The organism is Acinetobacter sp. YH16042, assembly GCF_013417245.1.
GTDB classification, from domain to species: Bacteria; Pseudomonadota; Gammaproteobacteria; order Pseudomonadales; family Moraxellaceae; genus Acinetobacter; species Acinetobacter amyesii.
This window is the reverse complement of the sequence record NZ_VPEJ01000006.1, coordinates 1-57,671: the sequence shown is the minus strand read 5'-3', so window position 1 is coordinate 57,671 and position 57,671 is coordinate 1. Positions and strand designations below refer to the sequence as shown.

General features: G+C 41.1%; 57 protein-coding genes and 1 pseudogene (1 of these 58 running past the window's edge). 37 read left to right on the top strand and 21 right to left on the bottom strand.

What is annotated here, in order from left to right; translation table 11 throughout:
* A protein-coding gene (locus FTV37_RS06380; protein ID WP_180063309.1) for a glutathione S-transferase family protein crosses the window boundary here: on the top strand, nt 1-124 show its final stretch. 554 nt of this gene lie to the left of the window's left edge; the window shows 124 of its 678 coding nt (coding positions 555-678); the start codon falls outside the window, past its left edge; the stop codon is at nt 122-124.
* Here the strand turns inward: FTV37_RS06380 and phoR are convergent.
* The 3 genes from phoR to FTV37_RS06365 form a co-directional block, all read right to left on the bottom strand.
* Nucleotides 121-1,479, bottom strand: a complete 1,359-nt coding sequence (gene phoR, locus FTV37_RS06375) for a phosphate regulon sensor histidine kinase PhoR (protein WP_180063308.1) — start codon at nt 1,477-1,479, stop codon at nt 121-123. The two genes, FTV37_RS06380 and phoR, sit on opposite strands and share 4 nt — an antisense overlap.
* Before the next feature lie 23 nt (nt 1,480-1,502).
* Nucleotides 1,503-2,213 (bottom strand): phosphate regulon transcriptional regulator PhoB, encoded by a 711-nt coding sequence (gene phoB, locus FTV37_RS06370; RefSeq protein ID WP_078191504.1) that lies wholly within the window; start codon nt 2,211-2,213, stop codon nt 1,503-1,505.
* 230 nt (nt 2,214-2,443) lie between these two features.
* On the bottom strand, nt 2,444-3,127 hold the full coding sequence (locus FTV37_RS06365) for a TetR/AcrR family transcriptional regulator (RefSeq protein WP_180063307.1): 684 nt from the start codon (nt 3,125-3,127) through the stop codon (nt 2,444-2,446).
* 224 nt (nt 3,128-3,351) lie between these two features.
* On the opposite strand from FTV37_RS06365, the gene FTV37_RS06360 reads away from it, so the two are divergent.
* The 9 genes from FTV37_RS06360 (at nt 3,352) to FTV37_RS06320 (ending at nt 12,945) form a co-directional block, all read left to right on the top strand.
* Nucleotides 3,352-4,182 (top strand): SDR family oxidoreductase, encoded by an 831-nt coding sequence (locus FTV37_RS06360; RefSeq protein WP_180010800.1) that lies wholly within the window; start codon nt 3,352-3,354, stop codon nt 4,180-4,182.
* A 538-nt stretch (nt 4,183-4,720) separates the two neighbouring features.
* The gene (locus tag FTV37_RS06355) at nt 4,721-6,202 is read left to right on the top strand and encodes a carbohydrate porin (protein ID WP_180063306.1); all 1,482 of its coding nucleotides are present in this window, start codon (nt 4,721-4,723) and stop codon (nt 6,200-6,202) included.
* Between the two features lie 33 nt (nt 6,203-6,235).
* Nucleotides 6,236-7,291, top strand: coding sequence for an ABC transporter substrate-binding protein (locus tag FTV37_RS06350; RefSeq protein WP_180063305.1), 1,056 nt, complete (start codon nt 6,236-6,238; stop codon nt 7,289-7,291).
* A gap of 9 nt (nt 7,292-7,300) precedes the next feature.
* Nucleotides 7,301-8,554, top strand: coding sequence for an MFS transporter (locus FTV37_RS06345; RefSeq protein WP_180063304.1), 1,254 nt, complete (start codon nt 7,301-7,303; stop codon nt 8,552-8,554).
* Complete coding sequence (locus FTV37_RS06340) at nt 8,551-9,399, top strand: ABC transporter permease (protein ID WP_180063303.1); 849 nt, start codon at nt 8,551-8,553, stop codon at nt 9,397-9,399. Before FTV37_RS06345 ends, FTV37_RS06340 begins: the two co-directional genes overlap by 4 nt.
* A complete protein-coding gene (locus tag FTV37_RS06335) occupies nt 9,396-10,190 on the top strand; it encodes an ABC transporter permease (protein ID WP_180003524.1) in 795 nt (264 codons plus the stop codon). The genes FTV37_RS06340 and FTV37_RS06335 overlap by 4 nt, the downstream gene beginning before the upstream one ends.
* 12 nt (nt 10,191-10,202) lie before the next feature.
* On the top strand, nt 10,203-11,258 hold the full coding sequence (locus tag FTV37_RS06330) for an ABC transporter substrate-binding protein (RefSeq protein WP_257224225.1): 1,056 nt from the start codon (nt 10,203-10,205) through the stop codon (nt 11,256-11,258).
* A 2-nt stretch (nt 11,259-11,260) separates the two neighbouring features.
* Nucleotides 11,261-12,094 carry an ABC transporter ATP-binding protein gene (locus FTV37_RS06325; protein ID WP_078191496.1) on the top strand — a complete coding sequence of 278 codons (834 nt, stop codon included), beginning with the start codon at nt 11,261-11,263 and terminating at the stop codon, nt 12,092-12,094.
* Nucleotides 12,095-12,114: 20 nt separating this feature from the next.
* Entirely contained in the window at nt 12,115-12,945 is an 831-nt protein-coding gene (locus FTV37_RS06320) for an ABC transporter permease (RefSeq protein ID WP_180063302.1), read from the top strand.
* A 173-nt stretch (nt 12,946-13,118) separates the two neighbouring features.
* Here FTV37_RS06320 and FTV37_RS06315 read toward each other — a convergent pair whose 3' ends face one another.
* On the bottom strand, nt 13,119-14,213 hold the full coding sequence (locus FTV37_RS06315) for a sigma-54-dependent Fis family transcriptional regulator (protein ID WP_180063301.1): 1,095 nt from the start codon (nt 14,211-14,213) through the stop codon (nt 13,119-13,121).
* 230 nt (nt 14,214-14,443) lie between these two features.
* Here FTV37_RS06315 and FTV37_RS06310 point away from each other — a divergent pair, with 230 nt between their 5' ends.
* Complete coding sequence (locus FTV37_RS06310; protein ID WP_067765474.1) at nt 14,444-14,659, top strand: molybdopterin-binding protein; 216 nt, start codon at nt 14,444-14,446, stop codon at nt 14,657-14,659.
* A gap of 45 nt (nt 14,660-14,704) precedes the next feature.
* Nucleotides 14,705-15,529, top strand: a complete 825-nt coding sequence (locus tag FTV37_RS06305) for an ABC transporter ATP-binding protein (RefSeq protein ID WP_078194037.1) — start codon at nt 14,705-14,707, stop codon at nt 15,527-15,529.
* A gap of 164 nt (nt 15,530-15,693) precedes the next feature.
* On the opposite strand, the gene FTV37_RS06300 is transcribed toward FTV37_RS06305, so the two are convergent.
* The 3 genes from FTV37_RS06300 to FTV37_RS06290 form a co-directional block, all read right to left on the bottom strand.
* Entirely contained in the window at nt 15,694-17,058 is a 1,365-nt protein-coding gene (locus tag FTV37_RS06300) for an LLM class flavin-dependent oxidoreductase (protein WP_180063300.1), read from the bottom strand.
* 253 nt (nt 17,059-17,311) lie between these two features.
* On the bottom strand, nt 17,312-18,679 hold the full coding sequence (locus tag FTV37_RS06295) for an MATE family efflux transporter (RefSeq protein ID WP_180063299.1): 1,368 nt from the start codon (nt 18,677-18,679) through the stop codon (nt 17,312-17,314).
* Nucleotides 18,680-18,826: 147 nt separating this feature from the next.
* Entirely contained in the window at nt 18,827-19,981 is a 1,155-nt protein-coding gene (locus FTV37_RS06290) for a methionine aminotransferase (RefSeq protein ID WP_180063298.1), read from the bottom strand.
* Between the two features lie 232 nt (nt 19,982-20,213).
* On the opposite strand from FTV37_RS06290, the gene FTV37_RS06285 reads away from it, so the two are divergent.
* Genes FTV37_RS06285 through FTV37_RS06270 form a run of 4 tightly spaced genes read left to right on the top strand, consistent with a single transcriptional unit; the run spans nt 20,214 to nt 27,067 of the window.
* On the top strand, nt 20,214-23,576 hold the full coding sequence (locus FTV37_RS06285; RefSeq protein ID WP_180063297.1) for a type VI secretion system Vgr family protein: 3,363 nt from the start codon (nt 20,214-20,216) through the stop codon (nt 23,574-23,576).
* Nucleotides 23,577-23,586: 10 nt separating this feature from the next.
* Complete coding sequence (locus tag FTV37_RS06280; protein ID WP_171262675.1) at nt 23,587-24,099, top strand: hypothetical protein; 513 nt, start codon at nt 23,587-23,589, stop codon at nt 24,097-24,099.
* Between the two features lie 5 nt (nt 24,100-24,104).
* Complete coding sequence (locus tag FTV37_RS06275) at nt 24,105-26,534, top strand: hypothetical protein (RefSeq protein WP_180063296.1); 2,430 nt, start codon at nt 24,105-24,107, stop codon at nt 26,532-26,534.
* On the top strand, nt 26,534-27,067 hold the full coding sequence (locus FTV37_RS06270) for a hypothetical protein (RefSeq protein ID WP_180026144.1): 534 nt from the start codon (nt 26,534-26,536) through the stop codon (nt 27,065-27,067). The genes FTV37_RS06275 and FTV37_RS06270 overlap by 1 nt, the downstream gene beginning before the upstream one ends.
* A 43-nt stretch (nt 27,068-27,110) precedes the next feature.
* Here the strand turns inward: FTV37_RS06270 and FTV37_RS06265 are convergent, their stop codons facing one another.
* Entirely contained in the window at nt 27,111-28,031 is a 921-nt protein-coding gene (locus FTV37_RS06265) for a Dyp-type peroxidase (RefSeq protein ID WP_180063295.1), read from the bottom strand.
* A 159-nt stretch (nt 28,032-28,190) separates the two neighbouring features.
* On the opposite strand from FTV37_RS06265, the gene FTV37_RS06260 reads away from it, so the two are divergent.
* Nucleotides 28,191-28,811, top strand: coding sequence for a LysE family transporter (locus tag FTV37_RS06260; RefSeq protein WP_180063294.1), 621 nt, complete (start codon nt 28,191-28,193; stop codon nt 28,809-28,811).
* Nucleotides 28,812-28,916: 105 nt separating this feature from the next.
* Here the strand turns inward: FTV37_RS06260 and znuB are convergent, their stop codons facing one another.
* The 3 genes from znuB to FTV37_RS06245 are packed head-to-tail and all read right to left on the bottom strand — an operon-like array spanning nt 28,917 to nt 30,982.
* On the bottom strand, nt 28,917-29,717 hold the full coding sequence (gene znuB, locus FTV37_RS06255) for a zinc ABC transporter permease subunit ZnuB (RefSeq protein WP_180063293.1): 801 nt from the start codon (nt 29,715-29,717) through the stop codon (nt 28,917-28,919).
* Nucleotides 29,718-29,720: 3 nt separating this feature from the next.
* Nucleotides 29,721-30,482, bottom strand: a complete 762-nt coding sequence (gene znuC / locus FTV37_RS06250; protein ID WP_373683469.1) for a zinc ABC transporter ATP-binding protein ZnuC — start codon at nt 30,480-30,482, stop codon at nt 29,721-29,723.
* A gap of 2 nt (nt 30,483-30,484) precedes the next feature.
* Nucleotides 30,485-30,982: a transcriptional repressor gene (locus FTV37_RS06245; RefSeq protein ID WP_078191481.1), complete on the bottom strand. Its 498-nt coding sequence runs from the start codon at nt 30,980-30,982 to the stop codon at nt 30,485-30,487.
* Nucleotides 30,983-31,121: 139 nt separating this feature from the next.
* On the opposite strand from FTV37_RS06245, the gene FTV37_RS06240 reads away from it, so the two are divergent.
* The 12 genes from FTV37_RS06240 (at nt 31,122) to FTV37_RS06185 (ending at nt 40,497) form a co-directional block, all read left to right on the top strand.
* Nucleotides 31,122-31,961 carry a metal ABC transporter solute-binding protein, Zn/Mn family gene (locus FTV37_RS06240; RefSeq protein ID WP_180022172.1) on the top strand — a complete coding sequence of 280 codons (840 nt, stop codon included), beginning with the start codon at nt 31,122-31,124 and terminating at the stop codon, nt 31,959-31,961.
* A 170-nt stretch (nt 31,962-32,131) separates the two neighbouring features.
* On the top strand, nt 32,132-32,530 hold the full coding sequence (locus tag FTV37_RS06235) for an ATP synthase subunit I (RefSeq protein ID WP_078194025.1): 399 nt from the start codon (nt 32,132-32,134) through the stop codon (nt 32,528-32,530).
* A gap of 102 nt (nt 32,531-32,632) precedes the next feature.
* The gene (atpB, locus tag FTV37_RS06230; protein ID WP_078191478.1) at nt 32,633-33,508 is read left to right on the top strand and encodes a F0F1 ATP synthase subunit A; all 876 of its coding nucleotides are present in this window, start codon (nt 32,633-32,635) and stop codon (nt 33,506-33,508) included.
* Nucleotides 33,509-33,592: 84 nt separating this feature from the next.
* Nucleotides 33,593-33,838, top strand: a complete 246-nt coding sequence (gene atpE, locus FTV37_RS06225) for a F0F1 ATP synthase subunit C (protein ID WP_000424060.1) — start codon at nt 33,593-33,595, stop codon at nt 33,836-33,838.
* Between the two features lie 38 nt (nt 33,839-33,876).
* Nucleotides 33,877-34,347 (top strand): F0F1 ATP synthase subunit B, encoded by a 471-nt coding sequence (locus FTV37_RS06220; protein ID WP_078191477.1) that lies wholly within the window; start codon nt 33,877-33,879, stop codon nt 34,345-34,347.
* Between the two features lie 12 nt (nt 34,348-34,359).
* A complete protein-coding gene (locus FTV37_RS06215) occupies nt 34,360-34,896 on the top strand; it encodes a F0F1 ATP synthase subunit delta (protein WP_078191476.1) in 537 nt (178 codons plus the stop codon).
* 42 nt (nt 34,897-34,938) lie between these two features.
* The gene (gene atpA, locus FTV37_RS06210; RefSeq protein ID WP_180063292.1) at nt 34,939-36,483 is read left to right on the top strand and encodes a F0F1 ATP synthase subunit alpha; all 1,545 of its coding nucleotides are present in this window, start codon (nt 34,939-34,941) and stop codon (nt 36,481-36,483) included.
* A gap of 88 nt (nt 36,484-36,571) precedes the next feature.
* Nucleotides 36,572-37,441 (top strand): F0F1 ATP synthase subunit gamma, encoded by an 870-nt coding sequence (gene atpG / locus FTV37_RS06205; RefSeq protein WP_078191474.1) that lies wholly within the window; start codon nt 36,572-36,574, stop codon nt 37,439-37,441.
* 29 nt (nt 37,442-37,470) lie between these two features.
* Nucleotides 37,471-38,865, top strand: coding sequence for a F0F1 ATP synthase subunit beta (gene atpD, locus FTV37_RS06200; RefSeq protein ID WP_078191473.1), 1,395 nt, complete (start codon nt 37,471-37,473; stop codon nt 38,863-38,865).
* Between the two features lie 26 nt (nt 38,866-38,891).
* Nucleotides 38,892-39,311 (top strand): F0F1 ATP synthase subunit epsilon, encoded by a 420-nt coding sequence (locus FTV37_RS06195; protein WP_078191472.1) that lies wholly within the window; start codon nt 38,892-38,894, stop codon nt 39,309-39,311.
* A gap of 117 nt (nt 39,312-39,428) precedes the next feature.
* Entirely contained in the window at nt 39,429-39,974 is a 546-nt protein-coding gene (locus FTV37_RS06190) for a hypothetical protein (protein WP_180049449.1), read from the top strand.
* Nucleotides 39,975-40,191: 217 nt separating this feature from the next.
* Nucleotides 40,192-40,497 carry a hypothetical protein gene (locus FTV37_RS06185; RefSeq protein ID WP_180063291.1) on the top strand — a complete coding sequence of 102 codons (306 nt, stop codon included), beginning with the start codon at nt 40,192-40,194 and terminating at the stop codon, nt 40,495-40,497.
* Between the two features lie 6 nt (nt 40,498-40,503).
* Here FTV37_RS06185 and FTV37_RS06180 read toward each other — a convergent pair whose 3' ends face one another.
* Nucleotides 40,504-40,947, bottom strand: coding sequence for an AAA family ATPase (locus FTV37_RS06180; protein WP_180035139.1), 444 nt, complete (start codon nt 40,945-40,947; stop codon nt 40,504-40,506).
* Nucleotides 40,948-41,052: 105 nt separating this feature from the next.
* Here FTV37_RS06180 and FTV37_RS06175 point away from each other — a divergent pair, with 105 nt between their 5' ends.
* On the top strand, nt 41,053-41,520 hold the full coding sequence (locus FTV37_RS06175; RefSeq protein ID WP_180035140.1) for a hypothetical protein: 468 nt from the start codon (nt 41,053-41,055) through the stop codon (nt 41,518-41,520).
* A gap of 7 nt (nt 41,521-41,527) precedes the next feature.
* Here the strand turns inward: FTV37_RS06175 and FTV37_RS06170 are convergent.
* The 5 genes and pseudogenes from FTV37_RS06170 to FTV37_RS06150 all read right to left on the bottom strand — a co-directional run bounded on the left by FTV37_RS06170 (nt 41,528) and on the right by FTV37_RS06150 (nt 45,513).
* Nucleotides 41,528-42,541, bottom strand: a pseudogene (locus tag FTV37_RS06170) (pirin family protein).
* 157 nt (nt 42,542-42,698) lie between these two features.
* Entirely contained in the window at nt 42,699-43,322 is a 624-nt protein-coding gene (locus FTV37_RS06165) for a hypothetical protein (RefSeq protein WP_180005336.1), read from the bottom strand.
* A 143-nt stretch (nt 43,323-43,465) separates the two neighbouring features.
* Complete coding sequence (locus FTV37_RS06160) at nt 43,466-43,843, bottom strand: RcnB family protein (RefSeq protein WP_078191466.1); 378 nt, start codon at nt 43,841-43,843, stop codon at nt 43,466-43,468.
* A 221-nt stretch (nt 43,844-44,064) separates the two neighbouring features.
* Nucleotides 44,065-44,610 carry a glutathione peroxidase gene (locus tag FTV37_RS06155; RefSeq protein WP_111885877.1) on the bottom strand — a complete coding sequence of 182 codons (546 nt, stop codon included), beginning with the start codon at nt 44,608-44,610 and terminating at the stop codon, nt 44,065-44,067.
* 144 nt (nt 44,611-44,754) lie between these two features.
* A complete protein-coding gene (locus FTV37_RS06150; RefSeq protein ID WP_180063290.1) occupies nt 44,755-45,513 on the bottom strand; it encodes a helix-turn-helix transcriptional regulator in 759 nt (252 codons plus the stop codon).
* Between the two features lie 122 nt (nt 45,514-45,635).
* On the opposite strand from FTV37_RS06150, the gene FTV37_RS06145 reads away from it, so the two are divergent.
* Nucleotides 45,636-46,517, top strand: a complete 882-nt coding sequence (locus FTV37_RS06145) for a DMT family transporter (protein WP_180063289.1) — start codon at nt 45,636-45,638, stop codon at nt 46,515-46,517.
* A gap of 438 nt (nt 46,518-46,955) precedes the next feature.
* Here FTV37_RS06145 and FTV37_RS06140 read toward each other — a convergent pair whose 3' ends face one another.
* From FTV37_RS06140 to FTV37_RS06130, 3 genes are all read right to left on the bottom strand, one after another.
* Nucleotides 46,956-47,525, bottom strand: a complete 570-nt coding sequence (locus tag FTV37_RS06140) for an L-threonylcarbamoyladenylate synthase (protein WP_180063288.1) — start codon at nt 47,523-47,525, stop codon at nt 46,956-46,958.
* A 31-nt stretch (nt 47,526-47,556) separates the two neighbouring features.
* The gene (gene dprA / locus FTV37_RS06135) at nt 47,557-48,738 is read right to left on the bottom strand and encodes a DNA-processing protein DprA (RefSeq protein WP_180063287.1); all 1,182 of its coding nucleotides are present in this window, start codon (nt 48,736-48,738) and stop codon (nt 47,557-47,559) included.
* Between the two features lie 111 nt (nt 48,739-48,849).
* Nucleotides 48,850-50,004, bottom strand: a complete 1,155-nt coding sequence (locus FTV37_RS06130) for a LysM peptidoglycan-binding domain-containing protein (RefSeq protein WP_078191460.1) — start codon at nt 50,002-50,004, stop codon at nt 48,850-48,852.
* Between the two features lie 119 nt (nt 50,005-50,123).
* Between FTV37_RS06130 and def the strand changes: the two genes are divergently transcribed.
* From def to FTV37_RS06115, 3 genes are all read left to right on the top strand, one after another.
* Nucleotides 50,124-50,654 (top strand): peptide deformylase, encoded by a 531-nt coding sequence (gene def, locus FTV37_RS06125; protein ID WP_078191459.1) that lies wholly within the window; start codon nt 50,124-50,126, stop codon nt 50,652-50,654.
* A 90-nt stretch (nt 50,655-50,744) separates the two neighbouring features.
* A complete protein-coding gene (locus FTV37_RS06120) occupies nt 50,745-51,164 on the top strand; it encodes a DUF2946 family protein (protein ID WP_180063357.1) in 420 nt (139 codons plus the stop codon).
* Nucleotides 51,165-51,237: 73 nt separating this feature from the next.
* Nucleotides 51,238-53,304 carry a TonB-dependent copper receptor gene (locus FTV37_RS06115; RefSeq protein ID WP_180063286.1) on the top strand — a complete coding sequence of 689 codons (2,067 nt, stop codon included), beginning with the start codon at nt 51,238-51,240 and terminating at the stop codon, nt 53,302-53,304.
* Between the two features lie 47 nt (nt 53,305-53,351).
* Here FTV37_RS06115 and FTV37_RS06110 read toward each other — a convergent pair whose 3' ends face one another.
* Nucleotides 53,352-54,557, bottom strand: coding sequence for an oxygenase MpaB family protein (locus tag FTV37_RS06110; protein WP_180063285.1), 1,206 nt, complete (start codon nt 54,555-54,557; stop codon nt 53,352-53,354).
* A gap of 95 nt (nt 54,558-54,652) precedes the next feature.
* Between FTV37_RS06110 and FTV37_RS06105 the strand changes: the two genes are divergently transcribed.
* The 3 genes from FTV37_RS06105 to FTV37_RS06095 all read left to right on the top strand — a co-directional run bounded on the left by FTV37_RS06105 (nt 54,653) and on the right by FTV37_RS06095 (nt 57,261).
* The gene (locus tag FTV37_RS06105) at nt 54,653-55,249 is read left to right on the top strand and encodes a TetR/AcrR family transcriptional regulator (protein WP_180063284.1); all 597 of its coding nucleotides are present in this window, start codon (nt 54,653-54,655) and stop codon (nt 55,247-55,249) included.
* Nucleotides 55,250-55,360: 111 nt separating this feature from the next.
* Nucleotides 55,361-56,002: an ABC transporter ATP-binding protein gene (locus FTV37_RS06100; protein ID WP_180063283.1), complete on the top strand. Its 642-nt coding sequence runs from the start codon at nt 55,361-55,363 to the stop codon at nt 56,000-56,002.
* Nucleotides 55,999-57,261 carry a hypothetical protein gene (locus FTV37_RS06095; RefSeq protein WP_180063282.1) on the top strand — a complete coding sequence of 421 codons (1,263 nt, stop codon included), beginning with the start codon at nt 55,999-56,001 and terminating at the stop codon, nt 57,259-57,261. Before FTV37_RS06100 ends, FTV37_RS06095 begins: the two co-directional genes overlap by 4 nt.
* Nucleotides 57,262-57,671 lie beyond the last annotated feature (410 nt).

Sequence of the window (57,671 nt, the reverse complement as noted above, 5' to 3'; positions counted from 1 at the left end):
AGGGCGATATCCACAAATTCAGGCTTTCTTACAACGGATGCAACAGCGTCCTGCATATCGCCGTGCCAAACAACAAGAACAACAGTTGGAAGCACAGCAAGACCGGCGGGATGATTCTGCTTAGCTCACATGATACAAGCGTTCTTTAGGGAAGACTACTTTAAACAGCGAACCACGGTTTTCTTTGGACTCAATTTCAAGGTGTGCCTGATGTTGCATCAAAACGTGTTTCACGATGGCAAGACCTAAACCTGTTCCTCCCGTTTGGCGACTACGTGCGCTATCCACACGGTAAAACCGTTCCGTTAAACGGGGTAAGTGTTTCGGGTCAATCCCGATACCCGTATCTTCAACGGTAAAATAACCATGCGTACCATCATCATGCCACCCAATGGTCACAGTACCGCCTTTGGGGGTGTATTTAATTGCATTGGTGATGAGGTTACTAAAGGCACTCGCCAATTCCATATCTGATCCGATCAGGTCACAGTGACTATCAATCTCGAGATTCAGTGTATGTCCATAATCCACATTGTAAGCATGTGCATCGTCATATAGTTGGTTCATTAGGCTGGGCATTTCAATGATTTGATTTTTAGCGACTTTTTTATCATTTTCAAGGCGAGATAATAATAACAAGTCATTAACCAAAGCATTCATACGGCGGGTTTGAGACTGCATTTGATCGAATGCACGTTTCCATCGTGGATTTAAATCTTCCTGATCGGTAAAGGTTTCGATATAACCACTTAAAACCGTAAGCGGTGTGCGTAGCTCATGTGAAATATTATCGACAAAGTCTTTACGCATCTGCTCAAGGTTATGCATGCGGGTGACGTCATAAGCCACCAGTAAACGACTTTCGTGACCAAAACGGGTCAATTTGACTTGCACATAATGGTCTTCAAGTACCGATGATTTCATTTTCAAACCATCGGGTGCTAAATCGATATTGGTAAAGTATTCGATAAAACTTGGCTGTCTTAAAATACTTAAAATATTGCGCCCTTGATCGAGCTGTTGAATCCCCAAAAGCTTTTCTGCGGCAGGGTTCCACCATTCGATTTGGTGTAATTCATCAATCAATACCACCGCTTCAGCAAGTGCCACCAAGGAAGATTGAGCGCGGTCAATTAGGCCGACCATTTCAGCTTGTACAATGCGTTCTTGGCGCTGCGCACGGTATACATTAAAGAGCAAAGCCCCCCAAATACCGTCTAAATTCGGCGGGACATCATAGGGACGGTTTGAAATCCATTCGTTGACCAAGTACAGCGAACGCATTTGCAATGCAAAGAACACTGCAAAGGCAATTAAGATGCAGATCCATAAGTACCCGATACCAAAGCCGATGAGTGCAGCAATGAGCAGGAAAAATGCCAGAAGTCTCAAATCCTGCTTGGCAAAAGTCCATAAACTGCTGTAACGAAATTTTTTATGTTCACTGGCAAGTTCAGGGACGGGATACGGTTCATACATATAAAATTAAAGACCTAAAATGACTAACCCATCACAGCATCGGCACGGGTAGAGAAACGGTAACCTGTACCACGAACAGTTTGCACATAACGATCGGCTTGGAAAGGTTCAAGAACTTTACGCAAACGACGAATATGAACGTCAATGGTACGGTCTTCAATATAGACGTTTCCACCCCAAACCTGATCTAATAATTGAGCACGGGTATAGGCACGTTCAGGATGAGTCATGAAGAAGGCCAGTAGCCGATATTCAGTCGGTCCCATATCTAAAATGGTGTTACCAAAGCTCACACGTTGGCTGACTGGATCGAGGATTAAACCATTGGCATCAATGGTTTTTTCACCACCCAATGCATTTGAGCGACGTAGCACCGCTTTAATGCGTGACACCAACTCACGGGTGGAAAAGGGTTTGGTCATGTAGTCATCTGCACCCGCGTCCAGACCTTGGACTTTATGGTCTTCTTCACCACGTGCAGTGAGCATGATGACTGGAATCTCTGACAAATTTTCATCGCGTTTTAAACGACGACATAGGTCTACACCACTCACGCCGCCAGGCATCATCCAATCCAATAAAACCAGTGCAGGACGCTGATCCACAATCATTTGGTGCGCTTGTTTGGCATCTTCAGCTTGCTGACATTGAAAACCAGCCATATCCAGTGAAGTATGGATCATTTCCCGAATCGGGAGTTCGTCGTCGACGATTAAAATATAGTCATCTTTCACAGCGCAATACCCTATTTTATGTAAACGGTAGACCGTTTTATATTTATGACAGGCTTATTACAAAGATTAATTATGACAGTATCATTGCAAAAATGATCTTTCATTGGAGTTTAGAAAGAAATTGTGACAAATTAAATCCTGAAATATTCAACAACATGGGCTTTGCATCATGCTGTTGTCACAAAAAAATCATTCAAAAAAATTGTAAAGATCAGTGTTGAACTCAGAATTTATTTACTGGGTTTTTCAGAAAAAGCATCCAACAAGGCCAAAAAGACCACGCTACATGACGATAAAACTTCATCAATCGGTTGTTTATAACCACTCATGACCCAACGAATCGCGATTTGGGTGACATAACCATTGAGACCGGTTGCGACCATCGAAATTTCACGTTCTGAACGATCAATATTCGGCATCATCAGCATGACAAAGGCATGAATCATACGGTCAAAGCGCATCATGGTTTCATGAATCGTGGCTTGGTTATGTAGCTCTTGTACCAACATGGCATCGATGTAAATGATGCGCGCCATACGGGGATTATTTTTTAAAGTTAACAGTAGGGCGGTTAAACCTGCTTCAATCATTTTTTTAGAATCGGTTGATGTTTGCATGATGGCTTGCATCACGTTTTGTTGCAGTTCATCGATTAATTTTAAAAAGATGGTCTGGAACAGTTGCTCACTTTTCTTAAATGATTCATAAAAATAGCGTTCGGTCAGCTTGGCTTCCAAACAAATATCTTTCACGGTCACGGAAAAAAAGCCATGTGTACCATAGGCTTCTATACCAGCTTCAATCAGTTTTTCACGTCGCGCTTGCTTACGTTCACTGAGAGAAAGCCCTTTAAATTGACGTTCCTTCACATTTTTTGCCTGTTGTTGTTCTGTGTGATTTGTTGCATCTGTCATGAAAATATACGCTGAACTAAAGCAGAATTTTGTCTTATTTTAGCAATAATTTCAGTTTAAACCTATGTTTAAGCATTGGCAATTTCAACAGCTTAGCACGTCCTAAGATGACATTGACAATATGTATTGTCAAAACTATATTAAGTTGACGAACTGCACACATTGGCAAATGAGATCACGCTGTGATAAAGCCAAGCGGCAGCATAAAGGAATAAGGAATCACAATGAAAAACTTCAAAAATAAAGTGGCTGCCATTACAGGTGCAGGTTCAGGTATTGGTCAGCAATTGGCAGTGCTTTTGGCGAAACAAGGCTGTCATCTGTCTTTAAGCGATGTGAATGAACAGGGTCTAGCGGCAACCGTTGAATTGGTGAAAGCCAGCAATGTACGTGTAACCACGCAAAAACTCGATGTGTCAGACCTTGCAGCAATGAAAGCATGGGCAGCACAGACCGTTAAAGATCATGGTTCCGTGAATATGATTTTTAACAATGCGGGTGTGGCTTTGGGCACGACCGTTGAAGGCGCAAGCTACGAAGAGCTGGAGTGGATTGTCAATATTAACTTCTGGGGTGTGGTTTATGGCACCAAAGAATTTTTACCGTATATCAAGCAAAGTGGTGAAGGTCATATCATCAATATTTCCAGCTTGTTTGGTCTAACTGCACAGCCAACACAGTCGGCATATAATGCCACTAAATTTGCAGTACGTGGCTTTACCGAATCTTTACGCCAAGAATTGGATATTGAAAACTGTGGCGTGAGTGCGCTATGTGTACATCCGGGCGGGATTCGTACCAATATTGCCAATGCCGCAAAAATGAATGACAGCTTGAAAAGCTTAGGCATGAACCCACAAAAATCGGCACAGTCGTTTAATAAATTCTTGCGTTGTCCACCTGAAGAAGCGGCTCGTCAAATCATTGCAGCAGTACAAAAAGATAAGCGCCGTTTATTGATTGGTAATGATGCAAAAGCGATTGATTTAATTCAACGTTTGCTACCGACGGGTTATCAAAAATTAACTGCCATGGCGACTAAATTTGGTCAATAAGCGGTAATTAAAATCAATTGAAAAGAGCCCACGTCAGTGGGTTTTTTTTATGGCTAAAGGAAAACACAAGGTGTATTTTTTATTTCATAAAATGAGATATAAAAATGGAAATAACTGATGATTTGAAATAAGCAACTGTTGAATAACCAACAGTTTTTTGGCGTTAAAACCAACAGAATTTATCAGATTTAAATAATAAAACTTTAAAAAATAAATACTTAAAATGTTGGCACAGTTGTTGCCATATTAGAGTGAACAAAACTCACCACTGTATGGAACATTTATGAGTACTTTTACGCATCGATATCTTTCTGCTTTTCGTGTCCTACAACAGGCATGTTGTTGTGCTATGACACTCGCGATGATGCGCGCTTAAATTCTAAAAGCTGTCTTCGAGTTTCGGTCGTGCATAAGTTGAATAAAACCTATGACCACTCAGATTAATTTTAAAAAAACCCACGCAGTACATTCACTTCATGCACCTTGCATGGGGTTGGGGGATTTTGCGCTTTGGGAAAAATGTTAGTGAAACCAAATCATGAAAAAAACCACATTAACCGTTGCGGTCGGACTGATTTTATCCGCAACCAGTCCGCTGAGTTTTGCATCGGATGAAGCACTTCAGCAAGAACTGAGCAGCTTAAAACAACAAATTGAGAGTTTGCAAAAACGCTTAAATGCAGTGGAATCTGGGACGACCAAAAGTAAAGTCGTAGAAACGGCCGCGTTGACGACAGAAGATACGACCAACGCCGCTGATGTTGAAGGTGAAACGCAGGTTTCAGAAGTAACCACAGCAACATCCGAAGATATCGACGGCTTACGTGCAGATATTGAAAACTATAAGTACGATCAGTCACGTCAATATGAACGTCAAATCACCAAATCGACTCGTGATACAACCCTGTATGGCACAGTTCAACTACGTGCCAGTGCGCTCGATGAAACGGGTGTGTTGGGTGCAACCAAATCGACATTTGATATTGGGACTGCGCTGATTGGTGTGCGCGGGAATTTATTCCGTGATTATAATGAAGGCAAAAACCTCGATTATCAATTGTCCTTTGGTTATGGCAAACGCAATGATGGCACTAATAACAGTAACTTTAATTTACTGGATGCCTTTGTTCGCTATAACGCTTTTGCCACCAATGCGGGCCCCGAAACAGCCAAACTCAACTTTACGCTCGGTCAGCAGTTATTGCCCTTTGGTCTAGATGTGCAGTCTCCTGAAGATTTGCGTCCAACCATTAGTACCGCTGCAGCTTCGACCTTTTTAGGACTGTTTAATCGTCAAAATGGATTTATCGTCCGTGGGGATGCCAAACCTTTTGTCGACTTTGCATCGAACTACCGTGCGCCGCTGTTTGAGTATGCTTTAGGGGTAACCAATGGGAATGCCAGTAATAAGGCGGATGACAACAACGGCAAAGATTATATCGGTCGTGTGGCTTTTACCTTGCCAGTGGACTACGCCAGCATTTTCCGTGAGTTGAAGTTTGGGGCCTCTTATATCAAAGGCGAATCGAAAATTTCAGCCGGCGGAATCACTGATAATGCTGCAAAACGCGATCGTTTGGGTTTCGATATTTATTATAACCACGCCCCATTTGGCGTGACCTATGAATATCTGCAAGGCAAGACCGATTATGTCGACACCGTAGCCCAAGACATCAAAGACGCCAAAGCGGAAGGGCATACTTTTACCGCTTTTTACACCTTGGGCGATCAGTTCTACAACAGTATTAAATCCAATGCCAAATTTGATGATTTCTGGCCAAAGTCAGTCCAAGGCTATTACCGTTTTGACCGCTATAACCCGAATAAAAACAACGCAAGCTATCTCGACACCGCGAGCGGTCGTATTGGTGAATATGACATTCACTCTTTGGGTTTAAACCTATTTTTTGCGCAAACCACAAAATTCCAATTACAGCTGAATCACTACCTGTTCGATGTCGAAACGGCAAATCAAAAAGACACCAATGAGCTGCAAGCTCAGGTTCAGTACACCTTTTAATTCAAATATTTAAACCATTAAGGAACATTTAAAATGAAAATTATCTCTAAAAAAATCGCAGCCACATTCTTGGCACTTTCAGCACTTGGTTTAAGCATTCAATTGCATGCTGCCAATCCCAAAGAAATTCGCATTTCAGTATCAGCTGCGGGTGAGGGGGGTAAACCCAAAGTGGGCGGTAGTTTTGTAGCTACAGCACATTTACGAGGTGTGCTCGAACAAGAATTTAAAAAAGATGGCATTAAGGTGAATTGGCTTTTCTTCCCCGGGGCTGGACCTGCAACTAACGAAGCTTTAGCCAATGGCAAAGTTGACTTTGCATTGCATGGCGATTTGCCCTCATTGGTTGGACGTTCAACGGGATTAAAAACCAAAGTGTTGTTTTCGACAGGGCGTTTTGGCCCTACCTATGTGGTGGTGCCTGCCGGATCAAATGCTAAATCCTTTGCAGATCTAAAAGGCAAAAAATTCTCCGTCTTCAAAGGGACCAATGGTCAGATCGTATTTAACCGCGTGTTAGCAAAATACAACTTAACAGAGCGTGATTTACGAGTGATTTCGCAAGATGCCTATTCGGCACGTACGGCGTTAGCGACAGGTGATATTGATGCCACGATTACTTCACCGTTTAGTTTGCAAGCGCGTGGTGTGGCGAAAACTTTACTAGAAATTAAAGATCCGAAAGTATCACCGATTGCACACTTTTGGGTGACCGAAAGCTTTGAAAAACAATATCCAGAGGTGGTGCAACGTGTCGTAACGACACTGATTAAACAGGCGCAGTGGAGTTCTCAAGAAGCCAATCGTAGCGCGCAATATAAACTTTGGGCACAAAGTGGCATTCCGTTGGTGGATTATCAAAAAACGTGGGATGGCTGGAATTTAAAAGACCGTACTACACCACTACTCGATGAATTCCACCGTTCACAAATTGACAGTGCTTTAAAAATTGCCAAAGACGCACGCTTAATCCGTCGTGATGTCGATACCAAAACGTGGTATGAGCCGAAGTATCTAAATAATGCCTTGAAAGAGCTGAAGTTAGAGGGTTACTGGCGCCAATTTAATGCTCAAGGTCAACCGAAGTAAGTCGCAGCCATGAGTCGTCCGATTGAAAGCAATGTAATTGCCAGTCCATTAACCACCAAATTTATGAGCAGTTTTGTGCTGCTCACGATTTTGGCTGGACTGGGTGTAGGTGTCGCACGAGTTTTAATTTCCTTGTATGCCGTGCATTTAGAAGCCACCGAATTGCAATTAGGGTTAATTTCTGCAGCGCAAAATTTTGGCATTTTGATCATGGCATTGCCGATTGGCGTGTTGGTACAGCGCTTTGGGTCTTTGAAAATATTCTGCATCGGCAGTGTGTTGGGCGCTTTGGTCTATAGCTTAACGCCACTCAAAGCTGGTGCATGGTACCTCTTTGCGGTGACAGCCTTGGTGAGTTTTGTCTTACCCATGCGTTTTGTTTCGATCAATACCGTTTTTTTGAGCAACTTAAAGCGTTTAGGTCCAGCCCGTGCGGGTTGGTTTCGCGGTTCGCACATGATGGGATATTTCCTGATTGCGCCTGCATTGAGCGTATTGTTGATCGAGCATTTCGGCTATGGCGGAAGTTTTTATGTGGTGTCTTTGCTTTTTTTAGGCACCTTGCTGTTGGCTCCGTGGTGCTTTCAACGTAGTACTCCGCAAGCGACGAATCGCCCGCATTTTCAATGGCGAGATATTGTGGCGCCTTTGGCACTCATCAAAACCCATGCCTCGCTGCGGATTGTTTGCATATTGGAATTTTTGAGCAGCGTGGCAAATAACTACTTTGGCTTTTTCATTGTGGTGATTGCTATCCAAAGTTTTGCACTTTCAGAGCCAATGGCAGTGATGCTGCTGACCGTACAAGGCATTGTCTTTGTGGGATCGCTATTTAGCATGGGCGGTTTGGCTGAGCTGATGGGTTATCAAAAGTTTTATTTGATTGGCCTAAGCCTGATGGCAACGGCATTACTGATTTTAGCCTTAACCAAAATCACGCTGTTGATGTGGCCTGCTTCGGTCATGTTTGGACTTGGACTCGGTATGTTGCATATCGCCAATTTTATGTCTTTCGCCCGAGTGGGTGAGCAAACCGCGATGGCTAAGATTTCTCCAATTTTAGCCCTCGTCGGACCTTCGGGTGGACTGTTGGGTGGCTTGATAGGCGCCGTATTTGGCGCACAGGTTGGACTACAAAATTTATTTTTACCGATCGGGCTGGTGTTTATTGGTCTGATTATTTTGATCAGCAAAGATCAGGAATTTATTCAATTTTTAAAACCTGATGTCTCAGAACAGAGCGTAAAAGGACAAGAATTATGAGCCTTACGGATGTATCTGCACATTCGGTTCCCTTGCAAAGTGACCGAAGTGCGTTGGATTTTTTTAAGACCTATTTAAAACTAACTTTGCAAGTGGCGTGTGGACTCCTGATGCCAGTTTTATTGTTCGGTTTGTGGTATGTGGCAACACTCAAACATTGGTTGCCAGAGCAAATTTTACCTGCACCGAGTTTGGTGTGGCAAAGCACAGTTGAATTATGGCAAAGCGGTGAATTGAGTTTTCATTTTGCCATCAGTGCCAAACGTATTTTATGGAGTGTCTTACTTGGTGCCAGTGTCGGGATTTTGCTTGGTACTGTGTTGGGATTGGCCAAACGTAGTCGGGACTTTATTTTTCCGACGGTGAATCTTGTTGCGCAATTTCCCATAGTTGGCTGGATTCCATTATTGATGATTTTCTTAGGCATCGATGAGGCTTTGAAGATTGCCGCTATTTCATTGGCTGTGTTACCGCCGCTGTTGATTGCAACCTATAAGGGCATTACTCATGTGCCGAATAGTTTGATGGAAGTGGCAGAGGTTTACCAATACAGCAATTGGCAGAAACTCAAAGAGGTGATTTTCCCAGCTGCACTACCTAGTGTGATCAGTGGTTTACGTCAAGGCATTATGCAGGCGTGGTTGGCATTGGTTTTTGTCGAGTTATTAGCAAGTAGTGAAGGGATTGGTTATCTCATGGTGTGGGGACGTCAGCTAATGCAGATGGACTTGATCTTCATGGCGATCATTCTGATTGGTATTACGGGCTATGTCTTAGATACCTTGCTGGCTTGGTTAGAAAAAACGGCACGCTTTCACGCAACCCGAGTAGGAGGGAACTCATGAGCATCCTTTCATTAAACGGGGCAGCGCGCCAAGTCTTAGTTAAAGCAGCAAAAGCACTCGTTCTACCTGTGGCATTTATCGCACTGTGGGCAGTAGCCTCACAGCAAAATTGGGTCGATCCAAAGTTGATTCCTAGTCCATGGCTCGTGCTGCAAAAAGCAGTAACCGTGCTCCAACAACCGAGCTTTTTGACAGGCTTCGGCGAAAGTTTGGCACGAAATTTTATTGGCTATGGCATAGGTGCGATAGCAGGTGTGTTGTTTGGGATCTTGATCGCGAGTTCACGCCTTTCGAATTGGTTATTTGCACCGAGCTTTCATGTATTGCGTCAAATTTCGCTGTTTGCATGGTTGCCACTAATTTCGACCTTTTTAGGTGAGGGACACGGCGCCAAAGTGCTGTTTATTACCTTATCTGTGTTTTATCCCGTGGCGCTACACACCTTTGAAGGTGTGAGCAGTATTTCGCATAAATATCGTGAAGTGGCCGAAGTCTACCAATTTCCAAAGACATACGCGTTTCGTAAATTGATATTACCCGGTGCTTCGGCGCAGATTTTTGTCGGTTTACAACTTGGGCTGATTTTCGCATGGCTTGCCACTATTGGCTCTGAATTTTTATTGGCGAACTATGGCAATGGTCTGGGCAATATCGTGATTCAAGGGCGTCAGGCTTTTGATGTCGAACTGATTATTTTTGGCATGTTGCTGATTGGTGCTGTGGGGGTGTTGCTCAATACGGTACTGACTTGGGTTGAACGTAAAGTTTTAGCTTGGCAGCAGGTTGGATAGGAGAACATAACAATGAAAAAAATGACAATCCATAACATTCCTCAACTCTGGCGTAGCCTATTTTTAGCTGCCTTGGTCGGTGGCACAGCCTTGGTTGGTTGCAGCACGCAGCAAGTGGATGAACCTCAGCAAATGGCTTTAAAAGAACTACGCTATCAAAGCTATCCGGGACTGGTGTCTTTGCCTGAGTTGGCACAAGACTTGGGCTATTTAGGCGACATTAAACTCAGTTATGTCGGCACAGTACAAGGTGGGCCACAAGATTTACTCACCTTGGTGGCAGGAGATGTTGATTTCGCTGGAGCCTTTAATGGCGCTGTGGTGAAAGTTATTGCCGCGGGTCTAGATGTGGTCCCCGTCGTCGCTTCTTATGGCAGTGATGCTGAACAAAACGTGGGTTTCTACGTGCTAGAAAATAGTCCTATTCGTAGCCCACGAGACTTTATTGGCAAGAAAGTCGCAGTGAATGCCTACGGGGCACATTATGACTTTGTGGTGAAAGACTATTTGGCTCGTCATGGCTTAACTGACGATGAAATCCGACAAGTTGAGCTGATTATGTTGCCACCAGTGAGCTCAGAACAAGCTCTACGGAATGGTCAAATTGATATTGCGGTGTTCTCAGGCATTTTGGAAAAACGGGCCTTAAAACATGGTGGTGTACGTAGCATCTTTAAAGATATTGATTTATACGGGCCCTTTACCGCAGGCAGTTTTTCGATGCGTGGAGAGTTTATTCAAGCGCATCCTGAGTTGGCTCGTACTTTTGTCAGTGGCGTGGCCAAAGCTCAGGAATGGCTACACAACACGCCGAAAGAGCAAATCATTGCCCGTATGGAAAGCATTATTGAAAAACGTCAACGCAATGAAAATACAGCACTGATTCCATATTACACAGGCACAGGTGTCCACGAAGTGGGTGGTGTGCAAAAAGATCAGGATTTTGCACCATGGGTGAGTGCCTTAGAAAAAGAACACAAATTAAAACCAAATCAAATTGAGGTCAGTCGCATCTATAGCAATGAATTTAATCCCTATGCGCAAGACCAAAAATCAAAAGGAATATAACAATGACCAGTGCATTACATTTAGATCACGTGCGTAAGGTATTTCCTGCACAAAACCATGTCGGCAGTAAAAACTATAAGCCTGAATTTGTTGCCGTAGAAAATGTCACTTTGGATATTCAGCCGGGTGAATTTGTTTCAATCGTGGGGCCAAGTGGCTGTGGAAAATCTACATTATTAGACTTAATTGCGGGTTTAACCAAACCGTCTGCAGGGCAGATTTTACTGAGTGGCAAGCAGATTACTCAACCGGGTTTAGACCGTGGCATTGTGTTCCAGCAATATGCGCTCTATCCATGGTTAACCGCACTGGAAAATATTGAATTTGGTCTAGAAGCCAAAGGCGTAGCAAAAAAAGAACGCCGTGAAAAAGCCGAATACTATTTGCAGCTTGTGGGCTTAAGTGGCTTTGAAAAGCATTATCCAAATGAACTCTCGGGTGGGATGAAGCAGCGGGTTGCGATTGCCCGAAGTTTGGCTTATGAACCAGAAATTTTATTGATGGATGAGCCCTTTGCTGCCTTGGATGCGCAAACCCGAGAAACCTTGCAAGCCGAGTTGATCAATATCTGGAAAAGCTCGAAAAAAACCATCGTTTTTATTACTCACAGTATTGATGAAGCGATTTATCTGAGTCAGCGCGTGGCGATTATGACCTCAAGACCGGGGCGGATTAAGGAAGTGATTGAAATTCCGCAAAGCTTGCGCAGCTCGAGTGAAGATGTCCGTTCATTGCCTGAATATGGCCGAATTCGCCATAAAATTTGGTCCTTGCTCAGTGAAGAAGTGATTAAAGCGCAAGCCCTCGAAAAACATAAACAGCTTGCACATAACTAAAATATTCAGAGGATTTATTTATGTCATCGACTAAACAAGCCATCAGTTATACGCAAACCTATAACGACATTAAACCCCGACTACAGTTCACATGGTTAAACACGGTCTTTAAACGCACCATTGCCATTGTGGCTTTTTTCTTGCTGTGGGAGATTCTGCCGCGGAGTGGTGTGGTCAATCCGGCTTTTTTACCGCCGTTATCTGTGGTATTGGAAACTACATGGCAGCTATATCAAAGCGGTCAATTAGGCATCCATTTCTTGGCCAGTATAAAGCGTTCAATTATTGGTTTCATTTTGGCCCTAGCGATCGCTATTCCTTTGGGTCTCATCATTGGTTGGTACAAGCTCGTGGCTGAAACCTTAAATCCATTGTTAGAATTGTTTCGAAATACCACAGCACTAGCGTTAATGCCGCTGTTCATCTTATTTTTAGGTATTGGTGAAACTTCAAAAATCAGCCTGTTGGTGTATGCATGCACATGGCCGATTTTATTGAACACCATTACAGGCGTACAAACGGTCGATCCCTTACTGATTAAATCGGCACGAACCATGGGCCTAAAACCCTATCAATTGTTCCGAAAAGTGATTCTGCCTGCGTCGATTCCGACGATTTTTGTCGGTATCCGTCTGGCAGGGGCAATTTCTATTTTGGCCTTAGTGGCAGTAGAAATGTTTGGTGCCAAAGCAGGTCTGGGATATCTGATTATTTATTCGCAATTTAGCTTTGAAATTCCACAAATGTTTGTAGGCATATTAGTCATTACCCTCGTAGGCTTATCCTTTAACTATTTCTTGATTGGACTAGAAAAATACTTTACAGCATGGAAACGTACCCCTGTGGAATAATCTAGACGAAATGGAAATTAAATAAAAACCTCGGGATATACCGAGGTTTTTTATTGCTGATTTTTTATATTTAAAATAATGCAATGAATAAAGAATGATGTGGATGAATATTTAATTGGAAGTTTTTTTCTGGATTATTATTTTAATGTGGAGAAAATAAAAATATGGCTTATTTATAATAAGCCATATTTAATTAGGCGAGTACGAATCACGTTCCTTGTCACTCCAAGCAAACGAGCCGTATGCACTTGATTGTACTGACAGTGCTGATACGCACTTCGGATAAATTTTTCTTCAATCAGCTCATTAATATTGTCTTGTTTGAGTTGATTTGCGGCTTGAAAAATTTGTAAAAAGGTTTGCTCGAGTAACTGTCCTGCATCTTGAATATCTTTGATATTAGCTACAGCTGAGGTGGCATTGTGTAAGTTAAAGGGTTCAGCACGCGAAAACGACGATGCACTTTGAATACTCGAAAAACTAATATCTTCTGGTTCAATCACACCTTTTTCACTGACTAAAATCGCATGTTGAATGGTGTTTTCTAATTCGCGAATATTGCCCGGCCAACTATGTAAACTGAGTTTTTTGAGAGCTAGTTGGCTGAGGCGTAATGGTGTGTCATGTGGGTTGGTTTGATAGACCTGAATGAAGTGTTTAACCAAAGGCAAAATGTCACCACGACGCTCTGAGAGACGTGGAATGCGTAGCAACGCCACATGTAAGCGGTAGAATAAATCTTCCCTGAAACGTCCTTCTTGTACTGCATGCTCTAAATCGACATTGGTTGCGGCAATGATCCGAACATTAATCGGAATGGATTTTAGTGAGCCGACTCGAACGATCTCTCTTTCTTGTAAAACACGGAGTAATTTGACTTGCATAGGCAAGGACAGGTCACCAATTTCATCTAAAAATAAGGTGCCATTATGGGCTGCTTCAAACCAACCGACACGGCTATTAATTGCCCCTGTAAAGGCTCCTTTTTCATGTCCAAATAATTCGCTTTCGACTAATGACTCGGTAAAGGCACCACAGTTCACTGCGATAAATGGACCTTTGGCACGATGGCTTAATTGGTGGATTTGGCGTGCAACCAATTCTTTACCTGTGCCTGTATCACCAATGATGAGTGCATTGGCCTCACTTGGTGCAATTTGTTCAATTCGAGACAACAACGCTTGCGATAACGGGTCTGCAAAGACGGTCGCTGTTGCCCGTTTATGTTTCAGTGCAGAGGGCACTGCAGGGTGGGTCAAAATAGACATATCGTTTCTTATAGTTGTTGAAAATGCAGATCATGATGAAAGATTTAAAAATAAAAGATAAATAATAATTCGATATTTAAATATCAGTTTCACCGATAAATTCATGCGTGGATTATTTATCTGATTTTAAGATAAATAAAATCGGGATAACTAAAGGATAAATCAAGATATAGCAAGTGATTGAACTGTTTTATAGTAAAGCTCTCTAAATAACAAAAGGCATAATTAAAATGGCGATTACTTCAGTAAATGTGCGAAACCAATTCAAAGGCGTGATTAATGAAATCGTAGAGGGTCCTGTGGTTTCAGAAATTGATGTGGAAACCAAAGCGGGCTTTTTTACGTCCGTGATCACGACGCGTTCGGTGAAGGATTTAGACTTAAAAGTAGGTTCAGAGGTAGTGGTGTTAATTAAATCGACGGAAGTGTCACTGGCTAAACTCTAAGGTTTAGTCCAGCAAAGTTTGTCAGCACAAATAGAGAATAATGATATGAGCGTAGAACAAGCTGGTTCGGTTTCTATTCAGCAGCTAACGAAACATTATCCCACACAAAAGCAAGAAGACTTAACCGTACTTAAGGACATTAACCTGAATATTCAGCCGGGTGAGTTCATTAGTATTGTGGGAAGTAGTGGCTGCGGAAAATCCACATTATTACGGTTGTTGGTTGGTCTAGAGCGTCAGTTTCAGGGCCAGATTTTGGTTGATGGTCAGCCTATACAGGGCACGAGTTTGGAACGTGGTATCGTGTTTCAAGATCATCGCCTGTTTCCATGGTTGACGGTACGGGAAAATGTACGGATTGCATTGCATAAAAGCCAGTTTAGCCGTGCAGAAGAAGATGTATTGATTGATGAACATTTAGAGTTGGTCAAATTAACCCAATTTAAAGATGCTTATCCTTCGCAGTTGTCTGGTGGGATGAATCAACGTGTGGCGATTGCCCGTAGTTTGGTGAATCGACCACAGATTTTATTACTCGATGAACCCTTTGGCGCACTCGATGCATTGACGCGGCAAAATTTACAGGATGAATTACAGCGAATCTGGCAAAGTGAAAAAATCACCATGATTATTGTCACCCATGATGTCGAAGAAGCGGTATTTTTGGGCGATCGAGTGGTGGTCATGCAGCCGCATCCGGGACGAATTAAACGTATTGTAGATATTCATTTAGCCCATCCGCGTAAACGCGAAGATGTCCGTCTGACCAATATTAAAAATGACATTTTGACTGACTTTAGTGATCCAGTAAAAGATCAGTTGCTTGAACCTTTATCTCACCGATTTGCCGATTATAAATTTGCATGGTAAGTCTGAATTGACCATCACCTAAACTTTTCAAAGCCCTGAATTCAGGGCTTTTTTTAGGCTTATCAAATATAGGTCAGTATGATCATCGCTTAAGTTGGATCAATATCAGTCCATAAAAATGCCCCTGTTGAGGCATTTGTTTTTCAGTTTTATTAAACGTTGGTTTATGAGGCTTGGGAGGTATGTCTTTTTTCTAAAACATATTGGTTTTCAGGTCGTTTTAAACCTAAGTTTTCTCGTAAGGTCTTGCCTTCATAAGCCGTTTGGAATAGACCACGACGTTGCAGTTCAGGAACGATGAGATCGACAAAGTCATTTAACCCCGCAGGTGTTGTTGGCGGTAGGATATTAAAACCATCGGCAGCGTCATTCTCAAACCATTCCTGCAGTTGGTCTACGACTTGTTCAGGCGTGCCGATCAAGGTCCAATGTCCACGGGCTGAAGCGATATATTGATAGAGCTGACGAATACTAAAATTGTGCTTCCGGGCAATATCAATCATCATCTGCTGACGACTGGAGAAATTAATGTCTGCATCTTCTATTTTCGGGAAAGGGGCATCTAGATCAAATTTGGCCAGATTAATGCCACCTGCCAAAGCAGACAATAAACTTAAACCCACTTCTGGGTGAATTAAACTATTTAAAAAGTCATATTTTTCTTGGGCTTCTTGTGCTGTCTTGGCAACAAAAATCGAAACCCCCGGCATAATTTTCAGGTCATCTGCATGGCGGCCATATTTCACTAAGCGGTTTTTGACATCACGATAAAAGGCTTGCGCATCTGCTAAGTTCTGCTGTGCTGTAAAAATCACTTCGGCATATTTGGCGGCCAGTTCACGACCATCTTCAGACTGTCCCGCTTGTACAATCACGGGATAGCCTTGCGGTGGGCGAGAGACGTTGAGAGCACCCAGTACCTGATAGTATTGGCCCTGATGATTGGGCTGATGTTGTTTTCGGGCATCAAAAAATTGCCCAGTTTCTTTGTTGTAATGGAAGGTATCATCCTCCCATGAGTCCCAAAGTTTTTGAGTCACCTCAATAAATTCATCGGCACGTTCGTAACGCTCTTTGGGTTCAGGGTGCTGCTGAATGTTAAAGTTTTTTGCGGCATCGGCAGAGGCTGTCGTTACTACATTCCACGCAGCACGACCTTTAGAAATATGATCTAAAGAAGCGAATTTTCGCGCCAAAATGTAGGGGTCTTCATAAGTCGTGGACGCTGTGGCAATAAAGCCAATATTTTGCGTCACAGCCGACAGGGCTGCAAACAATGTGACGGGTTCAAAGCCGACGCCTTTATCGCCCAAACCTTTCTCACCTTCGACAGCAGAACTCCAACGGACAGACAGACCATCGGCAAGAAAGTAGGCATCAAATAGACCACGTTCTGCGGTTTTTGCCAGTTCAATTGCATAATCAATATTGAGATGATCTTGTGGGCGAGATTCAGGGTGGCGCCAACCCGCGACATGCTGTGAGGTGGTTGGAATAAAAGCCCCAAGCTTTATTTGACGTTTAGACATAAAAAATTTCTCATCCCAATTATTCTTAAAAGATAAAAGGGATAAGAACAAAATCTATGCCAAATCGTAATTGTTTGAAAATATGCAATTTTTAATTTTAATTGGTTCTAATTGTAGATAAATCAACAGGATATAAAGCTATATGTTGAAATATAAACAGCAGTTTAACAGCAAACTTTATGCATGAATCTGTACAAAATTCCCCATATTGAGATGCAAAGCTGCGGATTGGATTGAACGCTATTAGCAAACTTTATAGCAATACTTTGATGGCTTTTCGTCTCCATACCAGTTGGTAATACAGCCCTTGTAAAATACATAAGCTGACAAAAGCCAAAGCATAGGCATACCAAATGCCTTTTAAGCCCCACCATTCACTAAATAGGTAGGCACACGGCACTTCAATGCAAATAATCGCCATAATATTAATAATCATCGGCACGGTCACCGTTCCGCTAGCCCGCATAATGGAAGCAAAAATAGCACTGGCACCAAAAAATAAAATCGACCAAAGCACAATGAACAGCAATTCTTGACCGAGAATCACAACTTCAGGATCTGTAATAAACAGCGCCATTAAATGTTTAGAGAATAAATAGCCCAATGCCACCAAGATACCAGTAATTATGAAATTCATCCCGATGGCCGTACGTTTCACGCGATTAATTAATTCAAATTGACCCGAACCGATGGCTTGCGCGGCAAAAATAGAAGCCGCAATCGCGATGGACAAGGCGGGGAATTGGATATAGTTCAAAACCTGATTGACCGCGCCATATGCAGCAGTGGCATCAGCCCCATGGCGGTTCACTAAACCGACAATCACGAGACCGGCCACAGAGGTCGTGACCATCTGAATACCCGTAGGAATGCCTAGTTTTAAGATAATTTTGCTGAGATCATGTTGATGGCGAATATGACGAATCAACTCGAAGTCGAGTTTGAGCGGGTGATCTTTCTTTTTTAAATAGAAATATAAAAATACCAAAGCAATTAAAAAGCCGATATGACTGGCAATGGCAGGGGCAATAATACCTAAACTTGGAAATCCAAATTTTCCTGCAATCAGTATTGGTGTAATGATCAGCCCTGAACCAATGGTCATACCCGATGCAATCAGCGGTGTTGTACTGTCACCGACCCCACGCAAAATCGAGGTATAAATAATATAAATAAAGAGCAGTGGGCTACCGGCAAGCATCCATTGCACATAAGGCAAAGATAAATGCATCACGTCTGGGGCTGTGCCTAAGGCCAATAAAATGGGCTTGGCAAATATAACCCCTAAAAAGGCAATAATGCTGCCACCAATCAAGGTCATAAACAGGGTGGAACCCACCACAGTACGAACTTTTTCAAGGTTTTGTGTGCCCCAAGCTTGACCTACCAACACGGTTGCGCCTGCCGAGAGTCCAATCACAAAAGCCATTAAACAGAACAAGATCGGGAAAAATACCGCAACCGCTGCAATGGCATGCACCCCAAGCATCTGACCGACAAAAACGGTGTTAATGGTCCCAGATAAATTCTGCAAAATATTGGTGGCGATCAAAGGCACCAGAAAAACTAAAAACGTTTTCCATAAATTTTGCTGAGTAACGAGGGACTGTTGTTTTGACATGCTCAGGTCCTAGACGCGGCTTTTTTATGATTTTAAGTTACTGATAACACTATCATGTTTGCATTCAAAAAAGCCTTAGTTTTTGAGTAACCAAGGCTTCATTATTTCTACATGTCTCTTTTAAAAAACGTTTGGGCAGATACTGCTTTAAATTGCGGAGAGAATCTCTGCAGCTCGATCTAAGGTGGCATCTTGTTTGGCAAAACAGAAACGTAATAAGCGTAAATTTTCCGGCGGTTTTTGATAGAACACTGAGACAGGAATCGCCACGATTTTATGTTGTTCTGCCAACAACTGACACATTTCCACATCGCTTAAATCTGGGCGTATGGCACTGTAATCAAGGTTTTGGAAATAGGTACCTGCCGATGGAATCAACTCAAATCTAGAGTGGCTTAAGCCCGCATTGAAACGGTCACGTTTAGCTTGGTAAAAATGTGCCAATTCAGCAATGTGCTCAGGATGTTCTGCCATAAAGTTAGCCAATGCCATTTGTATGGGCGTAACACCGCAGAAATTTGCAAATTGATAGATTTGGCGAAACACTTGCATCAAGGCTGGCGCTGCAATGCAATAACCAGTTTTCCACCCTGTGACATGAAAAGTTTTACCAAATGAACCCACGACAAAACTACGTTCACGCAGCTCAGGAAATGACAAAGCAGATAGATGCTGACGACCATCAAAAATTAAATGCTCATAGACCTCATCCGACAGCACAATAATATTTTTATCTCGAATCAGTTCGATCAAGTTGAGCCAGTCCTCACGATCCCAAATAGCACCTGTTGGATTATGCGGTGTATTGACAATAATCATCCGGGTTTTATGGTTAATTGCAGCGGCAACACGATTCCAATCCACAGTAAAATGGGGCGTCTCTAAGGCAATGTGAATGGGATGAGCCCCAACCAATTTTACACTGGGCGCATAACTGTCATAGCTCGGATCAAAAATAATCACTTCGTCACCCGCATGAACCACGGCTTGAATGGCACTAAAAATACCAATGGTTGCACCCGGGGTAATGGTCACTTCGGTGTGAGGGTCAATATTTAATTGGTCTCGATGGGCAAACAGTTGGACCAATTGCTCACGTAAATGCATCAGTCCATCGCCGGGTGCATATTGGTTAAAACCCTGTTGCGTCGCATCACTTAGCGCATTTAACAGTGCTGGAGGTGCAGGAAAATCAGGAAAACCTTGAGATAAGTTCAGTGCATTTAGACGCTGCGCCATTGCGCTCATGACGCTAAAAATAGTCACACCTTGTGCAGGCAGTTTGGATTCAATTGTGATCATGGAGCTTAAAAATTTTTAATAGGTTGCATTTTGAGTGTAGCAGCATCTCAGCGGCTGCGAAAAGTTAGATCAGCAAAATTGATCCAGTATTGACGTTCCTATTCACTTGAATCCTAAAGTGATGTAAAAGCCAAAAAGAAGAATTCAACAAATTATTTGCAAAATAGGGTAGACGAAAAAATAAACATTTCCTAAAATGCCGTCATTAAAAAAAATTAAATACATAATAACAATGCTTAAAAATATTCACGCCATGGTGGAAAACTTTGGCTTTAGCGTACAGAAACGTGCGCTACACATTCATTTCTCAAATGAACATCTAAATTCTGAAGTTTTTATTCAACGGATTGAAGGTCAACACCGTATTAATCAAGGCTTTCGTGCGGAAATTATTTGTCTCTCGACCAATGCTCATCTGGCTTTAAAGCAGTTTATAGGCGGCCGAGTGGCTGTCGATCAAGTGACAGATTTGGGACAACTCAGTCGCCTGACTGGTGTGATTACTGGGGCTAGCCAAGGTCAAAGTGATGGTGCACTGACCGTTTATAAACTGGTGATTGAGGATGCGACAGCACTCTGGCATAAGCGTCGTAACAGCCGTGTCTTTATGAACAAATCGGTACGGGAGATGACCGAGATTATTTTTAGTGAATGGCAGAAAAAAAGTGCGCTGTTTGCTGCCAGTTTAAGCTTGAACTTAGAGGGGCTTGCACGTACTTATGATGTGCGTCCATTTACCATGCAGGCGAATGAAAGTGATTATGCATTTTTAACCCGCCTTTGGCGCAGTGAAGGGATCAATTGGTTAATTGATGAAGCTGAGTTATTTGTTGCATTTTCGGCTGCACCAATGCAAGCACAGCAGCTGCGTTTAATTGATACCAATCAAGCTTATAGTGCTTTGGAACGGAAAAAAATTCGCTTTCATCGGAGTCATGCCACGGAACGTTTGGACACAATCACCAGTTTTGTGGCAGAACGTTTTTTACAATCGACCACCATTCAAACGCAGCGTTGGCAAGCTCAACAATTGGCACAAGACCAAAGTAATCCGCTCTTAAGCGCCCATGCACAGAGTGAGCAACAGCACAATGAAACCTTAAGTTTAGAGCAGGCGTGGACCATGAGTTCGGCCTGGACAACCGACCTTAAAGGTACAGATCAGGCGACCACTTCAAATACACAGCAATTGGATCAGTTGAATCGGCAACTCAATCAATATCAGGAATTACAAGCCAAATATTTTACCGCCAGCAGTAGCGTGCGGGATGCGCAAGTTGGGTATTGGTTTGAATTAGAAAATCATCCTGAAATCGATCAACATCAAACGACAGATCGTGAATTTCTCATACTGGGGAAAGCATTTTATAACCAGAACAATTTACCCAAAGATATTTTGGTTCAATTAGAAAAGTTACTTGCGGCGAGCCGTTGGCTATCTTTAGGGGATGAACGGCAGGCCAATGACCTATATGTGGTCCGTCGGCAAATTTCTGTGGTGCCTGAATATGATCCTTTATTACACCGGCCACCTGCGTTTCCACAGCGGGCTAAAGTGGTCGGTCCAGAAGGTGAAAGTATTTATGTCGATGCTTGGGGGCGTATCAAAGTTCGGTTTACGTTCACCCGCAGCGATGACCACAGTCATGATGGTGGAGCAGGGAGTAATGATAATGACAGTGACTCGGCTTGGGTCGATGTACTGACTCCATGGGCGGGTGAAGGTTATGGGGCACGTTTCCATCCTCGTATTGGTGAGATCGTGGTCATCGACTTTTTTGAGGGTGATGTGGATCGTCCCTTTGTAGTAGGACGAATACATGAAGCTGAACGATCTCAGACCATGTTTGACCTCAAAGGTCAACTTCCTAAAACCAAAAAACTCAGTGGTATCCGCTCGCAAGAAGTTGCGGGAACAGGCTTTAACCAACTGCGCTTTGATGACACGACAGGGCAGATCAGTACCCAATTACAAAGTAGTCATGCAGCGACACAGCTGAATTTAGGTAATCTTAGCCATCCTAAAGAACAAGACAGTAGCCATGGCCGTGGTGAGGGTTTTGAGCTGCGAACGGATGCTTGGGGAGCAATGCGTGCAGGTAAAGGTTTACTCATTAGTACCTATGCGCAGGATAAAGCAGTTGCCGATCATCTTGCTGCTGCTGAAGCTCAGTCTCTTTTAAATCAAGGGCATCAGAGCATGAATATGCTGAGCGGTTTAGCCGTAAAGCAACAGACCGATGCATTGAATGTGATTAACCGTTTGCCGAAGTTAATAAACTCTTTAGAAATCAAAAGTACTGCCGAAGCTGTCAAAGCGACTTTAAATTTGTTCAAGGAGGATTTAAGTCGAGACCCATTGGCAGCGTTAAAGAACTGTAAAAGTTTTGTCAAAGAAATGGGCTCAATCGCACATGATGTCAAAAGTACAGTAAAAGAATTTAAAGCATTTTTTAATGATGCCGAAGATGCCTTTGATAACTTAAAGTCTGTCATAGATCATATTGAAGAAAATGGTAAAGATGTGATTCAGGGGAGAATCGCAAGTCTGAAAAGCAACCTAAAAGAAGATCCATTAAAAGCATTAAAAGATGTGGGTAAATTGATCGAAGACATCAAATTTAACCCCGATGATTTGTTGAATAATGGTGGTTTTGGTTTACCACCAGCGATGACACCCATAAAAGCATTAGAAAAAGTACAAGGCTTTATGGAAGGCTATGCGCAAGGTTTAGAAAAATCCAATACAACGGCAAAACAAGAACAAGGCAAATTATTCCGCCAAGCGTTGATGTTGCTTGCATCACCCAATGGTATTGCACTTACCACACCGGAAGATATTGTTTTACAAGCCTCGCAGGATATTGCAGAAAGTGCCCAAGGTTCGATTAATTTCAGTGCTCAAAAGAATATTGTCGGGCATGCACAAGACAAAATCAGTTTGTTTGCGGCTCAAAAGGGCCTGAGTGCTTATGCCGCAAAAGGGAAAGTTGAATTACAAGCCCAAGATGATGCTATTGAAGCAATTGCACGAAAGGTGATTAAGCTCATTTCAACGGAAGATAAAATTGAAATTACAAGTCCTAAAGAAATCGTGCTGACCGCAGGGGGCTCGCAACTGAAAATTAATGGCAGCGGAATATTTACCACGACAGGCGGCAAGTTTGAGAGTAAGGCGGGGCAGCATAGTTTTGTGGGAGGAGCGACTGTAAATGCACAATTGCCTAAGCTGCCTGAAAGTGGGGTTTTTAGTCGGAGATTTGATTTTAAAGATCTAATTTCTAAAGAATTATTGGAAGATGGATTTAAATATAAAGTTATAAATAAAAATAAAAATACGGAATTTATAGGCCTGCTTGACAAAGATGCACGTACTCAAAGAATCTTTAGTGATAATCCTGACAATGTAGAAATAAGACTGTTAGGCAAATCTGAGATTGATTCGGATAAATTATTTCTTATGGAGGAAGATGTTTCTCAGGATAATTTAGGTGAAGCATGCTGTGGCGGTCATGAAGATGATCATAATCACGATGCTGAGGAAATTGATGACGATAATAATTTAGAAGATGATTTTAAGAGTTTTGGAATTTAAGGGTGAGTTTATGAAAAAATTAAAAGAAATAATAGCTATAGTTGTATTTTTAAATAGCTCAACGTTATATGCGGAAAGTTCGAAAGACTGTATGAGTTATTGGAATCAGCCAATTAAAAAGATACAGGTGCTTGAGGAAGTTGAATGTGAACATATTTGGAATTTTGGTAGAGATAAAAGTAGCTTAAATCGCTTGCAAGTAATTAATGATTTGAATTTAAAAACAAATAAATCACAATGGTTATCAACAGGACAGTGTCAAAAAATATCATATAATAAAAAAATATATAATATTTATAATGCCGAATACAAAGAATATGGGCACAATGTTTGGTTAATTTATGATGAAAAAAATGCTTTTGCATATTTTAGAAAAATAAATAGTAAAGATCAGTCAGTAGTTTTAAGTTGCAATCAGGTTGGTAAGGATCAAGAATTAAAATTTATACTTAACAGCTATTTAAAAAATAATACATCTGTAAGTATGGAAAAATATAAAGCTAATGATTGGTACAAAGAGTAATAATAATGAAAAAAACAATCACTTTTAAGGATGGTACTACTAGAAATTTTGAAACTAATTTATCGGGTTTTATTGAAGCGGTTAGCTTTAAAGAATCCTCATCAGATTTATCTTTGTCATTAAATCATCCAATAAATCTATGGTGTGCAAAAAAAATTAATGATGCTGGATATTTGGGTTTATTTCAATGGGGGGAGTCTGCACTTTATGAGTTAGGATATTATTTAGGTGATAAAGGGATCTCTTATGAAGATATTAAAAAGGCAAAGAAAGGATCTGCTTTGCATGAAAATTGGAAGAATCAATTTGACTCTAATAATTGGTCAGGACATTGGTCAGGTAAAAAAAATATAAATTCGAAATTTGAATTTTTGAATAATCCTCATATTCAATATGAAGTAATAAAAGAATGGATTAATTATTTATGTAAACAGATTAGAAATAATAATTTAAATGAGCATTTTGGTCGGGTGATTCAAGGTGTAGAGATTAATGAGTCTGGCGTTATCGCTGGCATGCATTTGGTTGGTATAGGAGGTTTGGGGGCTTTTCTAGGTGTTTCAAAATTTTCTAGTCATAAACAAACAGATGGTAATGGAACACATATTAAAAAATATATTCAAGACTTTGGTGGATTTGATTTAGAGCAGTGTTGTAATCGAAAAATATATATAAATCTAAAAGATAAAAATGAAAAGGCATTAATAAATAAAGAAGTTACAGTTGTTTCAATATATTCAGGAAAATCCTTTTCTGCAGAGACGAAGGTTCGGGTTAAAAGTGATGAAAATGGCAGTCTCCCTGTCATTGTTAGACACCCATCAACTGAGATTAAAATTGTAGCTGATGGTAAAGAATCTAATCCTATTATTCAAAAAGCTGATCAAAAACAAATTGCAACCTTAAAAGATTTTGATGTTTCAATATTTCAAGCGAATTTAGAAGAAAATAATACGCCTCAATCAAAGCCTCAGTCTAATAAAACACCTCAAGAAGTAAGAAATGAACAGAATACATCTGAAGAAAAAAAAGAAGTAGTTACTGGTAATATAAAAGATGTGAGTTTTAATATTCAAATTATAGAAGAGGATACAAAGAAAGCTATTTCTAATATGGGTTTTTACTTAACTTATAAAGGGAATATAAAAAAGCATACAGCAGATTCATCAGGGACTAAAAAAGGTGTAGTGGCTGAAGTAGGCGAAGATATCGAGGTTTCAGTATCTGGAGCTGGACAACGTCAAAAGATACATCATTTTAAAGTTGAACAGTCTTTATCTAATCAGACTGTTAAAATTAAATTACCTGTATGTTTTTTTAAAATTAATGTTAAAGAAAATAATGAAAATGTAACAAATACCTTAGTAAGTATTTTTTATAGAAATAAGCAAATTGCGAAAAGAACAGATAGTAATGGAGATATTAGTGTTAAAATGCTATTGGGTTTTGTTTTTGGCTTTGGAATAAAAAATAAAGAGCTAGAGAAGCTCCGTGTTCTGAAAGGAATACCAATTAGGCATTTTAAAGTTAATGAGGGATTTGTAAAAGCTTCAAAGCTATATGAAATTGCCGATCAAAAGCGTAAGGAAGCAGATGAACTCAAGAAAAAATCTGACCAAATGCAGCGAAAAAAGCAACTAGAAGCTCAGGAAAAAGAAGCAAAAGAACAGGCAGAAAGAGCAAAATCAGAGGCTGAAAAAAATCAGCCTATTCAAGATAATACATACACGGAAAATGGCGGTGAGCCACTAACAACTGTTAGTAATCAATCTCCACCTACAAGTGATACAACACGTTATCATATTTACCATGATGGTAAGATTAAGCGTGAAAATAAGGCTGCTACTGGTTATGCAGAATTTATTTACTATGATTCGGCGGGAAGATTTTATAATTTAGGTAAGTCTCAATTTGTAGTGGCTGATAAATGGCAATCAAAAGGTGTTAAGGCAGGTGGTAATACATATTTGATTGATCAACGTAAACATAAATATTACAAAAGTGGATCTTTAGGTTATAAGTGGAATATTATTAGTGGTGATGGTCGGTATTATTTATCAGGATTATCAATGTCTGCAGTTCTTGGTGCTATGTGTAATTTGGGTTATGCCGAATATATTGGATCTGGATTTAGTTGTAGGGATGGTTCCCCAGGTGAAAGTGTAAGTCATTTGAATGGTATAAATGGTGATTTTAGATATATAGCTATTAATAATAGACATATGACAGAAGTAACATATACTTCTCATGATCATTTTGATTGGAATAAAAATGTCGCTTTTGTTGAAGAGTTATTTAAATTTGGCTATAAATTGTTTGGCTCACATCCAGTGAAAATTAAAAAAAATGCATTATTGCCTCATTCGCAGTCATGGAAAGATCATAATCATCATATTCATCTACATGACTTTTCTCCAAAAGTGGAAGATTTATAATGAAAAAGAAATCAGTTTTTACTATTAGTTTTTTAATATACTTTTTATTAATAGCATGCACAGAACAATCAAAGAGTGAAGTTGAAGTTATACGAAATGATAATGTAAATGCTATATTTACAGAAAATGGTTTTGGTGGAGTTGAAGTAAATCAAAGAATTAACGATGAATTTATTGAAATTGAAAATAGTAGAGTAGATAATTGTTTTTTTGCTAAAAATAGAAAAATAAAATCCGATGTGGATTTTCAAGTTCTTAATAATAAAATTTCTGTAATTTCTTCAAATCAACTCGGAGTTTCTACGAATCTAGGAATTAAAGTAGGGGATGAAGAAAGTAAAATTTATGAAAAATATAAGAATTCAGTGATTGATAAAAAAATAAATCCATATGGTGAATCTCAAAATGATTATTCAATTATTATTTGGAATCATGATAAAACAAAGGGTACACGGTATGATATCGAAAGCAAAAAAATTATAGGTATAAAAGTAGGTGATACTAACCTAACTTTAATGGAAGGTTGTGCTTAAGCATTTTTAAAAAATAAAGCCGACTCTCGTCGGCTTTATTTATTCAATCTTCCAAAACTTCTTCCAATAACTCTTCACTCGGTGCAAAGTAATAAGCGCCATCCATAGGAGTGACAAAGTGAAGTAAGCGGTCATGAATGCCGTCACCACTGGTGCCAAACATACGTACTAGCATGCTGTCGATAATGCTGAGGTCATGGGTATAAGCAATAAAAAACAAACCTTGGTCACCGCGGCCATCGCCATAAGGCAATGAATGACGCAAAATTGCTAGTTCTTCACCTTCACCATTTTCAACAACGGTACGTGATACATGTGAGTTTTCAGGTTGTTCGTCTTCATCCAACTCAATCGACTCAAGTTTGGTACGCCCAATGACATGTTCCTGAGCATCTACCTTTAACTTTTTCCATTTATCTAAGTTATGTGCATAACGCTGTGCAAAGACAAAAGAACCATCAGCAAAAATACCCGCATCTTCTGCTAATAATGCTGTTTCAGCACGGTCATCTGGAAATTGAGGGTTTTCAGTACCATCAATAAAGCCGGTTAAATCACGGCCATCAAAATTGCGGAAGCACACACGTTCATCCAGTACGTCAACTTTATCTTGAATACCATCAAAGAATGCTTGGCTCAGCGCAAAGCAAATATCTGTACGCTGTGCTGCAATATGGATAAATACATCTGCTGGGGCTACAGGCATGTTAAATGAACCTTGAATTGGATCAAGTTGTTTAAAGCCTGCCGGGGATTGACTGTAAAGTTGTGCCCAAAGTTCTGGTCCAAAAGCCACAGCCGTTTTAATCTGTGCATTTGGATGTTGGGTAATCAGACGATCACGAGTATTAAGTAAGTCTTCAAGTTGTTCTTTTAATTCGCTAATCGTTAAATCTTTTAAACGTAAAACAATAAAACGAGCATGATCTGAGGGTAATGGCAAAATTACAGATTGAGCAGACATTCATGGCTCCTAAAAATTATAATTTCTGAGTGGCTGTGTATATTGTGCCTTAAGCAGCGCTGAGAGTGTAGCCTTCATTTGGCCTTTTAGCGTGCATTATTGTCATGAAAATAGAGTAAATGTCATATAATACAGACCCATTTCAAACTTGAGCTAATGATGTCCTATCAAATCTGGATTGCATACATGTTGGCATGTTGGGTAATTAGTGTTTCCCCAGGTGCAGGTGCAATTGCGTCTATGTCGAGTGGTTTGAATTATGGGTTTAAGCATGGGTATTGGAATGCAATCGGCCTGCAATTGGCACTTTTGGTTCAGATCGCCATTGTTGCAGCTGGGGCAGGGGTCTTATTTGCGACGACACCATGGGCTTTTCTGATCGTGAAATGGTTTGGAGTGGTCTATTTATTGTATTTGGCTTATTTACAGTGGACAGCGCCAACAGAGTCAATTGAAATCCAACAAGATTTACCCAATAAATCACGTTTAAAATTAGTTGTACATGGCTTTTTGGTCAATATGAGCAACCCTAAAGCGATTGTATTTTTGTTGGCAGTTTTGCCGCAGTTTTTAGATTTATCCAAACCCCAATGGATTCAATATGTCATCATGGCTGCAACGATGATTAGCATCGATCTGATTGTCATGGCGGGGTATACCGGTCTCGCTGCAAAAGTACTGCGATTATTAAAATCACCCAAACAACAAAAATATTTGAATCGAACCTTTGCGGTATTATTTGCTTGTGCGGCGAGTTTATTGAGTTTGGTGCATCAATAAATCCAGTTAGATGATTCTGAGCATCGTATTTGACGTGCAAAAAAAGCCATGCAACTGCATGGCTTTTTTTTGATATGTCGCGAATTGAACAATGAACGTTGCTACTTAAGCCACTTTCTTAAATTTTTGTAGGATAAAAATTAGGGCAAAGAGCAGTGCCATAGTTAATACAATGGTTAGTCCTGTAGAAGTATTTAAACCAGCACTTGACCATAACCCCACGGTCACACCGACTTGTGCAATAATGAAAGACCACAGTACCATTTGCTTCGGAGAATTTGCCAATAAACGAGCGGTTAATGCAGGAATCACTAACAGTGCACCCATCAGCAATGAGCCGACAGCACGTAAAGCCAATACGGTAAATAAGGCCAGTAACAACATAAAAATCAGACGTTGCCATTTGGCGCTGACACCTTCACTGACCGCAATATCGGGGTCAATGGCAATCTGAATCTGTGATTGCCAACTTTTATGAAGCACGGTCAGTGCCACAATGATCACCACTGCAAAGACAGGCAAATCTGACCAAGAAATGGTGAGCAAGTCGCCAAATAAATAGCTGAGTAATTCAGGTCTTAAGCTTGGCAAATGTTGTATGAAGAGTAAGCCTGAGCACAGGAGTGTTGCAGAACATAGCGCAAGCAAAGCGTCATTGGGTAAGCGTGGATCGTGTAACACCCATAAGATTGCAACTAATAAAAGTGCAATCAATGTAACGCCTGTCCAAAGCGGTAGACTCATCGCACCGGCAATGGCGACACCGAGTAAAGTGCCATGCGCCATGGTGTCTGCAAAAAAAGACATGCGACGCCAAAGCATCAAGCAGCCGAGGGGTGCAGTCAGGAACACCAGCAAAGTGCCCATGATCCATGCTGGCAAAAGGAGTTGTAGCCATTCCATCATGGATTATGCTTCCGGTTCAGGGTGAATATGGGGACGAGAGTCATGCTGGCAAGGCGTTGCACTATCGCCATGCGCACAGTGATCATGATGGTGTTGATAGAACACACGGTTTGTCCCAAAGATCGCTTGATATTCAGGATGTTGCTGCACATTTTCAGGCAAGCCACTACAGCAAATATGCTTATTGAGGCAAACCACACGATGTGTTCCTTGCATGACCCACTGTAAATCATGAGAGACCATCAAAACTGCACAGCCATATTTTTCAGGCAGGCTACGCACGTAGTCATACAGTTCCGCTTCAGACTGGATATCTAGACCTTGCATAGGTTCATCCAGAACCAATACATTCGGTTGACGCAATAAAGCCCGTGCAATCAATACACGTTGACGTTCGCCGCCCGATAGTTGCTGAACTTTAGATTGTTGTAACTTGGCAATGCCTGTATCACGAATAATTTCTTGCTTAATGCTGGCATCACATTTTTCTAATGCCAATAAATCACACACACGTAGCGGTAAGCTGTGTGATGGATTAAATTTTTGTGGCACATATGAGAATTTTAATTTTTGTATGCTGATCACTTTACCAGATACAGGTTTTACAATACCCAATAACACTTTGATGAGTGTGGATTTGCCTGCACCATTGGGACCAATCAAGGTGACAATTTCTTTTTCGTGTAAGGCGAAATCTACATTTTTTAAAATGTCACGTTCATCGATTCGGACATGAACATGCTCTAAAGCCACAATGGGCTTCATATTTAGTGTTTGCTGCGGCACTGCTGACAGATCCCTGAAATTTCAATAATACTGTGATGTGCAGTAAAGCCATCGGATGCAGACAATTCATCGAGTTGCGCCATCAAGCCTTGAGCAGATGCTTCTTTGACTATTTTACAATCGGTGCAAATCAGGAATGCGGCTTGATGTCCTTCGCGCGGATGACAACACGGGATGTACGCATTAATCGACGTTAGACGGTGAATCAAACCTTTTTCAAGCAGAAAATCCAGCGTACGGTATACCGTCGGTGGCGCTGCAGGTCGGTCAGACTCACTTTTGATTTTAGCCAAAAGGTCATAAGCGCCCATTGGCCCCGTTGCATTTAAGATCAGTTCCAATACTTCTTTACGCAAGGGCGTAAGTCGAGCACCCGTCGCACTACAGAGACTCTCAGCTTCAGCAAGGCGCTGTTCGACATTATGATGATCGTGTACACCATGCAAAGCATTATGATGTTCGTGTGAACATGCGCTCATAGCCAACCTCGAGTACGAAACTGTATAAAGAAAAAGACTTTAAATCTTAACATGAAGCGTAAGGACTTACGAACAGACGTAGGTTTTTTTACGATTTTGTTATATTATAACACTATTCATTTTATGGTGCTCTCTCCCCATGTCCCGTGTATTTCTTTTTTGTAGTTTGGCTTTATTCAGTGTGATGAGCTGGGCGCAAGGTCTCGTTGTTTCTACACAACCGATTTATTTAATCGCGAAGGATGTACTTAAGGGCGTAGAGCAGCCCAAACTACTGCTTGACCATCAATCTGGACATGATGTGAGCTTGACGCCTGCACACCGTAAAACCGTGCAAGATGCCAACTTGGTTTTATGGTTAGGCCATGCACACGAAGCACCTTTAGCAAAAATGTTGGATGAAAGTGGCAAAAGTATCGCTATTTTAGACTCAGGCATTATCAGTGCGTTGCCTTTGCGGGATGTTCGTGGCAATGCATTAAAAGGCACAATCGATACACATGTCTGGCTTGAACCAAACAATGCGGTTCGAATCGGCTTTTTTATTGCTGCTTTACGTTCACAACAGTTTCCAGAACATCGTGAAAAATATTGGGCTAATGCGCGTGCATTTGCGCAGAAACTCTTGATCACAGCCCAAAAAACAGATGTGTCGAGCCGTGCTCAGCCTTACTGGTCTTACCACGATGCCTATCAATATCTTGAGCGCTCACTGAATTTGAAATTTACCGGTGCGTTGACCGATGATCCACATGTCGCACCGACATTGGCACAAATCAAATACCTGAAAGACCATCGCGCGCAGCCAAAAATATGCTTACTTGCAGAAGCACATGCCAGCCAAAATCAGTATCAAAAGCTCGGTGGCATCGTCTTTCAGCCGGTGGACGAAACGATGAGTGGGGCAGGGGATTTTGTAACAGCATGGAAGATGTTGGCTGATGAAACCCTGAAATGCACACTAAATGCACGAAAGTAAAGTAAAAAATAAACAACTATTGATTAGTTTGAAAGCAGTTTGCCAATTTAAAAAAACACGACTAAGGTCGGGAAAAGATTGCAAGTTAAGGGGTGTAACTCTATAATGCCTGCGATTAAAAATAATCATCAGTTAAACTTGTCAAGCAGAATTGCTGTGAGTGAACAAAAATGAGTCGAACTAGTCGCATGATTGATCGACGATTAGCGAAAGCTTTAGTCATCTTACAAGCAGTAATGATTCCTGTTTCAGCCCTGATTGGTTGGGTCCTTAAAGACACAATCACAGCATATAGTGCAGCTTTGGGTGCGTTGGTATGTTGGCTAGCAAGTAGCTACTTTTCATGGCAGTCGTTTCGTGCGGCTGGTGCCCGTGCCTCTAAACAGGTGCTGTCAAACATGTATCGTGGCTTAATGGGCAAGTTTGCAATCGTGATTGTTGGATTCATTTTGATTTTGATCAATGTCAAGCCGTTGTCAGCGGTGGCATTGTTTTGTGGTTTTATGCTCGTACAAAGTATGTCGTGGGTCGCTCCTTTTTGGGCAACACGCTTAAAAAAACGAGTGTAAACACAACAAAAAATTGAAAAGTTTTTTGGAGAGTAACGAGATATCAGGCAGCACGCGATATTCGTTTTCTCTATTAGTTTTGACATTGACCAGGTGTGATTTATGGCTGCTGAAGAACATGCCCTTACTTCGACCGAGTACATTCAGCATCACTTGACTAACTTGACCTATGGCAAAATGCCAGATGGTACTTGGAAGTTAGCTGAGACTGCTAAAGAAGCTCAAGAGATGGGGTTCACTGCTATTCACTTGGATTCAATGGGTTGGTCTATTGGCCTTGGTATTGTTTTCTGTTTGTTGTTCTGGGTTGTAGCGAAAGCTGCAAACTCTGGTGTTCCGACCAAGTTCCAGTCTGCAATCGAAATGATTATCGAGTTCGTTGACTCAAGTGTCCGTGACACTTTCCATGGCAAATCGCGCTTAATCGCGCCGTTAGCGTTGACCATCTTCGTGTGGATTTTCCTCATGAACTTGATGGACTTGATCCCTGTTGACTGGATTCCTTATACAGCTCAATTGATCGGTGCTAACGTGTTTGGTATGGATCCTCACCACGTTTACTTCAAAATCGTTCCATCTACTGATCCTAACATTACCTTGGGTATGGCATTATCAGTATTTGCGTTAACTATTTTCTATAGTATCCGTGAGAAAGGTCTTGTCGGATTCGGTGCAGAATTTGCACTTAACCCATTTAACCCAAGTAACCCAGTTTTAAAAGCATTACTTATTCCAGTAAACATTATTCTTGAATTAGTAACTTTTATTGCACGTCCAATCTCATTGGCTCTTCGACTGTTCGGTAACATGTATGCGGGTGAGTTGATCTTCATCTTGATCGCATTACTACCGTTCTGGATCCAGTGGGCGTTGTCTGTGCCTTGGGCGATCTTCCATATTCTTGTTATTACGTTACAAGCATTCATTTTCATGATGTTGACTATCGTATATATGAGTATGGCTAGCGAAAAGCATTAATGGTATTGCTCAACTGTCAAAGGGTGGTTGGGCACACAATTTTTTAACTTAATTTGGTATAAACCTAACCTCTGAGGAATTATCATGGAACTCACTTTAGGTCTAGTTGCAATTGCATCTGCTATCTTGATCGCTTTTGGTGCTTTAGGTACTGCGATTGGTTTTGGTCTTCTAGGCGGCCGTTTCTTAGAAGCTGTTGCTCGTCAACCAGAATTGGCTCCACAACTTCAAACTCGTATGTTCTTAATCGCAGGTCTTCTTGATGCTGTGCCTATGATCGGTGTTGGTATTGGCTTGTTCTTCATCTTCGCTAATCCATTTGTAGGTTAATCAGCTTAATTCCTAAATTAAACTATTGAGGAATAGCAATGAATATCAACCTCACATTGATTGGCCAAGCGATTGCATTTGCGATTTTTGTCGCATTCTGCATGAAGTTTGTATGGCCACCACTAATCAATGCGATTAGTGAGCGTCAGCGTAAAATCGCTGATGGCTTAAACGCTGCTGAAAAAGCAAAAGCTGACCTTGCGGATGCGCAAGCACAAGTGAAAGCTGAATTAGACGCGGCTAAAGCACAAGCGGCTCAATTGATCGAACAAGCGAACCGTCGTGGTGCGCAATTGGTAGAAGAAGCGCGTACTCAAGCTGCGGCTGAAGGTGAGCGTATTCGTCAACAAGCGAAAGAAGCTGTTGATACTGAAATCAATGCTGCTCGCGAAGAATTACGTCAACAAGTTGCTGCTCTTGCAGTGACTGGCGCAGAAAAAATTCTGAACCAGCAAGTTGACGCAGAAGCTCACAATGCCATGCTGACTCAGCTGGCTGCTAAACTTTAAGAGAGGCGGATTATGGCTGAACTCTTGACGTTGGCACGCCCATACGCTAAAGCAGCATTTGCTTACGCTTCTGAGCAAAATGCAACTGACGCTTGGTCAAATGCATTGAACTTGCTCAGTGCTGCGGTGCAAGACGAAGCATTTTCAGCTTATCTAAATCGCCCTGAGCTTACTCCTGCTGAGCAGGTAAGTGTTTTCGCAAAAGTTTTAGGTGAAGACCAGACTGCAGCAGTGTCAAACTTTTTGACATTGCTTGCCGATAATGACCGTCTGGCACTTCTTCCTGAAATTTCAGAAGAATACGAACAGCTCAAATCACAGAATAACAATACTGTGGATGTAGTGATTGAATCTGCATTCCCATTGACTTCTGTACAAGAACAATTACTTGCGCATGCATTAGAGAAAAAATTCGAAGCTGCCGTAAATGTTTCTGTAGAAGTTAACCCAGCGTTAATCGCGGGTGTAGTTATTCGTGCAGGCGACCAAGTGATAGATGATTCTGCGCTTAACAAGCTTGAAAAAATGCGGACTCGTCTTCTTGCTTAACAGCTCGAAGACTGAACTTTAAAAAGATTGAGGTATAGCGCAATGCAACAACTGAATCCATCCGAGATCAGTGCGCTCATTAAACAGCGTATCGGCGATCTGGACACCAGCGCGACCGCTAAGAACGAAGGGACCATTGTTATGGTTTCCGACGGTATTGTGCGCATTCACGGCCTTGCTGATGCAATGTACGGTGAAATGATCGAATTCGACGGCGGCTTATTTGGTATGGCACTGAACCTAGAACAGGATTCAGTGGGTGCCGTTGTCTTAGGTAACTACTTAAGCCTTCAAGAAGGTCAAAAAGCTCGTTGCACAGGTCGTGTATTAGAAGTTCCGGTTGGTCCAGAACTTTTAGGCCGTGTAGTAGATGCTCTTGGTAACCCAATTGATGGTAAAGGCCCTATTGACGCAAAACTTACTGATGCTGTTGAAAAAGTAGCACCAGGCGTAATTTGGCGTCAATCAGTGGATCAACCTGTACAAACTGGTTATAAATCAGTAGATACAATGATCCCTGTTGGTCGTGGTCAACGTGAGTTGATCATCGGTGACCGTCAAACTGGTAAAACAGCTATGGCGATCGATGCGATCATCGCTCAGAAAAACTCTGGCATTAAATGTGTATACGTAGCAATTGGTCAAAAACAATCGACTATCGCTAACGTTGTGCGCAAGCTAGAAGAAACTGGCGCTATGGCGTACACAACTGTTGTAGCAGCTGCTGCAGCTGATCCTGCAGCGATGCAGTATCTTGCTCCGTATGCTGGTTGTACAATGGGTGAGTACTTCCGTGACCGCGGTGAAGACGCGCTTATCATTTATGATGACTTGTCTAAACAAGCTGTTGCTTACCGTCAAATTTCATTGCTTCTACGTCGTCCACCAGGTCGTGAAGCATATCCTGGTGACGTATTCTATCTACACTCACGTTTACTTGAACGTGCTTCACGTGTATCTGCTGACTACGTTGAGAAATTCACTAACGGTGAAGTTAAAGGCCAAACTGGTTCATTAACTGCATTACCGATTATTGAAACTCAAGCCGGTGACGTATCTGCATTCGTACCTACAAACGTAATTTCGATTACTGACGGTCAGATCTTCTTAGAAACATCATTATTCAACGCAGGTATTCGTCCTGCTGTGAACGCGGGTATCTCTGTATCACGTGTTGGTGGTTCTGCTCAGACTAAGATCATCAAAAAATTGTCAGGTGGTATCCGTACCGCTCTTGCGCAATACCGTGAATTAGCTGCGTTTGCTCAGTTCGCTTCTGACCTTGACGAAGCAACTCGTAAACAGCTTGAACATGGTCAACGTGTAACTGAGCTTATGAAGCAAAAACAATATGCTCCATACTCAATTGCTGACCAAGCTGTTTCAATTTATGCATCTAACGAAGGCTATATGGCTGACGTAGAAGTGAAGAAAATCGTTGCATTTGATGCTGCGTTGATCTCTTACTTCCGTTCAGAACATGCTGCGTTAATGCAAAAAATTGACGAGACTGGTGCTTACGATAAAGAAATCGAAGCAGCAATCAAAGCAGGTATTGAAAGCTTTAAAGCGACTCAAACTTACTAAGATTCAACGATGTTGAATCTGGTTCTGGTTTGGTTCACGGATCAACCTTCGAAAGCTCGAAAGGGCTTTCGAATACTAGGTTAAGCGTATGGCAAATTTAAAAGAAATTCGCGCCAAAGTAGCTAGTATCAAAAGCACGCAGAAAATTACTCGCGCGATGCAGATGGTAGCAGCTTCTAAGATGCGTCGTGCGCAAGAGCGCATGGCTCAAGGCCGTCCGTATGCCGAAAATATGCACCGTGTAATTGCTCATTTGGTACAAGCGAATCCTGAATACAAACACCGTTATATGGTTGAACGTCCTGTAAAGCGCGTTGGCTATATCATTGTTTCTTCAGATCGTGGCCTTGCTGGTGGTTTGAACATTAACTTGTTCAAAAAAGTGGTAAAACACGTACAGCAGCAACAAGAGCAGTCAATTGAAGTTCAATTTGCTTTAATTGGTCAAAAAGCGGTTTCGTTTTTTAAAAACTACGGCGGTAAAGTTCTTGGTGCAACTACAAACGTAGGTGATGCTCCGAGTCTTGAACAGTTAACTGGTTCTGTACAGGTGATGTTAGACGCGTTTGATAAAGGCGAGTTAGATCGTATTTATCTAGTGTCAAACGGCTTTGTCAACGCCATGACTCAAAACCAAAAAATCGAACAGCTTGTTCCTTTAGCAGCTGCTGAGGAAAGCGAAGGTCTAAACCGTCAATACGGTTGGGACTATATCTATGAACCAGAAGCTGAAGAGCTTTTAAATGGTTTATTGGTTCGTTACATTGAGTCTATGGTTTATCAAGGTGTGATTGAAAACATCGCATGTGAACAGTCTGCTCGTATGGTTGCAATGAAAGCTGCAACTGATAACGCGGGTGAATTGATCAAGAGCCTACAACTTATTTATAACAAGCTGCGTCAAGCCGCGATTACTCAGGAAATCTCTGAGATCGTTGGTGGTGCCGCTGCCGTTTAACATTATTAGTTTGAATTGAGGAGACAGCAATGAGTAGCGGTCGTATCATTCAGATCATCGGCGCGGTTATCGACGTCGAGTTTGAACGTAACAGCGTTCCTAAGATCTATGACGCTCTCCATGTTGATGGTACTGAAACTACATTAGAAGTTCAGCAGCAACTTGGTGATGGCGTAGTTCGTACTATTGCAATGGGTTCTACTGAAGGCCTTAAGCGTGGTCTTACTGTAACTAACACTGGCGCGCCTATCTCTGTACCTGTAGGTACTGCATGTTTAGGTCGTATCATGGACGTTCTTGGTCGCCCTATCGACGAAGCTGGTCCTGTTGGTACTGAAGCTCGTTTACCAATTCACCGTCAAGCGCCTTCTTATGCAGAACAAGCGGCTTCTACTGACCTTTTAGAAACTGGTATTAAAGTCATTGACTTACTTTGCCCGTTCGCTAAAGGTGGTAAAGTTGGTCTGTTCGGTGGTGCCGGTGTTGGTAAAACTGTAAACATGATGGAGTTGATCAACAACATCGCGAAAGCTCACTCAGGTTTATCTGTGTTTGCTGGTGTTGGTGAACGTACTCGTGAAGGTAACGACTTCTATCACGAAATGAAAGACTCTAACGTTCTAGACAAAGTAGCAATGGTCTACGGTCAGATGAATGAGCCACCAGGTAACCGTTTACGCGTAGCGTTGACTGGTTTGACTATGGCTGAGTACTTCCGTGACGAAAAAGACGAAAACGGTAAAGGCCGTGACGTTCTATTGTTCGTCGACAACATCTATCGTTATACACTAGCGGGTACTGAAGTATCAGCACTTCTAGGTCGTATGCCATCTGCAGTAGGTTACCAACCGACTCTTGCAGAAGAGATGGGTGTTCTTCAAGAACGTATTACGTCTACTAAGTCTGGTTCTATTACGTCAATCCAAGCGGTATACGTACCTGCCGATGACTTAACAGATCCATCGCCTGCTACTACCTTCGCTCACTTGGACGCGACTGTTGTATTGAGCCGTGACATCGCATCTTCTGGTATTTACCCAGCGATCGATCCACTTGACTCTACTTCACGTCAGTTAGATCCACTTGTAGTGGGTACTGAGCATTACGAAATCGCTCGTTCAGTTCAAAACGTTCTTCAACGTTACAAAGAATTGAAAGACATTATCGCAATTCTTGGTATGGACGAATTGGCAGAAGAAGACAAACTTACTGTATACCGTGCACGTAAGATCCAACGTTTCTTCTCTCAACCGTTCCACGTAGCTGAAGTGTTTACTGGTGCTCCTGGTAAACTTGTACCGCTTAAAGAAACAATTCGTGGCTTTAAAGGTCTTCTAGCTGGTGAATACGACCACATTCCAGAACAAGCGTTCTACATGGTTGGTGGTATTGACGAAGTTATTGCTAAAGCTGAGAAACTTTAATTAGTTACCTAATTTAGGAGATTCTCATGTCAACTATGCAATGTGACGTTGTAAGTGTTAAAGAGTCTTTGTACTCTGGCACTGTAACTATGCTAATTGCTAAAGGTGCTGGTGGTGAGTTGGGTATTATGCCTGGCCATGCGCCACTAGTAACTTTGCTCAAGCCGGGCGCAATCCGCGTTCTGCTTGAAAATGGTACAGAAGAATTAATCTATGTATCAGGTGGTGTACTAGAAGTTCAACCGCACGTTGTTACTGTACTTGCAGATACTGCAGTACGTGCTGACAACCTTGATGAAGCAGCAATTATTGAAGCTCGTAAACAAGCTGAACAATTGTTAGCAAATCAAAAGAGCGACTTGGACTCAGCTGCTGCTTTGGCTGCTCTTGCAGAAACTGCTGCTCAGTTGGAAACCATCCGCAAAATCAAAAACCGCGCTCAATAAGACGCTGTTCGAGATTGAAAGAGCCACCCGAAAGGGTGGTTTTTTTATGTTCAAATATACAACTTAAATCGAGATGGATATAATATTTAGCAAATAAATCTTGATATAAAAAATAAAATGAAACTCAATATTAAATTAACCAATGAAGATTTTTATGTATTTCAGGTGCTAAACGAAGAGCTTATTAATCCTGTTGTATATGACAAATTCGAAGTTAAGTTTCTCAGATTAGTGTTTAAATTTTTTATACTATTAATAGTCAGTCTCTTTATTTTTATTTTCTTCAAAAATGACTCTTCACTTTTGAATTACTTGATTTTGTTGGTCGCTCTTTTATTGGGATTGTTGCCCAAAGTAAACTCTATTTTTCAAAATATGTTTAAGATACGATATATCGATCAAATGGCTGAAAATTCGAAAATTCTTATTGGGGATAAAGAAATTGAGATTACAGAGAAAAATCTTATCGAAAGTACTGAGTATTACACTCAAATTTTTTCATGGAGTTTAGTATCAAATATTGAGAAAACGCAAACTCATTTAATTGTTTTCTTCGGTATGTGTATAGGGATTATTTTGCCCTTAGACCAAATTAATAATGACGTAGAAAAGATAATACAACAATATTGCCCAAATATTGAGTTCAAAGAACATAACTGGTAAGTAAATTTCATTTGATTGTCTTTGATGAATTTGAAGTGATTTATTTGTAATGAATAATTGAGAAATTTCTATTCTCCATAATATTCACATCAAATCTCTTATCAAAATTTTCCCCTAAATTTTTCAGCTCAGGCTTTATATCTATCACCTAAAGTTGAATATATTTTATTCAATACAATCTTTATAGTGATTAAATTCAATCAGCTAGCATTGCACCATGAACCTTATCGCCTATGAGCCGCATTTTTGGGAACTTTATCAAGACTTTGATCAATATTACTTGAGCATTGCGGTTGATCTCAGTTCTGTAGTGTCATGTTGGGATGTTGAACTCACCCATGAAGAAGTTCAACAATATGAACACCGTGGGCGCGTGAGTATTCAAGAACTGGCAAAATCGATGGTTGCTGCTGCCTATAAAGGTGATTTTGTTTCATTAGAAAGTCGTTTAGTGAAACCATATGAACGTCAGGCCATGCAATCGGCTTTTAAAAAATGGCAAGATAGCCAAAAAGCAGGTTAATGCTCGTTATTCATGCATGGGTAAAATTGAAAACTCACCGTGACTGATAATTTTAATTTTAAAAATTTGATCAAAGCCTTCATCCTGTGACGGAACTTGAAGCTTTCGATAGGTTGCACGCACGCCAACTTCTGGAATATGGGCTTTACCTTCACGAAAACTGTTGCGCTTTAAGGTGCTGTCCAAATCGGTTTCAAAATAATAAGCAATAACTTCAAACCCAGCATCAACTGCACGTTGGATATAGCGAGCACGAGCTTCCCGATTTGGGTTGGTATTATCAATCACCATTTTTGTTTTGGATGCCAAACCTGCTTCAAAGATCATATTTTCCCGATGTCGGGTTTTCAACATATCCAAATTAATACGTAAATGGCTATGATATAAATTCAACATGTAAAAGGTTGATTTGCCAGAGGCTTGAACGCCTGTAAAAATAATCAGCTGCATGGTGTCTGCAATGAAAGCATGGAATGAATAATAGGGTATTAAATCAGCAACGCAGTTTTGCTACAATCGCTGCAAAATAAATAAGAACAAGTTACAAAGGTCTGTATGCTCAAATTTTTTACCAGTTTATCGCTGTGTCTTTGTTGTGGTTTGCTCCTTGCATGCCAAAGCCAATACGTGACGACACCCAATCTTCCGACTGAAGCTGCACTTGTCGCTGAATCGGTTGATAATGGCATCAGTACGGAGCTTGAGATCCCATATTTGACTGCCTTTCGAAATCTGCGACAAGCCTATAATCACTGTATTGCGTTTACTGCGAACAATCGCTACGTCTATACCGACAATCGTTTAGAAGAGCATTTGGAGCAGGGGACTTTAATGGCACGGACTGAACATGGGGCGTATTTGCATAAAATGTTGGTCGAAAGTTTAGATCCACAGACGACACGTATTACCTTATTTTTGCCGAAGCAATATACCTTTGCCCAAGCACGTTTTAAACAAGATGTTCAGCGCGCACTTGGACAAGATAAAAACTGTAATACCTATGAATTTGCTCAATCCAACTAATTGAACTTTAAGACGCTTGTGAGTTTTCCTGCTCTGGGTGCTCTACACGTTTACCGCCCTCATAACTGGCAAATCGAGCTTGATCACGTTTGAAGACCGGTGCTGGTGTCGGCCAAGGCCAATCGCCAAAATGGGTCTCACGATAGCGTTTAAACGCGGCATCGAGTTCTTGAGTGGTATTGAGCACAAATGGACCGCGCATCGCCACGGGTTCATTAATCGGTTCACCTTCTAACCACAGAATCCGTGCTTCTAATCCGCCTGCTTTGAGATGGACGTCGGCATCTGATTGGAGTTCAACCAAATGCTTCATCTGAATGGTTTGACCTTCTATTTCTAATGTATTGCCCTGATAAAAATAAGCAAAACGGTTTGAGCTACTTGTTGTTGCGGGAATCACCAACTCTGCACCTGCTTGCATGGTGATTAAATAAATATTGACCTTATTTTCTGCGGCAGCCGCCCATGAGTGTGTCGGTCGGGAAATGGCATCGGTGGATTTGAACTGCCCTGAAATCACGCGAATATCCGATTTTTTTCCTTCACTATCGGTTTCAAAGACGTGAGGAATCTCTTCACGCCAAAACATTTTATAGTCGGCATCATGGGTTTTCTGTTCAGCCGATGAATTAAACCAAATTTGGAAAAGTTCAAAAGGATTGGCTTTATCTTCATGCAGTAGGGGGAACATTTCACAGTGTTCAACGCCATTGCCTGTGGACAGTCATTGCACATCACCAGCAGCATAGCGTCCGCCATTGCCTAATGAATCGAAATGATCGACATAGCCTTGTTCGACCAAGGTAATGGTTTCAAAGCCAGTATGTGGATGCTTTGGAAAACCTGGAACCACATCGCCATAGTACATATTGAATTCATCTTTCTCGGCGGCTGTTTTTGGCCCCATGTCTGTATTCGCAGCAGGAAAATGATCAATATTATGGGCAGTAAATAAGAAAGGATCTTTTAAATCTAAACGAAAGGTAATGGGTGTAATGTTATAAATCACAGCGTTTGACATAACTGTTCCATCATTGGCTTTATTATTAAGCATTAACCTAAAAGGAAAAACAGTCGTGTTCTATAGCGGAACTGTACGAAAAAAGCGTTAGCTCAAGGTCTAACGCTTTTTTGATTTAAAACAGGTGGAATGCAATGGAAATGCTAGATTTCGCTATTTATTCAGTTTCAGTGGGTGCAGTAGATGAGCTTTTTCCAGCTTGATCTTGGATCAACATACCTGCCAATTTCAGCATTTCAGCTTGAATATTGCCCATTTGATTTTGAATTTTCTGAAAATCAACTTTGCTTAAATCGACTTGTCCATTGAGAAAAGGTGAGGCCAATACTTGCTGATTCGCTGCCTGTAAATTGCTGCGAATATCATTAATTTCAGTGCTTTTTAGATTTAGATCATTCAATGCTTGATTGAAACCTTTGAGCTGCTGTTGCAGCTGGGTTGCCGCTTTTTGCAATTGGAGATGATCTTGGTTGCTGACTGCGGCTTCTAAATCGACCTGCGTTTGTTTGAGTTGTTCAACATAATTGCCGGCTTTAAGTTGCATATCCGCAACATCGCGAACGATATAAAACATATTGCCGCTTTTTAATTGGCTTTGATCTGTCGCCTGACTTTGTGTCGCAGATTGATCTTCGTTTGTTGATGTTGTTGCAGGGCGATCATTTTCTGCTGCGATTTCTTGTTCCTGTTGCGGTGCTGTGGCAGGTTCACAGCCAATCAGCACCAAAACACCACTAAAAATGGCAAAAGGGAGAAGGGCATTCTGCACAAGCTTTTTCATTCAATCATCACTATGTGTTAAGTCTATGCTTTGAATATAGGGGCAGAATGTGGATTAAAAATAGATTGTTGCAAAGCAATAACAAAATAATCGCTTGAACAAAAAAAAGAGGGCATTTGCCCACTTTTGATGTTTTGGTGGGTTTAACCCGCAATGATTTTGATAATGGCGTGGCTGACGGCATTCATTAAAATGTAGTCGCCATTCACTTTAATCCATTGTTGGTTTTTGCCTGGTTTAGATAATTTTTTGTATTTGGTGTGGTCTACTTTGTAGCTATGACCACGGTATTCAGAAGGTACTTTTTGTCCAGAACGCCAATCATGTGAAGGATTTACGGCTTTTTTCTTGTTCTGGCTTTGGTTTTTTACTGGTGTGTTTTGTTTAGTGTGCTGTTGAGCTTTCGTATTTTGATTATGCGCAGGTGCATGTTGTTGGCTATTTTGCGGTGCAGCCATTGCTGGAGCAGCAACAAGTGCTGTCGAAATAGATAAAACGATAGCTTTCATTAATGTATTCATAAGTTCACCTGTTTACTGCTGGATGTGATTTGATAAGACTCATCATAATGAGTATTTACAGGGAAACTTTGAACAATGTATATGTGAAATATTAAAATAATGGATAAACTATGTAAATTATCATTATGTGATAATTGATAACTATTGTTGTGATAATTTAAAATGATTAATCTCAGTTAAAATCACAATAATCTTAACTGAGAGATTGAGATATTGTCGAATTATTTGGCTAATTCAGCGTTAATGGCATCGACAATACGAGCATCATCTGCCTTGATGTCAGGTGCAAATCGTGCCACAACTTCGCCTTGTTTATTCACGAGGAATTTTTCAAAGTTCCAGAGCACTTCAGGCTTTGGATTTGGTGTTAATCCGTATTCGACTAAATCATCCCACCATGGGCCTTCACCAATGCGTTCAGGAATGGCTTGGGTTAAGGTTTGATAAAGTGGGTGTTTATCTGCGCCTGCAACAGAAATTTTTGCAAAAAGTGGGAAATCGACCTTGTAGTTGATCGAGCAAAATTCTTGAATTTCAGCTTCAGAACCAGGTTCTTGTTCTAAAAAGTTATTGGCAGGAAAGCCTAAGACTTCAAAGCCTTGCGACTTCTTCTCTGTATAGAGTTTTTCTAGGCCTTCATATTGCGGTGTTAGCCCACATTTAGAGGCTACATTGACCAATAATAAAACCTTGCCTTGGTATTGATTGAGTGTGGTGTCATCACCTTGGATCGTTTTTACTGGGATATCGTAAACTGAAGCTGACATATTCGTTCCTAATTGAAGTTGTGCCTTTCATCCTTGTTTTAAAGGGAAATCTGGTGAACAGCAAGCTTTTATCGATAGGCTTTTCGCATAATTTTTGTAGTAGTTTGCAGAATTCGAGCTAATGCTTGCTTGAGTGCTTTGTATTTAACTTGAGGCACGATGTTGGTTCGGGGTTTTTCCTGTATAGCGTTTAAAAAACTCAATAAAGCTTGAACTGTGTTGATAGCCCAATTCATAGCTGAGAGCTTTAATAGACTGACCAGCACGGAGTTGTTGAATGGCATAAATAATTTTTGCACGGTTTCGCCATTCAGAAAGGCTCATTTGCAGTTCGTTCTGACTCAGCCGCAATAACTGACGCTCACTCAAACCGACATTGGCTAAGCATCGTTGTAGGCTCAAACTAAAATGATCTACATCTGCAAGCTGCGCCAAGATCGGCTTTAAAACCGCATCATGGCTTTGCGGTAAATAATGTTGATGTTTGGGCGCAGTTTTTAACTGGTCGAATAAGACCTGTAGCAGGTGTCGATAGGGTGGTGTGGTATGTTGCTCTGTAGGAAAGGCCAAAATTTCTTGCACCAATAAACGAAAGAAAGGCTGGATACTAAACACTTCAGTCTGCTTGGGAAAATCTATGCAGAGATCTGGTGCCAGTCGGATTGCCACATAATGAATAGGTTGCTCATCAATTGCGACTGAGCAATGTTCTGTATGTGGAGGAATCCACACCCCATAACTAGCAGGTGAGAGATGGTGTTGCCCTTGTATCTCATATTCGAAAATACCATCGAGACAAAAATTAAAATCACCCCAAAGACAACTGTGCGGGTAGACCGTATCTAATGCTGTGTAATGTGCTTCAAAAAGTTCGATCTGTTGTTCAATTGGTGGTGATGTCATATAAGCCTAAGAGTCAATGTCGGAACTACAATATAAATGTCTGAAATCATGTATTTCAATTAAAACAGACATCACTCAAAATACCTAAACCAATCTTTGCACAATATCTTGAGGAGTCAGACATGTTGCTTCAAACGCGTTGGGCGAAATTTGCAATTTGTTTGCCTCTAATCGCAGTATTTATATGGTCGTTAAATATTACCGTCACCCGCTATGTGACTGATTATATTTCACCAGTCAGTATCAGTTTTTATCGATGGTTTATTGCATTTTTGATCCTGACCCCATTTATGCTCAAAACCGTTTGGCAGCAAAGACAGCTTATCGGGCAGCATTGGCAGCAATTGGCTGTGCTGAGTGCGTTTGGCATGGTGTTATATCAAGGCTTGGGTTATACCGCTGCGCATTATACGACTGCGACCAATATGGGCATCATCAATGCCTTTATCCCTGTGTTTACGATTGCCGTTGCATTTTTCTTAATTAAAGATGTGCCCAACCGCTATGCCATCCTAGGCTGTGCGATTTCATTTACGGGGCTATTGTTTGTCATTGCGCAAGGAGATTTCAGTCAATTACTGAATATGGGCGGACATTTCGGCGATATCCTCATGATTTTCGCAGTGTTCTTTTATGCCTTTTATGGGGTGTTTTTAAAAAAATGGCAATTGAAACTTCCGCTACTGTTGAGCTTATATGTACAAATTTTCTTTGCCGTTTTATATCACTTGCCATTCGTATTGTATTTAGGCATAGACGCGATTAATCCTGCCAATGCGCCAAGTGTATTTTATGCGGCAATTTTTCCATCATTGATTGCACCGTTGGTATGGATGTTGGCTGTACAACATCTCGGCCCGAATCGCACCAGTATTTTTATGAATTTGATGCCGGTATTTACCGCGATTATTGCCTATTTCTGGTTGGCTGAGCAGTGGATGTTTTATCATAGTGTCGGCACAGTGATGGCGATTACTGGGGTGATCTTGGCGCAGCGTAAGTAAAGCTAGTAAAAAATTGAAAATTTATGAGAATTTTTGATTAAAAAATAAACAAACAAGCTTATTTTTTATAGAGCAAATCTTTTGAAAATGGTTTTTTGAGTGTAAAACTGAATTAAAAAAACAAATTCTCGTCTTAAAAATCAATCAAAAATAGATACATATTTTGACTAAGTGGTTATAAAATCACAAATAAAGTGCTTATCAGTAGTTTTATTTATATAAAAAATATATTTGTTAAATTTAAAAAAATATTACATAATACTTTCATCGTAAATGATGAAGTAATTCTTAATAATTACTTGATATTTACCCAGAGATTGCAAGACCCTCTGGATGTGATTTTATACACATCCTTTTTTATGCTCAGCCATCCCTATATGGCTGAGCTTTTTTTTGCCTGTATTTTCCCGAAAGGCAGGTGTAGACAGGCATCCGAGCTTATGCGCGGATGATTTCACCTGTTTCAGCATCAATAATTTTGCTTGGTTCTTGGCTTAGGCCGAGATCACCATTTAAGTAATTTAGTTCATTGGCAAAATATTGATTGGCTTCTTGTAAGGAACGTGCAGGGGTTAATCCTGCAGGATTGGCACTGGTAGACACAATAAAGCCATTAAAAGCTTGGCATAAAGCCACACATAAAGAGTGGGTAGTCACACGGACTGCGACTTTTGGATGATTGCCTTTAATCCATGTTGGAATATGGTCGCCAGCCGGTAATAACCATGTAGTTGCACGTTCATTGGGTTTACGGTTGGTCCATGTCGCAATGACCTGCTGACGCATATCTTCTGTTAAACCTTGGAGCAGGTGTTCAACTTGAGCGACATTGGCCGCCAATAAAATCACACCTTTTTCAATGGGACGTTGTTTTAAATGCAAAATTTCGAGAAAGGCTTGCTCATTGTAGGGATCACAGCCCAATCCCCAAACAGCCTCTGTAGGATATGCGAGAACCTGACCTTTTTTAAGACAGGAAGCTGCTTCTGCAACAGAGGTGGTAATCATTTCTATAGACCTTATCTGATTCGACAAAGGACTATTGTGAACCTAATTTACCCATTCGACAACGTAGGTAGTGTCCGGCTTGTTGTGTGGCATAGCCCATTAACTCTAATTCCATCAGTTGACTGGTTAATGTCGCGGTATCAATTTTGAGTTGAATGGACAATTGATCAAGGCTTTGGCCGACCCAATCAAGCTGCCGATACAATGCAACTAAATGGTCCGGTATGGGTTCGGGGGGAGGTGTGTCCAATGTTGCTGTTTTTGGTGCGGCTATTTCGGTGGTTGTTAAGGTCTCGGCAGCCTGTGATTGCCACTGTGTGGCTAGTGCCAAGTCTTCAATAACCTGTTGTGGATGATCAATCAAAATTGCACCTTCTCGTATGAGTTGATGGCAACCTTGATGCGACTCACTATAAATATGGCCAGGAATGGCAAAAATAGATTTGCCTTGTTCGGCAGCACGTTGAGCTGTGATCAGTGAACCACTTTTTAATGCCGCCTCCGCCACGATGACACCAAGACTGAGCCCACTCACGATACGATTTCGATGTGGAAAATGGTGTTGCAATGGGGGAGTGTGTGGAAGAAACTCACTGATTACGGTTCCCCCATGTTGGATGATTTCTTGTCTTAAACGCTGATGTGCGGTCGGATAAGTTTGATCTAAACCTGTGCCCATCACGGCAATGGTTCTGTGGTGTTGTATGGCAGCGCGATGTGCCGCTTCATCAATTCCTTGTGCTAAACCGCTATTGATGTAGAACCCTTGCTCACTTAGATAATAAGCAAAATCATAAGCAATTTGCCGACCTTGGGGACTAGGTTTGCGGCTACCCACAATCGCAATTTGGGGTTGCATCAAGGCTTGGGCATTACCTTGCCCAAATAGAATCGGCGGCTTGTCGCTATAAGGTAAAAGCTGTTGAGGATAGTTCAGGTCTTCAGGAATCAGTACAAAGTCACTGTATTGTTCAATATCCTTGAGACATTTTTCAAAGCTAAGCTGTCCACTTGGACTATGAAATTCTTCAAAGCGCTTTAAATGATTTTTATGCAGTCCTAATTTTTGCCATGTGGTGATTTGATCAGGCTTAAGGGCGTAGTGTAGGGCAGGATAGTGCTGCTGAATTTTATAGAAACTACGAAGTGAGTGTTGCACCACAAACCACAGGCGAATGTAATCTAAATGCAAGTCAGTTAATGAGTTGAGCATAATGAGACCTTTGAATATGTCTTCTTTTTATGGTTTAAAATTATTAGTGATATTGTTGTTGGATAATAAAAAATGAGGCTGAAATACAGCCTCATTTTTATGGATTTGGTCTTAGTCATCCATCAGTGGTGGCTGAATCGTTGCACCTACTTTGATTGGTAATTCGCTTTCAAGTACATAAGCATAGCTTAGGTTATCAAACGTTTTGAATACCATAATGTTACCAATACGTTGTCCTGGAAGTTGAACACGTTCTTTGGTTTTTGGATCAGTCACGATTTCACCTTTTTGGTTCACGCTAAAGACTTGACCAGATTGAACGCCTTGCAAGCTACCACGGTCGATCGTCACCACACTGTGAACCGCTGCAGTACCAATCGAGCCCATGACACGAACAATACTACCGCCAGCAGTGACATTTTCTGCATTGGTTGGATAGAACAGTGTTGGCAGCATTGGGTCATATTCAGGAAGAACACGATCGCCACGACGAACTTCGGCATTATAAGTGTCGGTCAGTTCTAAAGTGGTAATGTCATTTTCACCACGAACGGCAACACCTGAAGCGACTTGAGTCAGTTCTAAACCTGCGTTGTATTTTTTGCCGTTTGCATCGGTAAAGATGTACGGTTCGCCTTCACGGTAAACAGCATATCGTTGACCGACTTGCATGCCTTGGCCGCGTGCATAAACTGTTTGGCCTTTGGCAGCTAATACACGTTGATCAGCTGTACCTAAAATGTAAGGTGTGCCTTCCACAGAATCAGCGGCAACAATCATGCTGCGCTCAAGCCATTGCTTAATATATTCCAATGGAATAACCGGAATCGCACTATTTAGGGATTCAACACGAACTTGTGGTTGAAGTTTAGTGCCACCTGTATAGCGACGAATGATACCTTCACAGCCATCACCTTCATCTTTACCGATGATTGGGCGGCCATTGTAGGTACACATGAGTAGGCGGTCACCTGGGAAAATCCAATGCGGATTTTTCACGTGTTTATTGCTCGCCCAGATTTCAGGCCAGCGCACAGGATTTTTTAAGAAACGCTTGGAAATATCCCACAACGTATCGCCTTTTTTCACCACATAAACTTGAGGCGCACCTGCCTTCAATGACGGTGGATTGACGTTACGAGCAGGGGCAGCTTCTGCAACACTGACCATTCCCATCCCCACACTTACACAGACTGTAAGTGCCAATAATTGTTTTTTAAACCCCAAGGCACTAAAAGTTGGCATGCCCTTCAAAACCTTTTTCATTATCATAATTCCTAAAATTATGTATGTAACTGCGTTATAATAACGATATTACACACAATTTTTTGATGAAGCATTCCTTCATTTTGTTTTTTGATCAATGGCATAAGTGAGGACGTCGTATGGCCTTATTACCTATTTTAAGTTTCCCCGATCCCCGTCTTCGTACCATTGCAAAACCAGTCGAAGAAGTTACTGATGAAATTCGTCAGTTAGCAGCCGACATGTTTGAAACTATGTATGAAGCACCGGGAATTGGCCTGGCAGCAACACAGGTAGATCACCATATTCAGCTGATAGTCATGGATTTATCTGAAGAAAAAGATCAACCCATGGTGTTTATTAACCCCAAAATTACGCCATTGACGCAAGAGACGCAGCCCTATGAAGAAGGCTGTTTATCAGTGCCTCAAATATACGATAAAGTTGAGCGCCCGTCACGTGTAAAAATTCAGGCAATTAACCTTGAAGGTCAATCATTTGAAGTGGAAGCGGACGGACTTCTCGCAGTTTGTATCCAACATGAAATGGATCACTTAAATGGTAAGTTGTTCGTCGACTATCTTTCACCTTTGAAACGTCAACGTGCACGTGACAAAGTGGAAAAATTGGTTCGCCAACGCCAAAAAGATAAAGTCGCAGTTAAACGTTAATTGATCGCGGTTAAAAAATACCTGAGACAAGCCCAATTTTGATTGGGCTTTGTTATACTTGGGTCAGACAAATGTTAGGGTTTGCCTGTATTGTTTCGTAGTGGAGTGCTGCTGTCCTTTGCAGCCGTTTTTTTGCAGATTGCTGTTTTTTTACAGCCATTATTGCCCAAGCAATATCAAGTTGCTCCGGTCTGCGAAACCATTACGCGTGCACTTTTACTTCCCAATGTTCATGCTGAACATACCGCACATTCACACCATTCATCTTCCGCTCACGCTGAGAAAGTTCAAGTCGATCATACTGCCCATGAACATGATACCAGTCATCAATGTCAGTATTGTACGGTCTATGGCAATTTGGTTTTGCCCCCTGAACTAGATGTGAAAGAAGTGCTTGATCGAATTCAAGTTCGTTTAATTGCTTTTCAAAAAGCTTTCAAGCATGTCTGGTTTGTTCTTCAACAACTCTTTTTACTTCCGCAAGGTCGAGCCCCACCACTCGCTGCATAAATCCGACGTTTTTTTTAACTTGGGTCGTTGAGGACTCAGGTACGCCTTTATTTATGTATTTTGTGAGATAAACATGGCTCAGCCTAAATTTTTTCTACAGCCTCTTGCGGCTGCAATTTGTGTTGCCTGCTATTCAACTTCTGTGATGGCTGACGAGATGTCCGTAGAGATGACGGAAACCAATGCCGTACAGACTTTGGCACCGATTGTGGTGACATCACATCAGGGGAATGATGCCAATGGCCTGATTGTTCGTGCCAATCCCAAACAGCCGATTCAACCGATACCTGCCAGTGATGGGGCCGATTATTTAAAAAGTATTGTAGGTTTTAGTGCAGTGAAAAGTGGCGCAGGAACCAATGGCGATGTCACCTTCCGTGGCATGTTTGGTTCACGCATTAAAATTTTAACCGATGGCACAGAAAATCTAGGGGCGTGTCCAAGTCGTATGGATTCGCCGACGTCTTATATTTCACCTGAAAGCTATGATCGTATTTCAGTGATTAAAGGACCTCAAACGGTTCAATATGCCAATACAGGTTCTGCTGCAACAGTCTTATTTGAACGCAAACCTGAACAATTCGATGCTGATAAAAACTACCGTGGTCAAGTCAGTGTGATGATCGGCTCTTATGGTCGTTTAGATCATAATGTCGAGGCGGCCATGGGGGATGAGCATAAATATGTCCGTTTAAATGCTAGCCGTTCTGTTGCAGACAGCTACCAAGATGGAGATGGTAATACTGTGCCGTCAGACTGGGAGCGTTGGAATACAGATTTGGCACTCGGTTGGACGCCAAACGAAGATACATGGGTAGAACTTACTGGAGGTAAAGCCGATGGTGAGGCGGTGTACGCGGGCCGAATGATGGATGGTTCACAATTTGCCCGCGAAAGCTTGGGGCTTCGAGTCGAGAAAAAGAATGTCACTGAGGTGATTAAGAAAATTGAAGCACAAGTGAACTATAGCTTTAATGATCATGTCATGGATAACTATAGTTTACGTCCTGAACCAATGATGAAAATGGCGACTAATGTTGCTCGTAAAACATTAAACGCTCGTATGGCCGTAACCCATGAATGGGATAGTCTTCAATTTATTACGGGTATCGACAGCCAAAATAACCAACATAGTATTCGTAAAACAGATTCAAAAAATCATATTGTTTATCAAGACCAGCCACGTATGACAGACATGAAATATCAGTCTTATGGTGGTTTTGGTGAATTAACCTATCATTTTGATGATCAAAACAGTTTGGTTTCAGGTGTTCGGTTTGATCAAGTCGATGTGAAAGATGAACGACAAGATTCAATTGATCAAGGTTATAACCGTAAATTGGATAAAACCTTAACAAGTGGCTTTATCCGTTTTGAAAATACACATCCTGAACATGATGATGGTAAAACCTATATTGGTTTAGGCTATGTAGAACGTATGCCAGATTATTGGGAATTATTTAGCCCAAAATCAGGAAATGGTGATATCAATACATTCAATCATATTGATACGGAAAAAACGCTTCAGTTAGATATGGGCTATCAACATCAACATGGTGCTTTGAATTCTTGGGTGTCGGCTTATGCTGGTTTGGTGAATGATTATATTTTAACGAGTTATAAGCCTGGAACAGGAATGATGAAGGGTATGGAAGCGCATAGTCGAAATATCGATGCAACCATTGCAGGTGCAGAAGCTGGGATTGGCTATCAATTTACAGATGCGATCCAAGCAGATGTCAGCGCAATGTATGCGTGGGGGGAAAACACCACGGATAATACGCCATTACCACAAATCTCACCTTTAGAAGCACGGATCAACTTACGTTATATCCAAGATAATTATACTTTGGGAGCGTTTTGGCGTGTGGTTGATGGACAAAATCGTATCAGTGCGCACCAAGGCAATATCGTGGGCTATGACCTGAAAGAAAGTGCAGGTTTTGGCACACTGTCTTTAAATGGTACTTATCATATTAATGAGGGTGTAGATGTATCTGTGGGTGTGGATAATCTCCTGAATAAAACCTATACCGAACATTTGAATAAACTAGGTGATGCAGGGACAGGTTTAGCGACCGATCAACAGTTTAATAATATTGGTCGCAATTATTGGGCACGTATTTCGATGAAATTCTAAATCTTGATATTTGTCATCCAAAAAGCAGAGCGATCGCTCTGCTTTTTTTATTGGTGCATACTCGCCAGTTGTTTGGCCTTACTTTGATACAGTGCTAAACCGAGTTTTTGAATCGCACGGCCTTTTTGCTGTAATTTTTGATTTAAACTCGGAACATGCTTAGCACCTGAATATAGGACGAGATTTCTAGCCAATAAATAATAGGCAAACCATGCGGCGGACTGGGGTTTGAGCCCTAATTTATGCATGCGTTTTTTGCCAATAAAAAATTGTGTCAACTCCAGATGTTGTCGATAAGCCAGTTTTTGCTGAAATGGTTGGAGGTATTTGTATTGTCTTTCAAAGGGTTCTTTAGAGAGACTGGCGCCGAGAGCCATACTGCTTGCATCGGATTGGGGGTGTACAAATTGCATCCAATACAGCAGTTTCCAACCGTCAGATTCTTTTTCAATTAACCATTTTTCATCAATACCCATTAACCAACCCACATATCGCCAAAAATGTAAAAAGCTTTCAGTTTCTTGTTTTGATGGAAAAATTCCTAAAGCGCGAATGCCCAAAAGTACCACACTGCTAAAGGCAAGATTGGTCATCGCCAAGTCAAATTGATTCATCGGCGCCCCCCACGTTGTAAAATCCCAGTCTTTGCCTTTTTGGAGTTGATGCCGTACCAAAGCATGAATAAAACGCACATAAATTGTCGATGTAAATCCCGCATACAAACGTTCGAGTCCGCGTTCTTCAGTGATATCTACCCACCATTTTGTGGTTTCAGCCAGACGTGTACCTGCTTGTTTATTTAAAGCACCGGTCAGCATGAGCGGCTGATTGAAACCGGGGAAGAGATAACCCACCATGAGTGAAAGATCTCGCAATATAAAGCCATTGTTAATCCCTAGGCGATGGGTGAATTCAAGGGCTTGCTGTATTTTTTCTGGCTCTAACCAAGGCGGTGTTTGTTCAACATGCTTAAAAAAATGCTCGAGCTCAGGAATAGGAAAGGGGAGCTGCTCGACACCTTTAAATAAGGCGATTTCAAAATATTCACGATGCTGTTTAGGGTTCTGCATCATCCACGTGAGCACTTTTTCCATCTGTGGATCACCACATTGCAAGGCTTTATTGAGGGCAAGATATTGAGCGTAATTTGGCTGTGCAGCCTGACCCGTCAAATGAGACAACAGAAAACTCAGTAGATTAGATTGCTGCGTGGCCTGAAATGAAGCCAGTCGGGTATTGAAGTGAGTGGTCATGTTTTGATCTTCAATGTTATTGTTGCATACCACACTAATATGAATATTTATTCGCATTCAATTCGCATAACACTATCGCATTGGAGAGCAATAGAATGAGAAAAAGACCACAACAACAACGCGCGAAAATGATTGTGGAAAGCATTTTGCAAGCAGCGCAGTTGTGTATTGCAGAACAAGGTTTACTGGAGCTGACGACGCCCAAAATTGCGGAAAAATCTGGTGTGAGCGTTGGATCGATTTATCAATATTTTGAAAATAAAGAACAAATCGTAGAAGAGTTACTGCTCAGAAAATCAGAACAATTGGGGTTAGCACTAAAAAATATAGTCGTGGAGCAAGAGCAGCACAGTATTTATGAGGTGATCCCTCTTTGTATTCAGTTTGGCTTTGATATGTTGAAAGCTGATCGTGGCTTCTTCATTGAGATCTTAAAACATTGGCATCAATACAGTCATTCAGATGCCTCTCAGGTTTTGGAAAAGCATTTTTTTGAAGTTGGGATGTATTTATTTAATCGCTATTATTCACATTGGAACTTTGAAACGCTGAAACATCGCTCTTTTGTGATCATTAATAGTACCTTATTTACCATGATGCGCTATGTGAGCAATAATAGTTTTTTAATTACAGAACAGCAGATTAAAGTAGAATTATCGAAGATGATTTTGGCGTATTTAGATAGTGAATAACACTGAAAAAAATAAATTTGTCTATTAAAGAATCTATTTAATTCAGATCCAAGATATGTGAAGATAGATCGATAATAAATCAATAACTTAAGATAATAAATCAGGAACATCATGATGGTTTCTTTGAGCTTGCAGCAACTGTCCAAATCTTTTGCGGGAAAACGTATATTTTCAAATTTAAATTTAGAGTTAAGCGAATTCGGAATTGTCGCTGTTGTTGCTGAGAATGGAGTAGGGAAGTCCACCTTACTTGCGATGATTGCGGGGATGTTGGATTTCGATACAGGCAATATTTTGATTAATGATCAGCAATATGTCCCTCACAACAATCAATACAAGAAACTTGTGGCCTATGTGCCAGATAAAAGCCCTATTTATGATTTTTTACAAGGGCAGGAGTTTCTGAATTTAATGTGTGATATTCGAGGGATAGCGCATGAGCAGTATCAAATCTTCATTGAAAAATTTAAATTAGAACACTATTTAGCCACGCCTTTTGCTGACATGTCTTTTGGCACAACCAAAAAGTTTTTATTGGTTGCAGCCTTAATGACTTCGGCACCTTTACTGATTTTGGATGAACCGAGCAATGGCTTAGATCAAAATGCCTTGGCTGAATTAACAAGTATACTTTTACAGCAGAGTCAATCGAAATTGATTCTATTGTCTTGCCATGATCCAGTATTTAGAGACAGTCTTGCAGCAAAAATCATCGAGCTAGATCGGCTAAAGTCCAATGAGCAGGCGGCATGAATAAACAAAGACATGTTGGGCAGCGAACAATCATAAAAACGCTTTTGAAATATCGATGGACATTTTATGTCAAGACCACAGCAGACGCAGTTGCACGGCAAAAGCATTTACTTATTTTGGTCGCATTAATTCTCGGGCCAATGCTATTCGGACTGCTCTTATCATTAGTGCAGCCCATGATTGATTTGGTTTATTGCAAATCATTAATCACAAATCTGTTTCTTTGGACTGGCTTTCTTGCCTTAAATGTATTTTGGTGTGCGATACAGCGTAAAGCTTTGAGTGGTGGGGAAGGGTATCGCTATCTAGCGCTATTGCCCATCACGCTTAAAAGTCGCTTTGCCGTGGAAATCAAATTGTTAGGCAGTTTAAGCTTTTTTTTGATACTGCCATTTGTTTTAGCGCTTCTATATGTTTGGGTTGAGTATGAACTTTTGGCTTCCATTGGTATTAGTGTATTGATGCTTCTTTGGATCTTTAATTTATTAATCATACAAATCCTGTTTTTACAACAGAATCAATATTTCGGCTTAGTCTGCCTTTTGACATATTTGCCCATTTTGAGCCTAGCGATATTGGAAGCTCAACTCGTTGCGGTGTTGTTATCTACTTTCATCTGTATGGCGGCAATAAAATTCTGGCTGCTCGGTAGGAAATCAAAACCAATAAAGCTGCAAGTACCTAGCGTATTTGTGATACAGAAATATAGCCCACTCTGGCTCAATCAAAATAAACTAATTATTCGTCAGGCATTTCATAAAAGATTTCTAACCCACCGTATTGTCAGTATCGGTATTTCGGTTACAGCGGTTGTGATTTTGTATTGGTTCGCCACACAGGCGGATACTTGGAACATCATGAGTCTTGATTTCACTGCTTCACAATTATTCCAATTGATGTGTGCTATCTATATTGCACTGAGTTTATTCAATCTAGGTGTGATCAAAATGGACTTAAAATCAAATTTTGAATATGCAGAGCGATTCTGGATCATTCAAGGGTTCACACGATGGCAGCTCAGAAAATACGAATACTGCGTTTTATTGATAATGGGTTTAATGATGAGTGTGCCAGTTTTGCTGTGGCTACTGCTGAAAGGTGGATTCGTTGATGTGCTATTGATGGCGACATTATTTTGTATCGCCATTCCATTTATTCAATGGTTGTATAGAAAACCTGAAGAAGTGCACGGTGTTATGCCAATTTTAATGTTTATCATATGGGTGCCTGTGGCGTATTGCATGCTTTCTGTACGCTAAAAACACTTTTTTAAGTAAAAAACGCTGATTTAGTAGAATAAATAAACAAACGTAATGAAAAATTAAAAATAAATGGAAAAGGGTGTTGCAACGGTCCTGAAATGCTGTAGAATGCACATCCATCGGCGGTGATGAAGATTAAAACTTCTGATAAAACAGTAACTTAGCATGAAATGCTTGAGTTAGGTTTTAGAAAGGAAGTTTAAAAATAATTTTCATTACTGGTTGACTTTCTAGAGATAGAGAGTAATATAGCCGACCTAGCTTGCTACTGACGAAGTAGCAAGAAGATCATTAAGAGATTATGAAGAACAACTTGTGTGGATTTTTACTGATTGATCGATCGAAATTATTTTCATTGATTGATGGTAGAAATTACTCGAAGTTTATTTGAGCAAATTTTTGTCAGT

Bases quoted from the DNA above. Each gene is read 5' to 3' on its own strand.
- phoR (WP_180063308.1), bottom strand. From the start codon at position 1,479: ATGTATGAACCGTATCCCGTCCCTGAACTTGCCAGTGAACATAAAAAA.
- FTV37_RS06365 (WP_180063307.1), bottom strand. From the start codon at position 3,127: ATGACAGATGCAACAAATCACACAGAACAACAACAGGCAAAAAATGTG.
- FTV37_RS06360 (WP_180010800.1), top strand. From the start codon at position 3,352: ATGAAAAACTTCAAAAATAAAGTGGCTGCCATTACAGGTGCAGGTTCA.
- FTV37_RS06355 (WP_180063306.1), top strand. From the start codon at position 4,721: ATGAAAAAAACCACATTAACCGTTGCGGTCGGACTGATTTTATCCGCA.
- FTV37_RS06350 (WP_180063305.1), top strand. From the start codon at position 6,236: ATGAAAATTATCTCTAAAAAAATCGCAGCCACATTCTTGGCACTTTCA.
- FTV37_RS06345 (WP_180063304.1), top strand. From the start codon at position 7,301: ATGAGTCGTCCGATTGAAAGCAATGTAATTGCCAGTCCATTAACCACC.
- FTV37_RS06340 (WP_180063303.1), top strand. From the start codon at position 8,551: ATGAGCCTTACGGATGTATCTGCACATTCGGTTCCCTTGCAAAGTGAC.
- FTV37_RS06335 (WP_180003524.1), top strand. From the start codon at position 9,396: ATGAGCATCCTTTCATTAAACGGGGCAGCGCGCCAAGTCTTAGTTAAA.
- FTV37_RS06330 (WP_257224225.1), top strand. From the start codon at position 10,203: ATGAAAAAAATGACAATCCATAACATTCCTCAACTCTGGCGTAGCCTA.
- FTV37_RS06325 (WP_078191496.1), top strand. From the start codon at position 11,261: ATGACCAGTGCATTACATTTAGATCACGTGCGTAAGGTATTTCCTGCA.
- FTV37_RS06320 (WP_180063302.1), top strand. From the start codon at position 12,115: ATGTCATCGACTAAACAAGCCATCAGTTATACGCAAACCTATAACGAC.
- FTV37_RS06315 (WP_180063301.1), bottom strand. From the start codon at position 14,213: ATGTCTATTTTGACCCACCCTGCAGTGCCCTCTGCACTGAAACATAAA.
- FTV37_RS06310 (WP_067765474.1), top strand. From the start codon at position 14,444: ATGGCGATTACTTCAGTAAATGTGCGAAACCAATTCAAAGGCGTGATT.
- FTV37_RS06305 (WP_078194037.1), top strand. From the start codon at position 14,705: ATGAGCGTAGAACAAGCTGGTTCGGTTTCTATTCAGCAGCTAACGAAA.
- FTV37_RS06300 (WP_180063300.1), bottom strand. From the start codon at position 17,058: ATGTCTAAACGTCAAATAAAGCTTGGGGCTTTTATTCCAACCACCTCA.
- FTV37_RS06295 (WP_180063299.1), bottom strand. From the start codon at position 18,679: ATGTCAAAACAACAGTCCCTCGTTACTCAGCAAAATTTATGGAAAACG.
- FTV37_RS06290 (WP_180063298.1), bottom strand. From the start codon at position 19,981: ATGATCACAATTGAATCCAAACTGCCTGCACAAGGTGTGACTATTTTT.
- FTV37_RS06285 (WP_180063297.1), top strand. From the start codon at position 20,214: ATGCTTAAAAATATTCACGCCATGGTGGAAAACTTTGGCTTTAGCGTA.
- FTV37_RS06280 (WP_171262675.1), top strand. From the start codon at position 23,587: ATGAAAAAATTAAAAGAAATAATAGCTATAGTTGTATTTTTAAATAGC.
- FTV37_RS06275 (WP_180063296.1), top strand. From the start codon at position 24,105: ATGAAAAAAACAATCACTTTTAAGGATGGTACTACTAGAAATTTTGAA.
- FTV37_RS06270 (WP_180026144.1), top strand. From the start codon at position 26,534: ATGAAAAAGAAATCAGTTTTTACTATTAGTTTTTTAATATACTTTTTA.
- FTV37_RS06265 (WP_180063295.1), bottom strand. From the start codon at position 28,031: ATGTCTGCTCAATCTGTAATTTTGCCATTACCCTCAGATCATGCTCGT.
- FTV37_RS06260 (WP_180063294.1), top strand. From the start codon at position 28,191: ATGTCCTATCAAATCTGGATTGCATACATGTTGGCATGTTGGGTAATT.
- znuB (WP_180063293.1), bottom strand. From the start codon at position 29,717: ATGATGGAATGGCTACAACTCCTTTTGCCAGCATGGATCATGGGCACT.
- znuC (WP_373683469.1), bottom strand. From the start codon at position 30,482: ATGAAGCCCATTGTGGCTTTAGAGCATGTTCATGTCCGAATCGATGAA.
- FTV37_RS06245 (WP_078191481.1), bottom strand. From the start codon at position 30,982: ATGAGCGCATGTTCACACGAACATCATAATGCTTTGCATGGTGTACAC.
- FTV37_RS06240 (WP_180022172.1), top strand. From the start codon at position 31,122: ATGTCCCGTGTATTTCTTTTTTGTAGTTTGGCTTTATTCAGTGTGATG.
- FTV37_RS06235 (WP_078194025.1), top strand. From the start codon at position 32,132: ATGAGTCGAACTAGTCGCATGATTGATCGACGATTAGCGAAAGCTTTA.
- atpB (WP_078191478.1), top strand. From the start codon at position 32,633: ATGGCTGCTGAAGAACATGCCCTTACTTCGACCGAGTACATTCAGCAT.
- atpE (WP_000424060.1), top strand. From the start codon at position 33,593: ATGGAACTCACTTTAGGTCTAGTTGCAATTGCATCTGCTATCTTGATC.
- FTV37_RS06220 (WP_078191477.1), top strand. From the start codon at position 33,877: ATGAATATCAACCTCACATTGATTGGCCAAGCGATTGCATTTGCGATT.
- FTV37_RS06215 (WP_078191476.1), top strand. From the start codon at position 34,360: ATGGCTGAACTCTTGACGTTGGCACGCCCATACGCTAAAGCAGCATTT.
- atpA (WP_180063292.1), top strand. From the start codon at position 34,939: ATGCAACAACTGAATCCATCCGAGATCAGTGCGCTCATTAAACAGCGT.
- atpG (WP_078191474.1), top strand. From the start codon at position 36,572: ATGGCAAATTTAAAAGAAATTCGCGCCAAAGTAGCTAGTATCAAAAGC.
- atpD (WP_078191473.1), top strand. From the start codon at position 37,471: ATGAGTAGCGGTCGTATCATTCAGATCATCGGCGCGGTTATCGACGTC.
- FTV37_RS06195 (WP_078191472.1), top strand. From the start codon at position 38,892: ATGTCAACTATGCAATGTGACGTTGTAAGTGTTAAAGAGTCTTTGTAC.
- FTV37_RS06190 (WP_180049449.1), top strand. From the start codon at position 39,429: ATGAAACTCAATATTAAATTAACCAATGAAGATTTTTATGTATTTCAG.
- FTV37_RS06185 (WP_180063291.1), top strand. From the start codon at position 40,192: ATGAACCTTATCGCCTATGAGCCGCATTTTTGGGAACTTTATCAAGAC.
- FTV37_RS06180 (WP_180035139.1), bottom strand. From the start codon at position 40,947: ATGCAGCTGATTATTTTTACAGGCGTTCAAGCCTCTGGCAAATCAACC.
- FTV37_RS06175 (WP_180035140.1), top strand. From the start codon at position 41,053: ATGCTCAAATTTTTTACCAGTTTATCGCTGTGTCTTTGTTGTGGTTTG.
- FTV37_RS06165 (WP_180005336.1), bottom strand. From the start codon at position 43,322: ATGAAAAAGCTTGTGCAGAATGCCCTTCTCCCTTTTGCCATTTTTAGT.
- FTV37_RS06160 (WP_078191466.1), bottom strand. From the start codon at position 43,843: ATGAATACATTAATGAAAGCTATCGTTTTATCTATTTCGACAGCACTT.
- FTV37_RS06155 (WP_111885877.1), bottom strand. From the start codon at position 44,610: ATGTCAGCTTCAGTTTACGATATCCCAGTAAAAACGATCCAAGGTGAT.
- FTV37_RS06150 (WP_180063290.1), bottom strand. From the start codon at position 45,513: ATGACATCACCACCAATTGAACAACAGATCGAACTTTTTGAAGCACAT.
- FTV37_RS06145 (WP_180063289.1), top strand. From the start codon at position 45,636: ATGTTGCTTCAAACGCGTTGGGCGAAATTTGCAATTTGTTTGCCTCTA.
- FTV37_RS06140 (WP_180063288.1), bottom strand. From the start codon at position 47,525: ATGATTACCACCTCTGTTGCAGAAGCAGCTTCCTGTCTTAAAAAAGGT.
- dprA (WP_180063287.1), bottom strand. From the start codon at position 48,738: ATGCTCAACTCATTAACTGACTTGCATTTAGATTACATTCGCCTGTGG.
- FTV37_RS06130 (WP_078191460.1), bottom strand. From the start codon at position 50,004: ATGAAAAAGGTTTTGAAGGGCATGCCAACTTTTAGTGCCTTGGGGTTT.
- def (WP_078191459.1), top strand. From the start codon at position 50,124: ATGGCCTTATTACCTATTTTAAGTTTCCCCGATCCCCGTCTTCGTACC.
- FTV37_RS06115 (WP_180063286.1), top strand. From the start codon at position 51,238: ATGGCTCAGCCTAAATTTTTTCTACAGCCTCTTGCGGCTGCAATTTGT.
- FTV37_RS06110 (WP_180063285.1), bottom strand. From the start codon at position 54,557: ATGACCACTCACTTCAATACCCGACTGGCTTCATTTCAGGCCACGCAG.
- FTV37_RS06105 (WP_180063284.1), top strand. From the start codon at position 54,653: ATGAGAAAAAGACCACAACAACAACGCGCGAAAATGATTGTGGAAAGC.
- FTV37_RS06100 (WP_180063283.1), top strand. From the start codon at position 55,361: ATGATGGTTTCTTTGAGCTTGCAGCAACTGTCCAAATCTTTTGCGGGA.
- FTV37_RS06095 (WP_180063282.1), top strand. From the start codon at position 55,999: ATGAATAAACAAAGACATGTTGGGCAGCGAACAATCATAAAAACGCTT.